Source organism: Streptomyces sp. HP-A2021, from assembly GCF_022807935.1.
GTDB lineage: Bacteria > Actinomycetota > Actinomycetes > Streptomycetales > Streptomycetaceae > Streptomyces > Streptomyces afghaniensis.
Map to the genome: position 1 here is coordinate 1,192,985 of NZ_CP094344.1, position 56,131 is coordinate 1,249,115.

Annotated in this window: 56 protein-coding genes (1 of these 56 only partly in view); 25 read left to right on the forward strand and 31 right to left on the reverse strand. The window is 69.3% G+C overall.

The window, feature by feature from the left end:
* The first annotated feature begins 256 nt into the window (after positions 1–256).
* Positions 257–1,243: a tyrosinase family protein gene (locus MQE23_RS05555; RefSeq protein ID WP_020275591.1), complete on the forward strand. Its 987-nt coding sequence runs from the start codon at positions 257–259 to the stop codon at positions 1,241–1,243.
* Between the two features lie 211 nt (positions 1,244–1,454).
* On the opposite strand, the gene MQE23_RS05560 is transcribed toward MQE23_RS05555, so the two are convergent.
* Complete coding sequence (locus MQE23_RS05560; protein ID WP_020275592.1) at positions 1,455–2,444, reverse strand: hypothetical protein; 990 nt, start codon at positions 2,442–2,444, stop codon at positions 1,455–1,457.
* 177 nt (positions 2,445–2,621) lie between these two features.
* On the opposite strand from MQE23_RS05560, the gene MQE23_RS05565 reads away from it, so the two are divergent.
* The 3 genes from MQE23_RS05565 (at position 2,622) to MQE23_RS05575 (ending at position 5,572) form a co-directional block, all read left to right on the forward strand.
* On the forward strand, positions 2,622–2,894 hold the full coding sequence (locus MQE23_RS05565; RefSeq protein WP_020275593.1) for a heavy-metal-associated domain-containing protein: 273 nt from the start codon (positions 2,622–2,624) through the stop codon (positions 2,892–2,894).
* A 91-nt stretch (positions 2,895–2,985) separates the two neighbouring features.
* Positions 2,986–5,259: a heavy metal translocating P-type ATPase gene (locus MQE23_RS05570; RefSeq protein ID WP_243378430.1), complete on the forward strand. Its 2,274-nt coding sequence runs from the start codon at positions 2,986–2,988 to the stop codon at positions 5,257–5,259.
* Positions 5,260–5,290: 31 nt separating this feature from the next.
* Positions 5,291–5,572, forward strand: a complete 282-nt coding sequence (locus tag MQE23_RS05575; RefSeq protein ID WP_020275595.1) for a metal-sensitive transcriptional regulator — start codon at positions 5,291–5,293, stop codon at positions 5,570–5,572.
* Positions 5,573–5,622: 50 nt separating this feature from the next.
* On the opposite strand, the gene MQE23_RS05580 is transcribed toward MQE23_RS05575, so the two are convergent.
* Complete coding sequence (locus MQE23_RS05580; protein ID WP_020275596.1) at positions 5,623–5,796, reverse strand: hypothetical protein; 174 nt, start codon at positions 5,794–5,796, stop codon at positions 5,623–5,625.
* 114 nt (positions 5,797–5,910) lie between these two features.
* Here MQE23_RS05580 and MQE23_RS05585 point away from each other — a divergent pair, with 114 nt between their 5' ends.
* The 6 genes from MQE23_RS05585 (at position 5,911) to MQE23_RS05610 (ending at position 10,604) form a co-directional block, all read left to right on the forward strand.
* Positions 5,911–6,303 (forward strand): BlaI/MecI/CopY family transcriptional regulator, encoded by a 393-nt coding sequence (locus MQE23_RS05585; protein ID WP_020275597.1) that lies wholly within the window; start codon positions 5,911–5,913, stop codon positions 6,301–6,303.
* Complete coding sequence (locus MQE23_RS05590) at positions 6,300–7,286, forward strand: M56 family metallopeptidase (protein ID WP_020275598.1); 987 nt, start codon at positions 6,300–6,302, stop codon at positions 7,284–7,286. Before MQE23_RS05585 ends, MQE23_RS05590 begins: the two co-directional genes overlap by 4 nt.
* Positions 7,287–7,384: 98 nt before the next feature.
* The gene (locus MQE23_RS05595) at positions 7,385–7,861 is read left to right on the forward strand and encodes a GNAT family N-acetyltransferase (protein ID WP_082320025.1); all 477 of its coding nucleotides are present in this window, start codon (positions 7,385–7,387) and stop codon (positions 7,859–7,861) included.
* 190 nt (positions 7,862–8,051) lie between these two features.
* On the forward strand, positions 8,052–8,912 hold the full coding sequence (locus MQE23_RS05600; protein WP_020275600.1) for a class I SAM-dependent methyltransferase: 861 nt from the start codon (positions 8,052–8,054) through the stop codon (positions 8,910–8,912).
* Between the two features lie 209 nt (positions 8,913–9,121).
* Positions 9,122–10,069: a helix-turn-helix transcriptional regulator gene (locus tag MQE23_RS05605; protein WP_020275601.1), complete on the forward strand. Its 948-nt coding sequence runs from the start codon at positions 9,122–9,124 to the stop codon at positions 10,067–10,069.
* A 106-nt stretch (positions 10,070–10,175) separates the two neighbouring features.
* Positions 10,176–10,604 (forward strand): Fur family transcriptional regulator, encoded by a 429-nt coding sequence (locus tag MQE23_RS05610; protein WP_082320027.1) that lies wholly within the window; start codon positions 10,176–10,178, stop codon positions 10,602–10,604.
* A 90-nt stretch (positions 10,605–10,694) separates the two neighbouring features.
* Here the strand turns inward: MQE23_RS05610 and MQE23_RS05615 are convergent, their stop codons facing one another.
* The 6 genes from MQE23_RS05615 to asnB all read right to left on the reverse strand — a co-directional run bounded on the left by MQE23_RS05615 (position 10,695) and on the right by asnB (position 17,828).
* Positions 10,695–10,850, reverse strand: a complete 156-nt coding sequence (locus MQE23_RS05615) for a hypothetical protein (protein ID WP_243378431.1) — start codon at positions 10,848–10,850, stop codon at positions 10,695–10,697.
* A 328-nt stretch (positions 10,851–11,178) separates the two neighbouring features.
* Positions 11,179–12,480, reverse strand: a complete 1,302-nt coding sequence (mshA, locus tag MQE23_RS05620) for a D-inositol-3-phosphate glycosyltransferase (protein WP_020275604.1) — start codon at positions 12,478–12,480, stop codon at positions 11,179–11,181.
* A 108-nt stretch (positions 12,481–12,588) separates the two neighbouring features.
* Positions 12,589–14,169 (reverse strand): class I tRNA ligase family protein, encoded by a 1,581-nt coding sequence (locus MQE23_RS05625; RefSeq protein WP_020275605.1) that lies wholly within the window; start codon positions 14,167–14,169, stop codon positions 12,589–12,591.
* A gap of 49 nt (positions 14,170–14,218) precedes the next feature.
* Positions 14,219–14,956 (reverse strand): SDR family oxidoreductase, encoded by a 738-nt coding sequence (locus MQE23_RS05630; protein WP_020275606.1) that lies wholly within the window; start codon positions 14,954–14,956, stop codon positions 14,219–14,221.
* Positions 14,957–15,096: 140 nt separating this feature from the next.
* Entirely contained in the window at positions 15,097–16,056 is a 960-nt protein-coding gene (locus MQE23_RS05635; RefSeq protein ID WP_243378432.1) for a PrpF domain-containing protein, read from the reverse strand.
* Positions 16,053–17,828, reverse strand: coding sequence for an asparagine synthase (glutamine-hydrolyzing) (gene asnB, locus MQE23_RS05640; protein WP_243378433.1), 1,776 nt, complete (start codon positions 17,826–17,828; stop codon positions 16,053–16,055). The genes MQE23_RS05635 and asnB overlap by 4 nt, the downstream gene beginning before the upstream one ends.
* A 136-nt stretch (positions 17,829–17,964) precedes the next feature.
* Here asnB and MQE23_RS05645 point away from each other — a divergent pair, with 136 nt between their 5' ends.
* Positions 17,965–18,705: a PIG-L deacetylase family protein gene (locus MQE23_RS05645; RefSeq protein WP_020275609.1), complete on the forward strand. Its 741-nt coding sequence runs from the start codon at positions 17,965–17,967 to the stop codon at positions 18,703–18,705.
* A 12-nt stretch (positions 18,706–18,717) separates the two neighbouring features.
* Here the strand turns inward: MQE23_RS05645 and MQE23_RS05650 are convergent, their stop codons facing one another.
* The 15 genes from MQE23_RS05650 to MQE23_RS05720 form a co-directional block, all read right to left on the reverse strand.
* The gene (locus tag MQE23_RS05650) at positions 18,718–19,398 is read right to left on the reverse strand and encodes a maleylpyruvate isomerase family mycothiol-dependent enzyme (protein ID WP_020275610.1); all 681 of its coding nucleotides are present in this window, start codon (positions 19,396–19,398) and stop codon (positions 18,718–18,720) included.
* An 18-nt stretch (positions 19,399–19,416) separates the two neighbouring features.
* Positions 19,417–20,832 (reverse strand): adenosylhomocysteinase, encoded by a 1,416-nt coding sequence (gene ahcY / locus MQE23_RS05655; RefSeq protein ID WP_020275611.1) that lies wholly within the window; start codon positions 20,830–20,832, stop codon positions 19,417–19,419.
* The gene (gene metF / locus MQE23_RS05660; RefSeq protein WP_020275612.1) at positions 20,822–21,691 is read right to left on the reverse strand and encodes a methylenetetrahydrofolate reductase [NAD(P)H]; all 870 of its coding nucleotides are present in this window, start codon (positions 21,689–21,691) and stop codon (positions 20,822–20,824) included. Before metF ends, ahcY begins: the two co-directional genes overlap by 11 nt.
* Positions 21,688–25,194, reverse strand: coding sequence for a methionine synthase (gene metH / locus MQE23_RS05665; protein ID WP_279345129.1), 3,507 nt, complete (start codon positions 25,192–25,194; stop codon positions 21,688–21,690). Before metH ends, metF begins: the two co-directional genes overlap by 4 nt.
* Positions 25,152–26,135 (reverse strand): carbohydrate kinase family protein, encoded by a 984-nt coding sequence (locus MQE23_RS05670; RefSeq protein ID WP_243378434.1) that lies wholly within the window; start codon positions 26,133–26,135, stop codon positions 25,152–25,154. The genes metH and MQE23_RS05670 overlap by 43 nt, the downstream gene beginning before the upstream one ends.
* Before the next feature lies 1 nt (position 26,136).
* The gene (gene metK / locus MQE23_RS05675; RefSeq protein WP_020275649.1) at positions 26,137–27,345 is read right to left on the reverse strand and encodes a methionine adenosyltransferase; all 1,209 of its coding nucleotides are present in this window, start codon (positions 27,343–27,345) and stop codon (positions 26,137–26,139) included.
* A 1-nt stretch (position 27,346) separates the two neighbouring features.
* Positions 27,347–27,589, reverse strand: coding sequence for an acyl carrier protein (locus tag MQE23_RS05680; RefSeq protein WP_020275650.1), 243 nt, complete (start codon positions 27,587–27,589; stop codon positions 27,347–27,349).
* 46 nt (positions 27,590–27,635) lie between these two features.
* Complete coding sequence (gene acpS / locus MQE23_RS05685) at positions 27,636–28,073, reverse strand: holo-ACP synthase (RefSeq protein WP_051185679.1); 438 nt, start codon at positions 28,071–28,073, stop codon at positions 27,636–27,638.
* Position 28,074: 1 nt separating this feature from the next.
* Positions 28,075–28,809 (reverse strand): putative Amino acid--[acyl-carrier-protein] ligase 1, encoded by a 735-nt coding sequence (locus tag MQE23_RS05690; protein WP_020275652.1) that lies wholly within the window; start codon positions 28,807–28,809, stop codon positions 28,075–28,077.
* Positions 28,810–28,983: 174 nt separating this feature from the next.
* Positions 28,984–29,874 (reverse strand): diiron oxygenase, encoded by an 891-nt coding sequence (locus tag MQE23_RS05695; RefSeq protein ID WP_243378435.1) that lies wholly within the window; start codon positions 29,872–29,874, stop codon positions 28,984–28,986.
* 46 nt (positions 29,875–29,920) lie between these two features.
* Positions 29,921–30,994 (reverse strand): class I SAM-dependent methyltransferase, encoded by a 1,074-nt coding sequence (locus tag MQE23_RS05700; RefSeq protein WP_020275654.1) that lies wholly within the window; start codon positions 30,992–30,994, stop codon positions 29,921–29,923.
* Positions 30,991–31,821 (reverse strand): SAM-dependent methyltransferase, encoded by an 831-nt coding sequence (locus tag MQE23_RS05705; RefSeq protein WP_243378436.1) that lies wholly within the window; start codon positions 31,819–31,821, stop codon positions 30,991–30,993. The genes MQE23_RS05700 and MQE23_RS05705 overlap by 4 nt, the downstream gene beginning before the upstream one ends.
* A gap of 67 nt (positions 31,822–31,888) precedes the next feature.
* Positions 31,889–32,401, reverse strand: a complete 513-nt coding sequence (locus tag MQE23_RS05710; RefSeq protein ID WP_243378437.1) for a MaoC family dehydratase — start codon at positions 32,399–32,401, stop codon at positions 31,889–31,891.
* A gap of 62 nt (positions 32,402–32,463) precedes the next feature.
* On the reverse strand, positions 32,464–33,648 hold the full coding sequence (locus tag MQE23_RS05715) for an aminotransferase class I/II-fold pyridoxal phosphate-dependent enzyme (protein WP_243382511.1): 1,185 nt from the start codon (positions 33,646–33,648) through the stop codon (positions 32,464–32,466).
* 149 nt (positions 33,649–33,797) lie between these two features.
* A complete protein-coding gene (locus MQE23_RS05720; RefSeq protein ID WP_243378438.1) occupies positions 33,798–35,240 on the reverse strand; it encodes an MFS transporter in 1,443 nt (480 codons plus the stop codon).
* 318 nt (positions 35,241–35,558) lie between these two features.
* On the opposite strand from MQE23_RS05720, the gene MQE23_RS05725 reads away from it, so the two are divergent.
* From MQE23_RS05725 to MQE23_RS05740, 4 genes are all read left to right on the forward strand, one after another.
* On the forward strand, positions 35,559–35,810 hold the full coding sequence (locus MQE23_RS05725; protein WP_037672034.1) for a hypothetical protein: 252 nt from the start codon (positions 35,559–35,561) through the stop codon (positions 35,808–35,810).
* Complete coding sequence (locus MQE23_RS05730; RefSeq protein WP_243378439.1) at positions 35,807–36,376, forward strand: sigma-70 family RNA polymerase sigma factor; 570 nt, start codon at positions 35,807–35,809, stop codon at positions 36,374–36,376. The genes MQE23_RS05725 and MQE23_RS05730 overlap by 4 nt, the downstream gene beginning before the upstream one ends.
* 377 nt (positions 36,377–36,753) lie before the next feature.
* Positions 36,754–37,266: a TerD family protein gene (locus tag MQE23_RS05735; RefSeq protein ID WP_243382513.1), complete on the forward strand. Its 513-nt coding sequence runs from the start codon at positions 36,754–36,756 to the stop codon at positions 37,264–37,266.
* 667 nt (positions 37,267–37,933) lie between these two features.
* Positions 37,934–38,239 (forward strand): hypothetical protein, encoded by a 306-nt coding sequence (locus tag MQE23_RS05740; RefSeq protein WP_243378440.1) that lies wholly within the window; start codon positions 37,934–37,936, stop codon positions 38,237–38,239.
* A gap of 320 nt (positions 38,240–38,559) precedes the next feature.
* Here MQE23_RS05740 and MQE23_RS05745 read toward each other — a convergent pair whose 3' ends face one another.
* The 3 genes from MQE23_RS05745 to MQE23_RS05755 all read right to left on the reverse strand — a co-directional run bounded on the left by MQE23_RS05745 (position 38,560) and on the right by MQE23_RS05755 (position 41,208).
* The gene (locus MQE23_RS05745; RefSeq protein WP_037672038.1) at positions 38,560–39,090 is read right to left on the reverse strand and encodes a cupin domain-containing protein; all 531 of its coding nucleotides are present in this window, start codon (positions 39,088–39,090) and stop codon (positions 38,560–38,562) included.
* Between the two features lie 64 nt (positions 39,091–39,154).
* The gene (locus tag MQE23_RS05750) at positions 39,155–40,207 is read right to left on the reverse strand and encodes an aminoglycoside phosphotransferase family protein (RefSeq protein WP_243378441.1); all 1,053 of its coding nucleotides are present in this window, start codon (positions 40,205–40,207) and stop codon (positions 39,155–39,157) included.
* Positions 40,207–41,208, reverse strand: a complete 1,002-nt coding sequence (locus MQE23_RS05755) for a C-terminal binding protein (protein ID WP_243378442.1) — start codon at positions 41,206–41,208, stop codon at positions 40,207–40,209. The genes MQE23_RS05750 and MQE23_RS05755 overlap by 1 nt, the downstream gene beginning before the upstream one ends.
* Before the next feature lie 746 nt (positions 41,209–41,954).
* Between MQE23_RS05755 and MQE23_RS05760 the strand changes: the two genes are divergently transcribed.
* Positions 41,955–43,223 carry an MFS transporter gene (locus MQE23_RS05760; protein ID WP_243378443.1) on the forward strand — a complete coding sequence of 423 codons (1,269 nt, stop codon included), beginning with the start codon at positions 41,955–41,957 and terminating at the stop codon, positions 43,221–43,223.
* Positions 43,224–43,379: 156 nt separating this feature from the next.
* Here MQE23_RS05760 and MQE23_RS05765 read toward each other — a convergent pair whose 3' ends face one another.
* A complete protein-coding gene (locus MQE23_RS05765) occupies positions 43,380–44,159 on the reverse strand; it encodes a fumarylacetoacetate hydrolase family protein (RefSeq protein WP_037672044.1) in 780 nt (259 codons plus the stop codon).
* Positions 44,160–44,342: 183 nt separating this feature from the next.
* Here MQE23_RS05765 and MQE23_RS05770 point away from each other — a divergent pair, with 183 nt between their 5' ends.
* Positions 44,343–45,374 carry a LacI family DNA-binding transcriptional regulator gene (locus MQE23_RS05770; RefSeq protein ID WP_243378444.1) on the forward strand — a complete coding sequence of 344 codons (1,032 nt, stop codon included), beginning with the start codon at positions 44,343–44,345 and terminating at the stop codon, positions 45,372–45,374.
* Positions 45,375–45,489: 115 nt separating this feature from the next.
* Here the strand turns inward: MQE23_RS05770 and MQE23_RS05775 are convergent, their stop codons facing one another.
* Complete coding sequence (locus MQE23_RS05775; protein ID WP_037672046.1) at positions 45,490–46,056, reverse strand: NAD(P)H-dependent oxidoreductase; 567 nt, start codon at positions 46,054–46,056, stop codon at positions 45,490–45,492.
* 551 nt (positions 46,057–46,607) lie between these two features.
* On the opposite strand from MQE23_RS05775, the gene eno reads away from it, so the two are divergent.
* The 6 genes from eno to MQE23_RS05805 all read left to right on the forward strand — a co-directional run bounded on the left by eno (position 46,608) and on the right by MQE23_RS05805 (position 52,801).
* Positions 46,608–47,918 carry a phosphopyruvate hydratase gene (eno, locus tag MQE23_RS05780; protein ID WP_037672047.1) on the forward strand — a complete coding sequence of 437 codons (1,311 nt, stop codon included), beginning with the start codon at positions 46,608–46,610 and terminating at the stop codon, positions 47,916–47,918.
* A gap of 60 nt (positions 47,919–47,978) precedes the next feature.
* Complete coding sequence (locus MQE23_RS05785; RefSeq protein WP_020275672.1) at positions 47,979–48,983, forward strand: VOC family protein; 1,005 nt, start codon at positions 47,979–47,981, stop codon at positions 48,981–48,983.
* A 33-nt stretch (positions 48,984–49,016) separates the two neighbouring features.
* Positions 49,017–49,568 (forward strand): carboxymuconolactone decarboxylase family protein, encoded by a 552-nt coding sequence (locus MQE23_RS05790; RefSeq protein WP_020275673.1) that lies wholly within the window; start codon positions 49,017–49,019, stop codon positions 49,566–49,568.
* 48 nt (positions 49,569–49,616) lie between these two features.
* On the forward strand, positions 49,617–50,717 hold the full coding sequence (locus MQE23_RS05795; protein ID WP_243378445.1) for an alcohol dehydrogenase catalytic domain-containing protein: 1,101 nt from the start codon (positions 49,617–49,619) through the stop codon (positions 50,715–50,717).
* 85 nt (positions 50,718–50,802) lie between these two features.
* Complete coding sequence (locus MQE23_RS05800; RefSeq protein ID WP_243378446.1) at positions 50,803–51,711, forward strand: LysR substrate-binding domain-containing protein; 909 nt, start codon at positions 50,803–50,805, stop codon at positions 51,709–51,711.
* 223 nt (positions 51,712–51,934) lie between these two features.
* Positions 51,935–52,801, forward strand: a complete 867-nt coding sequence (locus tag MQE23_RS05805; RefSeq protein ID WP_037672049.1) for a 3-hydroxybutyryl-CoA dehydrogenase — start codon at positions 51,935–51,937, stop codon at positions 52,799–52,801.
* Here MQE23_RS05805 and MQE23_RS05810 read toward each other — a convergent pair.
* Entirely contained in the window at positions 52,782–53,357 is a 576-nt protein-coding gene (locus MQE23_RS05810; RefSeq protein ID WP_243378447.1) for a helix-turn-helix domain-containing protein, read from the reverse strand. The genes MQE23_RS05805 and MQE23_RS05810 overlap by 20 nt on opposite strands.
* Positions 53,344–53,649: a hypothetical protein gene (locus tag MQE23_RS05815; protein ID WP_020275678.1), complete on the reverse strand. Its 306-nt coding sequence runs from the start codon at positions 53,647–53,649 to the stop codon at positions 53,344–53,346. The genes MQE23_RS05810 and MQE23_RS05815 overlap by 14 nt, the downstream gene beginning before the upstream one ends.
* Positions 53,650–53,886: 237 nt before the next feature.
* On the opposite strand from MQE23_RS05815, the gene MQE23_RS05820 reads away from it, so the two are divergent.
* Positions 53,887–55,068: an acyl-CoA dehydrogenase family protein gene (locus MQE23_RS05820; protein ID WP_243378448.1), complete on the forward strand. Its 1,182-nt coding sequence runs from the start codon at positions 53,887–53,889 to the stop codon at positions 55,066–55,068.
* A complete protein-coding gene (locus MQE23_RS05825) occupies positions 55,065–55,559 on the forward strand; it encodes a flavin reductase family protein (RefSeq protein ID WP_020275681.1) in 495 nt (164 codons plus the stop codon). The genes MQE23_RS05820 and MQE23_RS05825 overlap by 4 nt, the downstream gene beginning before the upstream one ends.
* 18 nt (positions 55,560–55,577) lie before the next feature.
* Here MQE23_RS05825 and MQE23_RS05830 read toward each other — a convergent pair whose 3' ends face one another.
* Positions 55,578–56,131: the 3' portion of an electron transfer flavoprotein subunit alpha/FixB family protein gene (locus tag MQE23_RS05830; protein WP_243378449.1), read on the reverse strand. Its footprint extends 412 nt past the window's final position; 554 of the gene's 966 nt are visible here — the last part of the coding sequence; its start codon lies off the right edge, out of view; it ends in the stop codon at positions 55,578–55,580.

Consider the following 56,131-nt stretch of genomic DNA (forward strand, 5'->3'; position numbering starts at 1 on the left):
CGTCGCCGATGCGTGCGGATCGCGCGGGACGAGTAAGCCCGACAGGCACGTGGGTTGGAGCACGTCCAGCCGTCTGACCTATGGGTTTCCCAGGCCACGGCAGCCCGCACGCCGCGGCCTGATCCACATGCGCACAGTGCCCTTGTGTGGCCGACTGGAAAGGGGAGTTATCCGCGATCCGGTGAAGTCGATTCAACCATTGCGCTTTGAACGACGGCTTCGCTCGGCACACTCCACCCCGTGAAGGAGTGATCTTGTGATCCGAGGTGACGGCATCCGCCGCAACGTCGCCGAGATAGACGACGACGAACGGGACGCGTTCGTCAAGGCCATCAAGGAACTGAACAAGCGCCATTACCCGGGCTCTCGGGACGAGTTCCCGCCCGGCGGCGTCAGCCACTGGTTCAAACAGGACGAGATCCATCAAGCCACGCACGTCCATCAGGGTCCGGAGTTCCTGCCGTGGCACCGCGAGCTCTGCAACCGCTTCGAGCAGCTGATCCGGGCGGTCGAACCACGGCTGTCACTGCACTACTGGGACTGGAACACCGATCCCGCCCCACTCTTCACTCCCGAGTTCATGGGGGCGAAAACAGGTGAAGAGGTGGGAGAACCCTGGCTGAGCGCCGGCTTCTACAATCCGCAGGCCGATCCCTTCCGCGGCGAGAGCTCCTCGGACGTCGCACACGGCAATCCCTTCGACCCGCCCCGCACCCTCAAACGAGAGGTTCCCGACGGTCCGCCGGAGCTGTGCTTCTCGGACCGCGAGATCATCCGCTCGTCGAACTACCTGAGCATGCGCATCCGACTCGAGCGCTGTCATGACGGCGCCCACGGGTACATCGGCGGCACGATCGGCGACGCCCACACGGCCTTCCGCGACCCGTTCGTCTTCCTGCTCCACGCGAACGTGGACCGCCTGTTCGCGATGTGGCAGTACGAGGACCCGGCCACTCGGCTCAATCCGGCCACCGTGTACGGGGAGGATCCCGGGGAACCCCTCTGGTACGCGCGCAGACTGCAGCCCTGGGACGGCTCGGGGCGGACGCGGCCGTGGGTCCGGCCGGAGCGCGAGCGGCAGGTAAAGGACTACCGGCACCCCAGCATCGTCACCCCGCCGCAGTACGACACGCTCCAGCCAGTCGGCGACGGACCGCTCACCGCACAGCAGCTGAACGAACTGCGCCACGCGCTCGATGGCGCCATCGCCCTTCAGACGGCCCTGGCCCACGACCACCACTAGGCCCTGTCGTCAAATTCCCGTCGTCCGCCCGGAGGGCGGGCCCCGCGGCGTCAGGTGCGTGCTCTCGGCGTGCCGGCCGGAAGCCCTCGTACTGGGCGTACTCGGGCTTTCGGCCGGTGCGGCGAGAGTGCGTGCCGGGCGTCGCGGGGCAGGCGGGACTTTGCGGACACGCCCTAGGCACGAGAGGTCGCCGTCGACCAGGCCCTGATCATCAGTGTGCGTGTCCGGTCTCCCCCTCGGCAGGCCTGGCCTGCGAGGGCTTCTCGGCCACGTCCACCGCGCCGCCCGCATGCACGGTGAAGGCCGCGGTACGGACCTTGCCCTCGTGCTGGAAGTCCAGGAACAGGCGGTACGCGCCGGCGCTGGGTGCCGTCGCCGTGAAGGAGACCTCCGGACCGGGCTTGGTCTTGCCGTCGCCGGGCTCGCCGTTCGGGTGGACGTGCAGATAGGCGAGGTCGCCCGAGCGCAGGGCGACAAGGTGGCCGTAGGCGCCCAGGTAGGGCTGGAGGTTGCGGACCGGCTCACCGTCCTTTGCCACCGTCAGCCTGAGTTCACCGGCCTTGCCGGGGGTCAGCGCGCCTCGCAGCTTCACCTCGTAGCCGTCGACCTTCGCTGTGGTGTTGTGCTCGGGCAGCTCGCCGGGCTCGTACGGCCCGGACGCGGCGAGGTCGGCACCGAGGGTGAGCGCTTCGCCGCCCTTCGGCTTGAAGTCGGCGAAGACGCGGTAGGCACCGGCCCTCGGCAGGTCCACGGGCGTGGACCAGGTGCCGTCCGCGGCCCTGACGGGGTGCAGGTGGCGGTAGACGGTCAGGTCACGTGAGGCGACGATCAGGTGCAGATCCTTGCCGTGCTCGCGCTGGTACGCGGTGACCTTGCGCCCGGTCCTGTCCTGCACGACGGCGAAGCGCAGGCCGGTCTTCTCGCCGGCTTCGAGGCGCGGGGTCTTCAGGTCGAGCGTGTAGCCGTCGGCGGAGATCTCGAGGCCGCCCGGCGGTGCAGCTTCGTGACCGCCGTCCTTCGCCTCGTGGTGCCCGGCCGTCTGTTCCTTGTGCACGGCCGCCGCGTGGCCTTTGCCCTCACTGTGCCTGCCGCTCTTCGGCTCGGGTGAGATCGGGCTGACTGCGCCGCCCACGCCGTAGGCGGCGCCGAAGGTCGCGGCGAGTGCGGCGGCGAAGACGGTGATCCGCAGTCCGGTGTTCATGAGCCACTCCTCATCTCCTGGCCGTTCGTGCGTGCGGCCGACACCTCAAAATACCCCCAGGGGGTACCAAGTCAAGTCGGATCAAGGCTTGCCATTGAATACGGGAGGGGGGTATACATGAGGCCGTCGAGAAGATACCCCCTAGGGGTATGAATGAACACTAGTTGCGGAGGACCCGTGTCGAACTGCTGCACCACCGACGGAAGCTGCCACACCCCGGCGGAGTCCAAGACCACCTACAAGGTCGACGGCGTCGGCAGCGCACACTGCCAGGGCGTCGTCGCCAAGGCGGTGGGCGGTCTGGACGAGGTCACCGCGGTCGAGGTCGAGATCGGCACCGGCCTGGTCACGGTGACGACCTCGACCGAGCCCGACGAGGCGCTCGACGCGCTGATCGCCAAGACCGTCGACGAGGCCGGCTACAACTTCGCCGGTCGCGTGGCCGCCTGACCAACGAGCCGGGCGGGGGCCGCAAGCTCGGCGGCCCCCGTTCTCCCTGTCTTCTTTCGCACTTCGCGTTCGTGAGCTCCGAGGAGCAGACATGACCACCACCACGCCCGGCGCCGCCGAGGTCGAACTCGCCATCGGCGGCATGACCTGCGCCTCGTGCGCCGCCCGGATCGAGAAGAAGCTCAACCGCCTGGACGGGGTCGAGGCCACCGTCAACTACGCCACAGAGAAAGCGAAGGTCACCTTCCGCGAGGACGTGACCGTCTCGGACCTGATCGCGACCGTCGAGGCCACCGGCTACACCGCGCGGGAGCCCCAGCCCGAGACCGCCCGCTCCGACGACTCCGCGTCCGGTGCCGGCTCCACGCAGGAGGAGAGCGACGAGCTGCTGCCGCTGCGCCGGCGGCTGACCGCCGCCGTGGCACTCGCCGTCCCCGTGATCGCGATGGCCATGGTCCCGGCGCTGCAGTTCGAGTACTGGCAGTGGCTCTCGCTCACGCTGGCGGCGCCCGTGGTGACATACGCCGCCTGGCCCTTCCACAAGGCCGCCTGGACGAACGCCAAGCACGGTGCCGCCACGATGGACACGCTGATCTCCGTCGGCACCTCGGCGGCGTTCCTGTGGTCCCTGTGGGCGCTCTTCTTCGGCACGGCCGGCACGCCGGGCATGACCCACCCCTTCGAGCTCACCATCGCCCGCACCGACGGGGCCGGGAACATCTACCTGGAAGCCGCGGCGGGTGTCACCGCCTTCATCCTGGCCGGGCGGTACTTCGAGGCGCGGTCGAAGCGGAAGGCGGGAGCGGCGCTGAAGGCCCTGCTGGAGCTCGGCGCCAAGGACGTCACGGTGGTGCGTGCCGGCCGGGAAGAGCTCATTCCTGTCGGCGAGTTGAAGGTCGGCGACCGGTTCCTGGTGCGGCCCGGTGAGAAGATCGCCACCGACGGTGTGGTCGTCGAGGGGTCATCCGCCGTGGACGCCTCCATGCTCACCGGCGAGTCGGTGCCGGTCGAGGTCGGCACCGGGGACGCCGTCACCGGGGCCACCCTGAACGCCGGCGGCCGCCTGGTCGTCGAAGCCACCCGCGTCGGCGCCGACACCCAGCTCGCCCGCATGGCCAAGCTGGTGGAGGACGCGCAGAACGGCAAGGCCGCCGCGCAGCGGCTCGCCGACAAGATCTCCGCGGTCTTCGTCCCGGTCGTGATCGCCCTGGCGCTCGGCACTCTGGGCTTCTGGCTCGGCAACGGCGCCGGACTGACCGCCGCCTTCACCGCCGCGGTCGCCGTCCTGATCATCGCCTGCCCGTGCGCCCTGGGCCTGGCCACGCCGACCGCCCTCATGGTCGGCACCGGGCGCGGCGCCCAACTCGGCATCCTCATCAAGGGACCAGAAGTCCTGGAGACGACGCGCACGGTCGACACCATCGTCCTGGACAAGACCGGCACCGTCACCACCGGCAAGATGACCCTGCTCGCCGTGCACACCACCGACGGCACCGACGAGGACGACGTCCTGCGCCTCGCGGGCGCTCTCGAGCACTCCTCCGAGCACCCCATCGCCCAGGCCGTCGCCTCCGGCGCCGCCGCCCGCGTCGGCACACTCCCCGCTCCGGAGGACTTCGCCAACATCGCCGGGCTCGGCGTCCAGGGCATCGTCGAGGGCCACGCGGTCCTGGTCGGACGCGAGAAGCTCCTCGGCGAGTGGGCCATGTCCCTGCCGGAGGAGCTGCGGCGCGCCAAGGCCGAGGCCGAGGCGGCCGGGCGTACCGCCATCGCGGTCGCCTGGGACGGCGAGGCCCGCGCGGTGCTGGAGGTCGCCGACGCCATCAAGGAGACCAGCCCGGAGGCCATCGAGCGGCTGCGTGCCCTGGGCCTGACGCCCATCCTGCTGACCGGTGACAACAAGGCTGTCGCCGAGGCGGTCGCCGCGGAGGTGGGCATCGCCCCCGAGCACGTGATCGCCGAGGTCATGCCGCAGGACAAGGTCGACGCCGTCAAGCACCTGCAGAGCGAGGGCCGTTCGGTCGCGATGGTCGGCGACGGCGTCAACGACGCGGCCGCGCTGGCTCAGGCCGACCTGGGCCTGGCGATGGGAACGGGCACGGACGCCGCGATCGAGGCGGGAGACCTGACGCTCGTGCGGGGCGATCTGAGGGTCGCGGCGGACGCCATCCGCCTGTCCCGCAAGACGCTGGGCACCATCAGGTCCAACCTCTTCTGGGCCTTCGCCTACAACGTCGCCGCCCTGCCACTGGCCGCCGCCGGCCTGCTCAACCCGATGATCGCCGGAGCGGCCATGGCCTTCTCCTCGGTCTTCGTGGTCGGCAACAGCCTGCGACTGCGCGGCTTCCAGCCCGCCGACCGATGAAGCGGCCGACCAGGACGGGAAGGAGGCCGCCGTGGCCGGAGAGCAGACCCACCGGGACGTCATTCTCCGACGGCTCCGCCGGATCGAGGGCCAGGTGCGGGGCTTGCAGCGCATGGTCGAGGAGGAGACCTACTGCATCGACGTCCTGACCCAGGTGGCCGCCACCAACGCCGCGCTCCAGTCCTGCGCGCTGGCCCTGCTGGACGAGCACCTCAACTGCTGCGTCACGGAGGCCATCGTGGAGGGCGGCGAGCAGGCCAGAACCAAGGTCAACGAGGCGTCCAAGGCGATCGCCCGGCTCGTACGGGCGTGACCTCCAGGTTTTCGGGCCCGGGCGGTTCAACCGCCCGGGCCCGGCGCTGCTCAGACTCCTTTGCCCGCGGGGCAGTCGGCGCTCAGCCTGAGGCTGAGGCGCAGACACAGGCCGAGCACCTGGCGCAACAACACCAACTCGGCTCCGCCCAGGTCGGTTCCGCAGACCTTCGCGCACGGGCTCTTCGCGGCCTTGAGGGTGATTTCCCTGCTGACTGAGAACATGAAGGCAACATACCCCCTACCCGTATGCGTGACGCCTGTGTGACCATCCTCCGGAGATGAGGGGTGCCATACGATGTGAGGCACCTCGGTGACGGGGAGGAAAAGGGGGGAAGGGTGCGACGGCTGGGTGACCTGGAAGCCGAAATCATGGACCGGCTCTGGCGCTGGGGCCGGCCTGCCACGGTCCGGGAGATCGTCGACGACATCAACCACGTGCGTCCCGTCGCCTACACGACGGTGATGACGGTCGCGGACATCCTCCATCGCAAGGGCCTGCTCCGCCGCGAGAAGGCCGGGCGCGCCTGGCTGTACGAACCCGAGCGCAGCCGTGAGGAATACACCGCCGCCCTCATGCAGGACGCACTCGGCAACACCGAGGACCGCAAGGCCGCGCTGCAGCGGTTCGTGGAGCACATGTCGCCGGAGGACGTGTCCGCGCTGGATGCCGCACTGCGTGCGATGGGCCGCGTTCCTGGCAGTGCCGAGGAGCCCGGAGCACCCTCGTGACCGTACTCCTCGGTTACTCAGGCGGGCTACTCGTTCCCGGCCACCACGTACTGCCGCCGCTGGCCATCGCCCTGGTGGCCGGGGTGCTGCTGCCGAGGGCACTCTCCCGCAGCCACTGGGCGCATCGAACACCCCGGCTGGCTGTCACGGTGTGGATCCTGCTCGGGCTGGCCCTCATCGCCTCCGTGTCCCTGACGGCCCTGCAACTGCTGCTTCCGACAGCAGGCAGCCACCACCTGTCCCGCTTCACCGAGGCCTGCGTCGTCTCCGGCGGCGCGCAGTGCGGGTCTCTCCTTCCGAACGGCCTGGCGGGCGTGGGCACCCGCGGGTGGGCGGCCCTTGTCGCGGCGGCCTCCGTGCCGGCCGCCTTCGCCGTCACCTTCGTACGTGAACTCCTGAGCGCGAGACGCCAGCGAGTACGTCACGCCGACCTGCTGCGCCTCGTCGGCAGCAGGCGACCGGAGTTGGGTGCCACCGTGCTGGAGCATGACACCCCGGCCGTGTACTGCCTGCCGGGCCGCGGACCTCAAGTCGTGGTCAGTTCGGGCGCACTTGAGGTCCTGACCCGGCAGCAAGTGACAGCGGTGCTGGAACACGAGCGGGCGCACATCGCCGGCCGCCACCATCTGCTGGTGGCCGCAGCCGGGGCCTTCTGTGCCATCTTCCGTGGACTGCCACTGGCCCGGCTCGCTCGCACCGAGGTACCGCTGTTGCTCGAGATGGCAGCAGACGACCGGGCGTTGCGGCGGTGTTCGCGGGACGCGCTCGCCACCGCCCTGTACGCGGTGGCATCCGGTCAGGCACCCGACATGGCCTTCGCGGCGGGCGGACCGTCGGCGGTGTTGCGCATGCGCCGCATCCTCACACCGCACGCCGCATGCTCTCCGACACTGCGGACGGTGTTTGTGGCACTTACCGCAGCGGCAGCCCTGACTCCGCTTGTTCTCGCCTGCTGTTCCGTTCCGGGCATCTCTATTGACTAATCGAATACGTAGGTACGCTTTCCCCGGCTCGCCCCCCTAATTCACCGCTATCGTTGGGCGCGGGACGCGAGAGGCCACCCCGGGAAGGTGCAGACCTGATGCACGCGGTTGAAGTGCGACCCGCCGCCTCCGCCGAGGCGCCGGCCGTATCCCAGCTGCTCGCCGCCGTGATACGCGAGAGCTATGCCGGAACTCTCGAAAAGAACGCCGTCGAACGCCTGGTGAGCGTGAATTGCTCACTCCCCCGCATCAGCGCGGAAATAGGGGTTCCTGGGGGCGCGCCGAGCTGGTTGGGCTGGCTGGTGGCCACCGAGGCCGACGGGCAGATCGTCGGCGCAGCCGCAGGAGGCGTACCCGCGCCGGGTGAGGGCGAGTTGTACGCACTGTGCACCGCACCGAACCGTCGCCGTGACGGCATCGGCGGTGCGCTGCTGTTCGTTCTCACCGAGCGCATGCGAAGACACGGTGCCCGGCACCAGTCGGTCAGCCTGCCGTCGGAGGCCGACCCCTCACTTCCCTTCTACACGACTCAGGGTTTCAAGGGCGCAGGACGGCGATTGAGCCGGGCAATTTGAGAGTCGCATATTCGACTCATGCATCGCTCACGAGTCCGACGTCCTTGGCGTAGACGCGCGTTGGCGTGAATGCGCATCCGTCGAGGCTGGCGCAGCGTAAAGGCTCCCGGACACGATGGTGCCGCGGCGCGGTTCCGGCGGCACGGGGCCCGCCCGGACGGCAGGACCGGTCGAGCCACCTGGAGGAGCGATGTACACACAGACCGGCACACCGGTAACGCCTGCGCTCGGCCCGGTCCCGCCGTCCCGGATCACCACCGCCTCCCCCGCCCTGTGCGCCTGGCTTCCCGGTCTTGAGTCCCTCGCCCCCCACGCCGAGGACCAGCTGTGGCTGCACGACGCCCTGCTGGGGCCTTTCAGCGGCGACATCGTGGAGTATCTGACGTTGGCCAGGGCCACCGGCGGTCCCGTGCTCGACCTGGGCTCGGGCGCCGGACGGCTCACCGTCCCGTTCGCCCGCCACGGCTTCACCGTCGAGGCGGTGGACCGGGACGCCCCGAGCCTGGAGAGACTGCGCGCCTGGGCCGATCGCATCGGCCCGCAGATACGCGGCCGGATCACCACCACCCACGCCGATCTCGCCCGTCTGCGCCTGCGCCGGCGCTACCAACTCACCCTGCTGGCAGGTGCGATGGTTGCGGCGATCCCCCCGTACGCTCGCCCCGGGGTACTTCGCGAGATCGCCGCCCACCTGGGCGGGGACGGCGCGCTCGCCTTGGACTACACGGCCCATGACGCGGCGGGTATCGCCGAACACCCCCACCGCACCTGGGCGTTCCAGGTGCCGCGGTTCGACGGGGTCACCGAGTGGGTCGTGGCCCGTCAGGTCTTCGACCTCGCCACCATGAGCGAGCGGATCACCTACTTCATCGAGCGCTCGGAGAAGACGCGGGTCCGCCGGTCGATCACCACCACCGACAAGTGGATCGTGAATCAGGGAGACCTTCTAAGGGAACTGCGGGGCGCCGGCCTGCGCGTCGCCGATCAGCGGCAGCAGTGGCTCGACGAGCGGACTCACAGCGTCCTCCTGGTATGCCACCCCGCCGAGTGACGCCCGCCACATTACTAAGATGACTCGGAGATGCCGAGCGCCTTGTGTGACAAGGTGTGATCGGGGCATTTCGGAGAATCACGAGGGGGCGCTTCGCCATGGTCTACGGCAGCGGCAGAACAGGGGCTCAATCCACCGACCTGGCTCTCGCCTTCTACCGGAGACTGCGGGCACGAGGGGCGTCCAGCTTCCGAGAAGTCGCATCGGAGATGGACTTATCGGACGACGAACGTGATCGATGTCGCAACGAGCTGCTCGGCCTCGGCCTGGTCGTCCCGACGGGGCGACTCCACGACAACCGCCTGGAGCTGGACGCGGGCAAGGCGTCGGAGGCGGAAAGCGACTCGGTCACCGTCATAGCACCCGAGATCGCTCTGATCAGGCTGCTGGAGCGGGAGCGCACCCGGCTGCGCAACCACCTCGATCAGGCCGACCAGGCCCACCACACTCTGCAGACCCTGGCCGGCAACTTCCTGCGCACCGAGACCCTGGCCCAGGCAGCCGGCGTGGAGATCGAGATCATCAGCGACTACCGCCGCATCCAGCAGGTACTCGAGGACATCACGGACACCGTGCAGCACCGCCTCGCCTCGATGCATCCCATGGCGCGCGGCAGGGAGATCCCCGAGCGAGCACTGGACCGCGACCGGCGTCAGATCGAGAACGGCGTTCAGGTGCGTTCCATCTTCAATCAGCGCCTTACATCGGTCCCCGAAGACGCCGAGCACCTCAGGATGAAGGCCAAGTTGGGAGTCGAGGTACGCCTCTCTCCTGTCGTACCCATGAACATGATCATCGCCGATGAGCAGTTCGCCCTCCTCCCGGCCGATCCCGAGGACGGCTCAGCGGGGGCCATCCTGGCCCGCGGCCCTGCCCTCGTACGGTCCTACCTGACTCTGTTCGAGCACTGCTGGCACACCGCGACCCCGTACGGCGAGCAGATCCAGCCCGCGCGAGGGGGCGACGGACTCACAGAACAGCAACGCGCGGCCCTGCGCATGCTGGCCTCGGGCATGAAGGACGAGAAGGTCGCCCGCAGCCTCGGCGTCTCCCTGCGCACCGTCAGCAGGATGATCTCCGAGCTGATGCAGGAGCTGGGCGCGTCCAGCCGCTTCGAAGCAGGAGTGCGCGCCACCCGGCTGGGCTGGCTCGACTGACTGCCGCAAGCGGCTGCCCCGGGAGCAGGCTGTCGGCTCTCTGCAGTCCGGTGAGGACAAGAGGTACGATTCATTCAAACTTTTGGTCTCACCAGGCGGCGGAGAGATGACACGCGAAGCAGTGGCGAACGAGCGCGAAGCGGCGATCCAGCAGCTCCGCGATGTCGGTCTGCGCGTGACCAGTCCGCGCCTGGAGGTGCTCCAGGTACTGACGGCCAGCGGCCATCTCGACGTGGAGGAATTGACCGCCGCGGCCCGGGAGCGCCTGGGTACGCTTACCTCTCAGGCCGTCTACGAGATGCTGCGGCATTTTCTGGACACCGGCCTGGTGACGAAATTCGAGCGCCCCGGCTGGCCGGCTGTCTTCGAACTCTCCGGCCCACCGCACCAGCATGCGCTGTGCGTCAAATGTGGACGCGTGGAGAATGTAGTTCACGAGGCACCGACCCCTCCCAGAAAAGGCCTGAAGGGCTGGCAGGTGAATGACGCCGATGTCGTCTTCAAGGGTCTGTGCCCGGACTGCCGAGCCGCCTGAGAAGCCATCGGGCAGCATGGGTGGCCGAAGGGAAGGGCCCCGGTGAGCCGCTGGGCGCGGCTCCTCCGGGGCCCTTTGCTGTGAACTCCGCTACAGGGCAGAGGAATCGCTCGGCCAGTTGTTGTCCTGCGGGGTCGTCGGGACCGCCGGCCAGTTGTTGTCCTGCGGGGTCGTCGGGACCGCCGGCCAGTTGTTGTCCGTGCTGCCGGCCACCACCTGCCGTGAGACGGAATCGTCGACCGGCATGGCGGTCGCAACAGCGCCTCCTGCGACGGCCGCGCAGAGAGTCACAGCGAGGGCGAACTGGCGAGCAATACGGGATCCGGTGGCGCGCACAGCTGCAGACACTTTTTCCTCCAGGATATGAATGGAAACTACGTCTTCGGGGCCCGTGCCGCCGGGCTTCCGTCGAAGACATTTCCATCATCACCCGCCCATGAGCGGGAATCTACGATTCCACAAGTCGTGGATATGTCATGGCGCAGATATGACATCCCCGCGTGCGGGCAGTGAGGAATCCGGTCGCAGAACCTCATTTGGAGCGAACCATACTTTTGGTCGCACCAAAGGAATGTTAGACTGTCGCTGCGGCCCTTCTATTCCTCCAGGAGAGAGTGGCCGCCGGGGCAGGGGCGTGCCGCCGCCTCTGCCCCACCCTCGCGCCCCTGCTCTCCAGGGCACGCTCGTACACCTGAAGCGTCCGCTGAGCCGCAGCGCGCCAGCTCATCCCCTGGGCGTGCCGTTCGGCCGCCACCCCCATGGCCTCCGCCGCCACCGCATGCCGTGCGAACCACAGCAGCCTGCGCGCGTAGGCGCCCGGCTCGTGTCCGCCTACGAGCAGTCCCGATTCTCCCTCCCGCACCGCCGTCGGCAGTCCGCCGACGGCCGCGGCCAGCACCGGCGTGCCGCAGGCCTGCGCCTCCAGGGCAACCAGGCCGAAGGATTCGCTGCGCGAGGGCATCACCAGGACGTCGGCCGCCCGGTACCAGTCCGCCAGCTCCTCTTGCGGCACTGCCCGTTCGAAACGAACCACGTCCAGCAGGCCGAGCCGCCCGCACAGCTCACGCAGTTCGCCGGGCACCCGCGTGCCCGAGCCACTGAGTCCGCCGACCACGGGCACGAGCAGCCTTCGGCGCAGGTCCGGTGCTTCCCGGAGCAGTTCCCCTATGGCGCGGACCAGGACGTCAGGGCCTTTGAGCGGTTGGATACGGCCGGCGAAGAGCGGGACGAACGCCTCCTGCGGCAGGCCCAGCCGAGCGCGCGCCGCTCTCCTGCCGTCGGCGGGGTGGAACGTCCGGGTGTCGACTCCGGGCATCACGACATCGGTGCGGTGCGGCGCTGCTCCATAGAGGTTCCGCAGCGCCGTCGCTTCCTCGGGTGTGTTGGCGATGAGCCGGTCAGCGGTGGCGACGAGCTCGCTCTCTCCGTGGACGCGCAGTTCCGGCTCGGGTTTGTCGCCGGGCGCGAGGGAGGCGTTCTTGACGCGCGCCATCGTGTGCATCGTGTGAACCAGCGGGACCTGCCACTGGTCGGCGACAAGGCTGCCCGCCTGGCCCGACAGCCAGTAGTGCGAGTGCACCAGGTCGTACGGATCGCCGGCACCTGCCTTCAGCAGGGCGAGGGCGAATTCCAGCACCAGCCCGGGCATGGCTTCCTTGGGCAGGGCACGGCACGGACCCGCGTGCAGATGCCGTACCCGGACACCTGGGACGATCTCGACGCGGGGCGGGTGCCCCTCGCCCCGGCAGCGGGTGAACAGGTCGATGTGGGTGCCCTGCTCGGCCAGGGCCCGGGAGAGTTCGACCATGTAGACGTTCATGCCGCCCGCATCGCCCGTGCCGGGCTGGTGGAGCGGCGAGGTGTGGACGCTGAGCATGGCGACGCGCAGAGACACGAGGGAGCTCCTTCAGCTGGGATGCCCGGTAAGCCGTTGTGCCCACCCACTCCGTCAGGTGGAGTGGGTGGGCACAACGGCTTACCGGGTTCAGAAGCCGAAGACGGGTCCGGACGGCGGAGCCAGCCGCGTACCCGGAGCCGGTGGGGCAAGCGCTTCCGGCACCACCGGCCCTCCGGGTGCCAGCCGGAGGGCTTGCGCCAGCCGCCCCGCACCTTCGGGCATGACGGGCCACGCCCAGGACGTCAGCGCCGAGGCCACTGCCAACTGAGCCATGAGCGGAGCCAGATGACGTGCGGTTCCGCTCGGACGACGCCGTTCGAAAACGTTGACGTAGCCGAAGTCCGTGGCACAGCGCACCACTTCGTCCAGGATCGCGACCGCGCGCCGAGGATCGAAGGCCTCGGGTCCGTACGCTTCGCGCACATCCTCCGCGGCCCGGTGCAGCCGACGCCTCAGCGCCTCCCACCCGTCGCCCCCCGGCTCCGCGTCGGGCACCCGCCCCGCGCATTCCTCGCGTACCGCGGTGAACAACCGGGTGAGCCAGCTGTTCCAGGTGCCGTCCAGCATCTGCCGGGTGCGGTCGAGCTCGTCGCGGCGGAAGTCGGTGCGGCGGCCGAGCGGCCTGGCCTGAAGGACGTGCCGGCGCAGTGTGTCGGAACCGAACTCCGTGAGTAAGTCGAGAGCCCACACCATGGGCTTGCCGTCGGGCCCCCTCGCGTCCTCGACGTCGATGCGGTAGGTCTCGTTGACGTGGATCTCCTGCGGCAGTTTGACGCCGCGGGCCACGAGGATCGCGGGCAGCAGGACGACGTGGCAGAAGGAGTGCCCGAATCCGCTGAAGTGGATGGTGCGTTCGGGCAGGGGCTTCTTGTCGTAGCCGTAGCCGAACAGGTGCATCGCGGCGGCTTCGAAACAGGCGTCGATGCGGTGCCCGGAGAAGCCGTCCACGGGGATCGGAACACCCCAGTCCCCCGGATGCCCGACGGCCACGTCCGGCAGGCCGTCCTCGATGAGGCCCTCGCACAGCACGGCCAGGCGCGGCGGCAGCCCGGCCGAGCGCCAGTAGTCGGCGAGCAGTTCGCGCAGCGGCTCCAGGGGAAGGTAGAGGCGACGGCAGCGGCGCGGCCGCCCCGGCGAACCGCACAGGGAGCACACCGGGTCGATGAGGTCGCCGTCGTTCGGCCTGGCACAGGTGTGGCACAGGCCGCCGTCCCCGCGCGTGCCGCAGTGCGGGCAGACGCCGGTGACATGGGCACCGTACAACCAGCGGTCACAGGGTTCGCAGTACGGCAGCAATCGGGTGCGGGGTGCGATGACGTCCTTCGCGTACAGGTCCAGGAACAGGTCCTGGAGCCAGCGCTGGTAGCCACGGTCACGACGCGGTTGGACGACGTGGTCGAACTCGACGCCGGAGCGCAGCCAGTCGGCGGTGATCGCGGTACGGAAGCCCGCCGCGACCTCCTCGGGCTTGCGCCCACCGCGCAGCGCCCGCACCTCGACGGAGTCGGCGTGATCGGCGGTGCCGGTGGTGAACAGCACGGACTGCCCGTCGGCGCGCAGATGACGGCTGAGCACGTCGGCGGCGACGTACGGGCCGGCGAGGTGCCCGATGTGCAGCTCGCCGTCGCTGTCGGGCGGGGTCGCGGTGATCCAGAGTGGGGTGCTCATGGACGAAGGCTCCTTGGCGGTCAGGTGAACGCTGCTGGGCGACGGGTACTCAGCGGGGTTCGAAATGGAACGAGCGGATGAAGCAGTCACGTGGCTGCTCGACCGCGTAGACGATGCATTCGAAGAGGGCCTGGGTCGTGAGCTTCTCGTCGGGATACTGAGCATCCCTGCCGATGCCCTCCCATTCAGCGGAGCGCGGATCGGAGGTGGAGAAGTCGGGCGGATAGAGGGAGAAGACGCGTACGCCGGAAGGATGCAGTCGGCGCGCGAGAATGTCGGCGAATCCGGCCTGGGCGCCCTTGGCGGCGTAAAAAGCCTCGTGCGCTGGGGAATCGGCCGCTCCACCGAGGCTGCAGACAGCGACCATGTTGACGATGTCGGGGCGCTGGGAGGCGCGCAGCAGTGGCAGGAAGTGCTTGACCATGAGCACCGTGCCGCCTGCCGTGGACTCGATGGTCTCGACGATGGAGTCGTCCGAGGCACCCTCCAGTTCGAAGCCGTCCAGCCAGCGGGCGCCGTTGTTGACGAGCAGGTCCACGCGGTCCGTGTGCTCACCGACCTGCCGGGCGAATTCCCTGATCTCGGCGGGCCGGCTCAGATCGCAGCCGAACGCGTGAATACGGTTCCTCGCCTCGCCCAGCACTTCGGTACGGGTGTGTTCCGCGGCCTCGACCGTGCGGGCCGAGACGAATACCTCGGCACCCAGGTGCGCGAACCCGATGGCGATCGCCCGCCCGAAATACCGGGACGCCCCGGTCACCACGACACGCAGATTCTCGAATTTCATCCTGGAGATCGCTCCCCCCGGTCGGGACGCAGCAGAGAAGAATTCCCCTTGTCCTGGCGGGAATGCCTGGCGGGAATTGCTGACCGATCACCAGGGTGGCAGAGGGATGCCCCGCATCCAGCCCCTGAGCAGGTGCGCGTTCACGCCGTGACGCGGATACGCCAGGGAAGAGGCACGGCGCGTTCGAGCACCCGGGCACGCTTGTGGTGGACGGCGACATGCTGAAGCCGCTCGGCCGGTGCCTCGGTGGACACGTGGACCGGGCCGGAGGGGGTGTCGAGACGCAAGGAGCGAGCCGTGCGGGAGCACGCCTCGTACGCCGCGTTGCCGTCGTGGGCCAGACGCGAGGGCAGTGTCCCCGGAACGGTGGTCCCGGCCGCCAGACACACGCTCCCCGTCAGCGCCAGGGCCGGATGCCAGCCGGGGACCGTCACCGCACGGACCGACAAGCGCCCAGGGCGGTAAGAACCCACCGCCGCGACCTTGGGGAGCGCGCCCTGCGGCGGCAGTCCCAGCAGCCGGGCCGCCGCGGCCCGCACAGCGATCAGCCGCCCGAGCACGGCCGGCCCTGCTGTGAAGAGCGCTTGAGCCGAGTCCAGCCCGAGGTCGCGGGCGTCGACGAAGACGTACGGGTTGCCGTACCGGACGATCGACACCGTGAGCCCGCGGAGCCGGTCGGCGGGGCGGCCGGTGGGCAGCAGGTCCGCGGTCGCGGTGACCCGGTCCAGCCGTACCGTGTACGCCCCGTGCGGCTCCGGCACGCACACCACCGTGTCCCCGGTGGTCACCGCCCGCACCCGCACCGCCCCGGGCCGTCCGGTGCCGACGACGGCCGCGAGCAACGAGTGGCCGCACCCGGTCCGGAAGTCGAAGCCGTCCGGCAGGCACTGCACGAAGCGGTAGTCCAGGTCGTACGACGGATCGGCGGATGTCCCGATCAGAGCCAGCTTGCGGATGTGGCCGCGCCCCGTACGTTCCAGCCACCGCCGTACGACGGTGAGTTCCGCGCACGAGGCCAGGGCACCGGCGGGGAGCCGGTCCCTGTGCAGCACGAGTGTCGGCCCGGGCGCGCCTTCGGCCTGGACGACGTCGCCGATCACGCCGCCCAGCCGACGGAGACCCGCAGCCCCTGGACGACTTCGGTCCACAGCTCGTGCACCGCCAGCGCCCACAGGGTGAGGGCGTCCTGGTGCGAGGGGCGTTCCGCGTGCCGGGCCAGCAGCGCCCCCACCCGCTCCGGGCGCAGCTGTCCGCTCCGCATCAGCCGGGACGGCGCGAGCAGTTCACGCACTGGCTCGAACAGGGGGCCTCCGGGCACGAGCATGGCGGCGAGGGGCAAGGTGAAGGGCTGCTTGGGCCTGTTCAGCACGGCCTGCGGCAACAGGTCGCGCCCTGCTTCGTACAGCGCGCGTTTGCCGTGCCGCTGCTCGGCGGGCAGTCCGCGGGCCGCCGCCGCGACGGCCGGCTGGCAGAACGGCATCCTGGCTTCCACCGCCCAGGCCATGCTGAGGTGGTCGACGCGGCGCAGATGGTAGGCCGGCAGCCTCCAGCGCGTCTCGAAGCCGGTGAGGGTGCTGACACGGTCGGCGCGGGAGGCACGCAGCTCGGCCGTGATCCGGTCGGCGGCCGAGCCCTGCTCGGCGATGAAGGCCCGGTAGTCGGGGGTGTAGAGCCACTCGCGTATCAGGCGGGGAGCGGCGCCGAGTGCGTCGACGTACGCCGCGGTCCAGTCGGCGCCCTCGGGGGCTGCCAGGGCGGCGCGCACCCGGTCGTATCCGCCGAAGAGTTCGTCGGCGCCGTCGCCGGTGAGGGCCACGGTGAAGCCTGCTCCGCGCACGGCCCGGAAGAGCGCGTAGGTGCTCAGTGTGATGGGGTCGGCGTTGGGCTGGCCCAGGTGCCGGATGGTCCGGGTGAGCAGGGAGGCGAGCTCGGCGGGGTCGACGTTGACCTGGTGGTGGACGGTGCGGGCACGCCTGGCCACGGCCCTGGCGTGGGTGTCTTCGGCGTCGGGCCAGCGGCCGCGGTAGCCGAGATGGAAGGTGTGCAGCGGCGTCGTGTGCTCCGCGGCGAGGGCGGTCACGAGCCCGGAGTCGAGGCCGCCGCTCGTGATGGCGCAGATCGGGGCGTCGGCGTCGGCCAGCCGGTGCACCTCACGGCGCAGTGTGTCCAGCACTCCGGTGGCCGGTGCCGGTGCGGCCTCTCGTGGGGGGCGGCGCAGGACGCGCAGGCCTTCGGTGCCGCGGGCGACGGCGGTGGCGCCGGGTGGCAGGTTGCGGATACCTCGCAGGGCGGTTTCCGTGCCGAAGGGGGTCTTGGTGGCCAGTACGGTGTCGAGGGCCTCCTCGCGCGGATCGGCCGGCACCCCGTCGAAGGCGAGCAGCGCCGGGATCTCGGAGGCGAACCGCACCGCGCCATCGGGTCCCTGGTGGTAGTGGAGGGGCTTCATTCCCATCTCGTCGACCGCGAGGAAGAGTTGGGGCAGCTGCGCCCGCAGGTCAACGATGGCGATCGCGAACATGCCGTCCAGGTGGTCCGCGAAGGCCGCGCCGTATTCGGCGTACAGCGCGGGCAGGAGGCTGCCGTCGCAGGCGTCCGGGAAGTGGTGACCGCGCGCGGTCAGGTGCCGACGGAGCTCACGGTGGTTGTATATCTCGCCGTTGAGTACGGCCGTGACGCCTGGTGCGGTCGGCAGCCGGAAGGGCTGGGAGCCGCCCGTCGGATCGGTGACGGCAAGCCGGTCGCAGCCGAGCGACCAGCCACGTCCGGCGAGTACACCGCGCTCGTCGGGGCCGCCGTGGCGCTGCCGGGCCGACACCGTGGCCAGCTCGGGGCCTGTGGCCGCCACGGCGAAGGAGCCGAAGATCCTGCACATGCCGGTCGCCTCCGGGGTCTTGTATCCACCAATGTTTTGAATCTACCAATTCTTTTGCTGGCACGTAAGTGCCATGTCGCAGACACGCCACGGGCTACGCCTTGTCGTCCCGCCATCACGTCAACAGGCTTGTCTCATGGACGAGTTCAAGGCCGACTCCCCCGACCGAGGCGCACCCGAGAACCTGCTCGTGGTGGCCGCGCACCCGGACGACATCGAGTTCTGCGTGAGCGGCACGGTGATGCGGTGGATCGCGCGCGGAACCCGCGCGACGTACTGCATCGTCACGGACGGCGACGCGGGAGGCTACGACGAGCGGCTCCCGCGCCAGGCGATGGCGGATCTGCGCCGCGCGGAACAGGCCCACTCGGCCAAGCTCAGCGGAGTGCACGATGTCCGCTTTCTCGGTTACCCCGACAGCTTCGTCGAGCCGAGCGTCGAACTGCGCCGCGACCTGTGCCGGGTGATCCGCCAGGTGCGGCCCACGCGGGCGATCATCCCCAGCCCGGAGATCAACTGGGCGCGGGTCGCGGACCTGCACCCCGACCACCGTGCCGTCGGTGACGCCGCCCTGCGGGCGGTCTACCCCGAAGCGCGCAACCCGTTCGCGCACCCCGAGCTCCTCAAGGACGAGGGCCTGGAACCCTGGATCGTCCCCGAACTGTGGCTCATGACCGGTCCGAGGCCCAACCAGTACGTCGACGTCACGGCCGTCTTCGACCGGAAGGTCGACGCCCTGCGCATCCACACCTCACAGACCGCCCACTTCGACGACCTGGCCGGCCTGCTGCGCGACTGGCTGACCGAGCACGCCAGGGCGGGCGGCCTGCCACCAGGCCGCCTCGCCGAGGCCTTCCAGATCGTGAAGACGGACTGAGCCGACCGGGATTCACCGGTAGATGCACAGCTCCTGCTCCGTCGCTCCGTGCAGCTCGTAGCGCGTCCCGACGAGCGGGCGGCCCGTGCAGATGCGGATCAGTGTCGGCACGTCGCCCCAGAACTGCGCGACCGGGCGGCCCTCGGTCTCATTGCCGAGAACCAGCGGCGGCTTGCTGCAGCTGAGGAAGGCGTGCAGACGCGGGGTCTTCCGTCTGCGGCTGGTCACTTCGAGAAGCGGCAGCGCGTACCCGGTGCTCTTGCCGCCGTACGCTCCTGGCTCGCCGAACGCCTCACGTACGTCGCCGGCGTGCACCCACTCCCCCAGGGCGACCGCGTCCAGCAGACCGTCCTTGTGACCGGCGATGACGTCTCCCGCCTCGGTGAAGCCCCGCTCCAACTCGTCGAGGACACGACCCAGCGGCCAGTCCTCGCGCTCCGCGACGTCGGCGGCGTTCGACTCCGGCAGGAACACGCCTTCTTCGAGGCGGTCCTCGACGATACGGACCAGTGCGGCGCCGCAGTGCGCGAGGAGTTGACGCACCGTCCAGCCGGGGCAGGCCGTGCGCAGTTCGAACCGCTCCTTGTCAGAAGCGCGGAGCAGGGGCATGAGGGCGTCGCGCTCGGTGCGGAGCAGCCGACCGGGCAGCTCCGGGTCCCGCTCGGACTCCTCGTGATCGGAATACTCGGACATCGTGTCTTCACCGCCTGCTCAGTAGCGGTAGTGGTCCGGCTTGTACGGGCCCTCGACCTGCACACCGATGTACTCGGCCTGCTCGGGGCGGAGCGTGGTCAGCTTCACGCCGAGCGCGTCCAGGTGGAGCCGGGCGACCTTCTCGTCGAGGTGCTTGGGCAGCACGTAGACACCGGTCGGGTACGCGTCGGGCTTGGTGAACAGCTCGATCTGGGCCAGGGTCTGGTCCGCGAAGGAGTTGGACATCACGAACGACGGGTGACCGGTGGCGTTGCCCAGGTTCAGCAGACGGCCCTCGGACAGAACGATGATCACCTTACCGTCGGGGAAGGTCCAGGTGTGGACCTGCGGCTTGATCTCGTCCTTGACGATGCCGGGGATCTTCGCGAGACCGGCCATGTCGATCTCGTTGTCGAAGTGGCCGATGTTGCCCACGATGGCCTGGTGCTTCATCTTGGCCATGTCCGAGGCCATGATGATGTCCTTGTTGCCGGTCGTGGTGATGAAGATGTCGGCCTTGTCGACGACCTCGTCCAGGGTCGTCACCTGGTAGCCGTCCATCGCCGCCTGGAGGGCGCAGATCGGGTCGATCTCGGTGACGATCACGCGGGCGCCCTGTCCGCGCAGGGACTCCGCGCAGCCCTTGCCCACGTCGCCGTAGCCGCAGATGACCGCGGTCTTGCCGCCGATCAGGGTGTCGGTGGCGCGGTTGATGCCGTCGACGAGCGAGTGGCGGCAGCCGTACTTGTTGTCGAACTTCGACTTGGTGACGGCGTCGTTGACGTTGATCGCCGGGAACAGGAGGACGCCGTCGCGCTGCATCTCGTACAGGCGGTGGACACCGGTCGTGGTCTCCTCGGTGACACCGCGGATCTGCGCGGCGATCCCGGTCCAGTCGAGCGAGCTCGTCCCCAGAAGAGTTCGTACGGCCGCGAGTTCCTCGTTGTCCGCCGAAGGCAGCTCGCCGGTCTTCTGGTACTCGACGCCCTTGTGGACGAGGAGGGTGGCGTCGCCGCCGTCGTCGAGGATCATGTTCGGGCCGGCGGTGGGGCTGTCCGGCCAGGTCAGCGCCTGCTCCGTGCACCACCAGTACTCCTCCAGGGTCTCGCCCTTCCAGGCGAAGACCGGGACGCCGGCGGCGGCGATGGCGGCCGCAGCGTGGTCCTGGGTGGAGTAGATGTTGCAGGAGGCCCAGCGGACCTGGGCGCCCAGGGCGACCAGAGTCTCGATGAGCACGGCCGTCTGCACGGTCATGTGCAGGGAGCCGGTGATGCGGGCTCCCTTGAGTGGCTGGGCCTCGGCGTACTCCTTGCGGATCGCCATCAGGCCCGGCATCTCGTGCTCGGCGAGGGCGATCTCCTTACGGCCGAACTCGGCCAGGGACAGGTCGGCGACCTTGAAGTCCTGGGACTGGGTGTGGCGGTCAGCGGGCACTGAGGCTCCTTGAGGCTTGGACGGTGCGGTGGATGTCGAGGGCCGCGGTGGAACGGTTGAGGGTGATGTAGTGGAGGCCGGGGGCGCCTTCGGCGAGGAGCCGCTCGGCCATGGCGACGGCATGGTCGACGCCGATGCGGTACGCGGCCCCGGGGTCGTCCCGGGCGGCTTCGAGCCGGTGGGCCAGGTCTTCGGGGAAGGCGGCGTCGCTGAGCTCGGCGAAGCGGCGGATCTGCCGTACGTCGGTGGCGGGCATGATCTCCGGGATGATCGGGGTGTCGCAGCCGGCGGCCGCCACGCGGTCCCGGAGCCGCAGGTAGTCCTCGACGTGAAAGAACATCTGCGTGATGGCGTAGTCCGCGCCGGCCTTGCACTTGGCCACGAAGTGACGGAGGTCGGTCTCCGGATCCGGTGACCGGGGATGCCCTTCCGGGAAGGCGGCCACGCCGATGGTGAAGTCGCCGAGCGAGCGGACCAGTTCGACCAGTTGGCAGGCGTGGGTGAAGCCGTCCGGGTGCGGGATCCACTCGCCCCGGGGGTCGCCGGGCGGATCACCGCGCAGCACGAGGACGTCTCGGATACCGGCGTCCGCGTAGGCGCCGATGATGTGCCGGAGCTCGGCGACCGAGTGGCCGACGGCGGTGAGGTGCGCGACCGGACGCAGGGTGGTCTCCGCGGCGATGCGCCGGGTGACGGCGACGGTACGGTCGCGGGAGGAGCCTCCGGCGCCGTACGTCACGGACACGAAGTCAGGCCGCAGCGCCTCCACCCGGCGGATCGCTTCCCAGAGGGCGCGCTCTCCGTTCGCGGTCTTCGGAGGGAAGAACTCGAAGGAGAACGTGGTCCTGCTCGTCGTCATGGGCGGCCTCCCGCGTTGAAGTAGCTCGCCTCGGGGTGGTGGACGACGATCGCGTCCGTGGACTGCTCAGGGTGGAGCTGGAACTCCTCGGAGAGCTCCACGCCGATCCGCTCCGGCCGCAGCAGATCGGCGATCTTGCCGCGGTCTTCGAGGTCGGGGCAGGCCGGATAGCCGAGCGAGTAGCGGCAGCCCTGGTACTGGGTGCGGAGCATGCCGTCCAGGCCGGCCGGGTCGTGAACACCGATGCCGAGTTCCGCGCGGACACGGGCGTGCCAGTACTCGGCCAGAGCCTCGGCCAACTGCACGGACAGACCGTGCAGTTCGAGGTAGTCGCGGTAGGCGTCGGTTCCGAAGAGTCCGGCCGTGGCCTCTCCGATCCGCGAGCCGACGGTGACGACCTGGAGCCCCACGACGTCGACCTGGCCGCTCTCCTCCGAGCGGAAGAAGTCGGCCAGGCAGAGGCGCCTGTCGCGGTCCTGACGGGGGAAGGTGAAGCGGGTGCGCTCGTTGCCCTGCTCGTCCAGGACGATCAGGTCGTCGTCCTTCGACACACACGGGAAGTAGCCGTAGACCACCGCGGCTTCGAGAAGGTTCTCGGTCCGCAGCCGGTTCAGCCACAAGCGCAGCCTGGGCCGCCCCACGGAATCGATCATGTCCCGTTTGAGGCCCCACTGCCCCTTGAACAGGGCGCCCTCGTCCAGCCAGGACGCGTACTCCTTCAAGGGAATGCCCTTGACGACCCGAGTGCCGAGGAAGGGCGGTGTCGGCACGGGGTTGTCGGTGGCCACGTCCGAGCGCCGTGGGCCCTCCGCCGGCAGCTGCTCCGTGTTCCGCACTGCTGCGGCGGCCTTCACACGGCGCTGTTTGAGTTCTGGGAGAGCGGCTCCCGGGATTCCCCGCTTCACCGCCATCAGGGCGTCCATCAGGCGCAGGCCCTCGAAGGCGTCGCGGGCGTAGCGGACCTCGCCCTGGTAGATCTCGTGCAGGTCCTGCTCGACGTAGGCGCGGGTGAGGGCGGCGCCGCCGAGGATGACCGGGTACTTCGCCGCCAGGTCGCGCTGGTTCAGCTCCTCCAGGTTCTCCTTCATGATCACCGTGGACTTGACCAGGAGACCGGACATGCCGATGACGTCGGCCTTGTGCTCCTCGGCGGCGTCCAGGATCGCCGAGACCGGCTGCTTGATGCCCAGGTTGACGACGTTGTAGCCGTTGTTGGTCAGGATGATGTCGACAAGGTTCTTGCCGATGTCGTGCACGTCACCGCGCACGGTGGCCAGCACGATGGTGCCCTTGCCCGCCTCGTCGGTCTTCTCCATGTGCGGTTCGAGGTGAGCCACGGCCGTCTTCATCACCTCGGCCGACTGCAGCACGAACGGCAGCTGCATCTGCCCGGAACCGAACAGCTCACCGACGACCTTCATACCCTCCAGCAGCGTCTCGTTGACGATGTCCAGCGCCGGGCGGGACTGCAGGGCCTCGTCGAGGTCGGCCTCCAGGCCGTTCTTCTCGCCGTCGATGATGCGCCGCTTCAGACGCTCGTCCAGCGGCAGGGCGGCCAGCTCCTCGGCCTTGCCGGCCTTGAGGGACTTGGCGGTGGCGCCCTCGAACAGCTGCATCAGCTTCTGCAGCGGGTCATAGCCCTCGGCGCGGCGGTCGTAGATGAGGTCCAGAGCCGTCCGGACCTCCTCCTCACTGAAACGGGCGATCGGCAGGATCTTGCTCGCGTGCACGATCGCCGAGTCCAGACCCGCCTTGACGCACTCGTCCAGGAACACCGAGTTCAGCAGGATGCGGGCAGCCGGGTTGAGACCGAAGGAGATGTTCGACAGACCGAGCGTGGTCTGCACCTTCGGGTGGCGCCGCTTCAGCTCGCGGATCCCCTCGATGGTGGCGATGCCGTCCTTGCGGGACTCCTCCTGACCGGTGCAGATGGTGAAAGTCAGACAGTCGACGAGGATGTCCTCCTCGTGAATGCCCCAGTTGCCCGTCAGATCGTCGATCAGCCGCTCGGCGATCTCGACCTTCTTCTCGGCGGTACGGGCCTGGCCCTCCTCGTCGATGGTCAGCGCGATCAGCGCGGCACCGTGCTCCCTGGCCAGCTGGGTGACCCTGGCGAAGCGGGACTCCGGGCCGGCGCCGTCCTCGTAGTTCACCGAGTTGATCACCGCACGGCCGCCGAGCTTCTCCAGACCGGCCCGGATCACCTCGACCTCGGTGGAGTCCAGCACGATCGGCAGCGTCGAGGCGGTGGCGAAACGGCCGGCCAGCTCCTCCATGTCGGCCACACCGTCACGGCCGACGTAGTCCACGCACAGGTCGAGCATGTGCGCGCCCTCACGGATCTGCTCCCGGGCCATCTCCACACAGTCGTCCCAGCGACCGTCCAGCATGGCCTCACGGAACTTCTTCGAACCGTTGGCGTTCGTACGCTCACCGATCGCCAGGTAGGACGTGTCCTGCCGGAACGGCACCGACTGGTACAGCGACGCCGCGCCCGGCTCGGGCTGCGGATCACGGGGCGGCACCTCAAGGCCCCGCATCCGCTCCACGACCTGCCGCAGGTGCTCGGGCGTCGTGCCACAGCAGCCGCCGACCAGGGACAGGCCGTACTCGCGAACGAACGTCTCCTGCGCATCCGCCAGCTCCGGCGCGGTCAGCGGATAGTGTGCCCCGTCCTTGGTCAGCACGGGCAGGCCGGCGTTGGGCATGCAGGACAGCGGAACACGGGCATGGCGGGACAGGTGGCGCAGGTGCTCGCTCATCTCGGCCGGACCCGTCGCGCAGTTAAGGCCGATCATGTCGATGCCCAGCGGCTCCAGCGCGGTCAGCGCCGCGCCGATCTCAGAGCCCAGCAGCATCGTGCCGGTCGTTTCGACCGTGACCGACACGATCAGAGGTACGGCGTGGCCGGTGGCGTCCATGGCCCGGCGGGCGGCGATGACGGAGGCCTTCGTCTGGAGCAGGTCCTGCGTGGTCTCCACGAGCAGCGCGTCCGCGCCGCCCGCGAGCAGACCCTCGGCGTTCTGCTGGTAGGCGTCCCGGATCGCTCCGAAGGCGATGTGACCCAGCGTGGGCAACTTCGTGCCGGGCCCCATCGAGCCCAGCACCCAGCGCGGGCGCCCGTCACGGGCGGCGTACTCGTCGGCCGCCTCCCGGGCTACCCGGGCGCCGGCCTCCGACAGCTCGAAGACCCGCTCGGCGATCCCGTACTCCCCCAGGGCGGCGAGGTTCGCGCCGAACGTGTTGGTCTCCACGCAGTCGACGCCCACGGCGAAGTACGCGTCGTGGACCGACCGGACGATGTCCGGCCGGGTCACGTTCAGGATCTCGTTACAGCCCTCCAAGCCCTGGAAGTCGTCCAGCGTGGGGTCCTGGGCCTGGAGCATGGTGCCCATCGCGCCGTCCGCCACCACCACACGGGTGGCGAGCGCCGTCCTCAGGCTGTCGCCGCGCGTTCCCGTCACGACAGCCCCCGCAGATGGGCCACGAGGTGCGCGGCGCACCCCACTCCGTAGGTGGCCCGCAGCCGCGCCAGCAGCGCATCGCGGTACAGCCGGTACTCCTGTGTCCCGACGTAGTCCAGGACCGTGGCGGCCAGGACGCAGCCGAGTTGGGCGGCGCACTTCTCCGGTACGCCCCACGCCGCACCCGCGAGGAATCCCGCGCGGAAGGCGTCACCGACTCCTGTGGGGTCCACGACGCCCGCCACCTCGACGGCGGGAACGGCCAGGGCCTGGCGCCCGTCCTTGCGGATCCGGACGCCCGCTGCTCCGTGCGTGGTGACCCAGCAGCCGACGCGGCGCAGGATCTCCGCAACGGTCAGGCCGGTACGGTCCTGCAGCAGCGCGGCCTCGTACTCGTTGGTGAACAGCCAGCGTGCGCCGTCGATCAGTTCGAGGACGTCGTTCTTGCCCAGGCGCGCCAGTTGCTGGGACGGGTCGGAGGCGAAGGGGATGCCGAGGGAGCGGCATGCCCGGGTGTGCCGGAGCATGGCCTCGGGGTCGTCGGGCGAGACCATCACCAGCCCGAGCCGGCCGACCCGCTCCACGACCGTCCGCAGGTCGATCCGGCGGGCTTCCGCCATGGCGCCGGCGTAGAACGTCCCGATCTGGTTCTGCATCCGGTCGGTCGTGCACACGAAGCGTGCCGTGTGCTGTTCCTCGCTGACCAGCACGGAGTCGGTGTCGACCCCGTGCTGCTTCAGCCAGATCCGGTAGGGCTCGAAGTCGTCGCCGACCGCGCCGACGAGCACGGGCCGCATGCCGAGCAGCCCGAGGCCGAAGGAGATGTTCGCTGCCACGCCGCCGCGACGGATCTCCAGCCGGTCGGCGAGGAAGGACAGGGAGACACGGTCCAGGCGGTCGGCCAGAAGCTGGTCGGTGAAACTCCCCGGGAACGACATCAGATGGTCGGTGGCGATGGAGCCCGTGACAGCGATGCGCATCTCAGCCCCCCACAGCCCTGAGCAGGGCCTCGACCCGGTCCGTGGACTCCCAGGTCAGTTCCGGGAGTTCACGTCCGAAGTGGCCGTACGCCGCGGTCCGGGCGTAGATCGGCCGCAACAGGTCCAGGTCATGGATGATCGCGGCAGGCCGCAGGTCGAACACTTCGGTGATGGCGGCCTGGATGCGGTCCACGGGCACGGCTTCGGTGCCGAAGGTCTCGACGAACAGGCCGACGGGCTCGGCCTTGCCGATGGCGTAGGCGACCTGGACCTCGCAGCGGGAGGCGAGGCCCGCGGCGACGACGTTCTTGGCGACCCAGCGCATCGCGTACGCCGCCGAGCGGTCCACCTTGGAGGGGTCCTTGCCGGAGAAGGCGCCGCCGCCGTGGCGGGCCATGCCGCCGTAGGTGTCGATGATGATCTTGCGGCCGGTCAGGCCGGCGTCACCCATCGGGCCGCCGATCTCGAAGCGGCCGGTCGGGTTGACCAGCAGCCGGTAACCGTCGCTCTCCAGACTCAGGCCTTGTTCGGCCAGCGCCTTGAGCGTGGGCTCGACGACGAGGTCCCGGATGTCGGGGGCCAGGAGGCCGTCGAGGTTGATGTCGGGGGCGTGCTGCGAGGAGACGACGACGGTGTCCAGACGTACCGGCCAGTCGCCGTCGTACTCGATGGTGACCTGCGTCTTGCCGTCCGGTCGCAGGTAGGGGCAGGTTCCGTTCTTGCGGACCTCGGTCAGTCGCTCGGCCAGCCGGTGCGCGAGGTGGATCGGCAGCGGCATGAACTCAGGAGTGTCGTCGCAGGCGTACCCGAACATCAGGCCCTGGTCGCCGGCGCCCTGCCGGGACAGCTCGTCCCCGCCGCCTTCGATCCGGGCCTCGTACGCGGAGTTCACCCCCTGCGCGATGTCCGGGGACTGCGATCCGATCGAGAGCGACACACCGCAGGACGCCCCGTCGAAGCCTTTCGCGGAGGAGTCGTAGCCGATCTCGAGGATCGTGTCGCGCACCAGCTGGGCGATGGGAGCGTACGCAGTCGTGGTGACCTCGCCCGCGATGTGCACCTGCCCCGTGGTGATCAGGGTCTCCACGGCGACGCGCGAGGCCGGATCCTGTGCGAGCAGCGCGTCCAGGACCGTGTCGCTGATCCGGTCGGCGATCTTGTCGGGATGACCCTCGGTGACCGATTCGGAGGTGAAGAGCCTCCGGCCCATCTCACTTCACCCCCGCTCGGAAGAAGTTGGCGTCGATGGCGTCGAGGGTGCGGATGGCGTCGACCTCGAGGGTCTCCATCTCGATGGGGCGACCGCAGTGCTGTTCCAGCAGGAAGACGAACTCGACGAAGGACAGCGAGTCGATGAGGCGGTTCTCGATCAGGTCCAGGTCGCCCGGGATGTCCTCGCGGTCCGGGTGACGCTTGAGGATCCAGTCCTTGACCTGCTGCAGGGCCTCGCTCATGGGTGTGCTCCTCACATTGCTGTGTACAGGTGGGTGGGCAGGCGCCTCACGGCCGGAGGCCGGAGGGATCGCCGAGGATGGGGGCGGCCACGGCGACCGCGTAGTCCACGTCATGGCTGATGCTCACCGTGATGTCCGTGATGCCGGACTGCGCCGCCATGTCGGCGGCGCCTCGCCGCAGCTCGACGAGCGGCCAGCCACCGTCCGAGCGGCGCACCACGATGTCCCGCCACGGCAGGAAACGGCCCCGGACCCGCAGTGTCTTGAACGCCGCTTCCTTGGCCGCGATCCGACCGCAGAGACTGAGCAGGTCAAGCCCACTGGACGTGCGGCAGTCGGCGAGTTCTCCGGGGTCCAGCATCCGCTCGAAGAACCCCTCGCCGTGGTCCTCGAGGAGTCGGCGGACGCGCTTGACGGACACGATGTCCATGCCGAGGTTCGCCCAGCCCGGGCCGCCGCCTCCGGCGGTAGGGTGGGCCGGCACGTCACACCCCCGGTCCGACCGGGGAGAATCGGTCCCTGGCCGCGTGGACGGCCTCCGTGGCGGCGGCCCAGCTGCCGTGCCGCCGGGTGAGTGCGGACAGCCAGCGCTCCAGGCCGAAGGCGACGCAGCTGGTGAAGGCCGGACCGCCGGTGCCGGCGAGGGTGATGGAGCAGCGGTCGCCGAAGAAGTTGCGGTGGGTGTTGACGGAGGCGATGGCCAGGTCCTCGTAGAGGAATTCGTGCTTGACGGGCGACAGCCGCTGCAGCACCGCCTTGGAGCCGCCCTTGTCGTAGAAGGGGTCGCAGGCGGCTTCCTTGCGCAGCGGCAGGTCCAGCGCCCGGGCGAAGGCGGTGATGCGGTCGCTGAAGTCGCACAGGTGGCTCTCGGCGTGCTCGCGGCTGCCGAGTGCCACGATCTCCCGCATGCGGAAGCCGAGTTGGCGCCTGAGCCCCTCGTAGCGCTCCTCCTTGCGGAAGCACCAGCCGACGACGGTGACGAGGGTGTCGTCCGCCACCTCGCGGTCTTCGTGGTCGAGGTAGACCGCGTAACAGGACGCGGAGGGCAGACCGAGTTCGGCGGGTTGCAGAGTGCTGCAGGGAAAGCATCCCGTCTCGGCACAGAACTCACCGCGCCGGTCGACCTCGATCGCGGTGGCGACGACGGCCTGGTGCGGGAAGTTCTCGTAATAGTCCAGGCGCCGCAGATCCGCGGCCGGCAGCAGCGGGGGCATCGTCATGGAGCGTGCTCCGGCAGCCACTCCCCACCTTTCGAAGGTGTCGTCGAGGAGCCTCAGCAGGGCGGTGCCCTCCGGTCCGAGGGAGGGTAAGCCGCGGGCTTCCCGGGATGAGTCCGGTGAAGATCGCGGGGCTGTGAACGTGGTGTGGGACACGGTGGTTGACCACCTCTCGGGTCAGATGACCGGCAGCGTGTCGTCGGAGAAGATCCCGGTCTTGAGGAAGAAGGCGAGCGGCTTGCGGATGGCCTTGCGCTCGTGCGCGCGCCGGCGCTCGTCGGCGACGAGCGCGTTGCGCAGACCGAGCGGGTCGGCGATGCCGGCATCGCGGTAGACGTGCGGGTTGTAGAGGGAGTTGACGCTGAAGACGACATAGCGCTTGAGGTAGCTCTCCACCTCGCGCAGCCGCTCCTCGCCCACCGCGTCGCGCATCCGGGTGAACAGCAGCGAGACCAGCTCGCGCCCGAAGGCGATGTGGCGGGACTCGTCCTGGTGGTGGATGCGGTTGACCTGGCGGATGGTGTCGCAGAGTGTCTCGTCCTGCGCCATCCGCGTGTTGTAGTGGTCGACCAGCTCCTCGAAGAACAGGATGCGGGCGAAGACGAGGAAGTTCTCGACCTCGGGTTCCCAGGCCGAGTCGGCGCGCATGGCGGTCGAGGCGTAGATCTTGTCGCCGTAGCGGCGGCAGAACTCGGCGAAGAACCACATGTGTTCGTTCTCTTCGCCGATGAAGTGGTGGAAGAAGTCGGACGGCACCTCGAAGCCGGGCATGTGGATGCGGTGGACGACCTCGATGAGCAGTTCGCGGATGCCGTGCACATTGAGGCTGTAGAAGTTGATGGACTCCCACTTGGACAGCCGGTGCAGGGTCTCCTCGCCGAGCTCGTCGAAGTACGGGGTTCCGTAGGGGGTGAGCAGCTCGGGGCTCATCCACAGGCGGTCCTCGTCCAGCTTCTCGGGCCAGTCGAACTGCTGGTACGGGTTGTAGTAGTCCTCGATGGCCTTCTCGCTGAGCCGTTCGAGCACTTCGAGGAAGCGGTCGGTGACGGGCAGGGCCGTGGCGGCCATGGTCTCTCCTTACGCGGGCGGGTCGGGACCGGACGCGGTGCGCGGCTCAGGGCCGGACTTCGTACACGGCGTTGACCGGGGTCTCGGTCGCGCGCCGCCAGCGGGTGAAGCCGGCCTCCTCCGCGATGGCGCGGAACGCCTTCTCGCCGGAGTGGTTGCCGAGGGCGTGCGGGCCGCGCTGGGCGACGGCGACGGGCAGGCACATCACGGCGGACAGCGACATGAACATGCGGGCCGCCGGTGTGCGGGTGTCGATGTCGGCGGGCGAGACGTTGGACTCGACGAGCATCCAGGTGCCGTCCCCGTCCAGGGACTTGTGGACGTGCTGGGCGGCGGCGACCGGGTCGCCCATGTCGTGCAGGCAGTTGAAGAAGGTGACCAGGTCGTAGCCGCTGCCCGGGTAGTCGTCGGCCGACGCGGTCTCGAAGACGACGCGCCCGGACAGGCCCGCGTCGTCGGCGAGCTGCCGGGCGATGGTGACGGCCTCCTCCGAGTAGTCGAAGCCGTACACCCTGGCCTGCGGGAAGGCCTTGGCGATGAGCAGGGTGGTGTGCCCCACGCCGCAGCCGATGTCGGCGACGCTGCCGCCGTTCGCCAGCTTCTCGGTGACGCCTTCCAGCGCGGGCAGCCAGTCGGTCAGCAGCCGGTGCCGGTAGGTGGGCTGGAAGAAGCTGCCCATGCCGGTGTCGAGCGCCGGGTCGTGCTCGGCCCAGCCCACACCCTCGCCCGTGCGGTAGGCGTCGACGAGCAGGTCCTCGGTGGCGTACAGCGCCTTGAGCGCGGTGAAGAATCCGGCGGCGTACGTGGCGGACCCGGCGTCGGCGAGGACGGCGGCGTGCGCCTCGGGCAGGGTGTACTTGTCGGACGACGGGTGGCGTTCCACGTAGTCGGCGCTGAGCTGGGCGTGCAGCCACTCCTGCGCGTACCGCTCGGTGACGCCGGCGTGTTCCGCGAGTTCCGCGGGGGTGAGCGGGCCGTGCTCGGCGAGTGCGCGGTACAGGCCGAGCCGCTCGCCGAGGGAGATGGTCAGGCCGCGGACGGCGGCTGCGGCGTCGTCGATGACGCGCTGGTGGAAGGCAGTGGTCGGGTCGGCGCTCGGGGCGTGGGTCGGGGCGGTCATGACGTCGCCTCGTCTCGGGTCGCGGTGAACAGGAAGGACCGGGGCACGCGGGGTACCTCACGTGGCAGCACGGGGTAGGGCCAGCGGCCGAAGTCGGCGCCGTCCTCTCCCGGCTGCCTGACCTCGCGCACCGTCCAGCCGCAGGAGGTGAGCAGCTGCTCGGGCTCCTCGGTGCCGAACAGCCAGGGATTTCCGTCCTCTTCGAGCGCCTTCATGAACGGCCGCGAGAGCGGGTTCTCCAGGGCCGCCTTGCTGATGACGTCCCCGAGGAGGGCCGAGCCCGGCGCGCTGTGCTGCCACAGGGTCGTGATCAGGGTGCGCACGGCGTCCTCGGGCAGGAAGAACAGCAGGCCCTCGACCACCCACAGCGTGGGCTGCTCCGAGCGCCAGCCCGCTTCTTTCAGCGGGCCGGTCCAGTCCTGGGTGAGGTCGACGGCGACGGTGCGGCGTTCCCGGCCGGCCGGCTCCGGCTCATCGGCGAGCATGGCCGCCTTGGCCTCGAGTAGTGCGGGCCGGTCGAGTTCGTAGACGGTGACGCCCGTGGGCCAGTCGAGCCGGTAGTAGCGGGTGTCCATACCGGCCGCGAGGAACACGACCTGGCGGATCTCCTGCTCCCGCATCGCGCGGCCGATGGCGCGGTCCAGGTAGGTGGTGCGGATGGCGAGGAACGGCACGGTGCCTGCGCCCGCGTAGCGATCGAGCAGCTCGAAGCCGACGGTGCCGGCGACCGTGCGGGCGTAGGGATCGGCGAACAGCCGGTCCTCACGCTCGGTCTCCAGTGCCCGCGCGGCGGCGGTCCACTGGGCAGTGCGGGATACGGCCTCCACAGGAGGTCTCCCTTCGGGAAGCTTGGGAAGCGAAGGTGGAGCGGGGGGGCTGTGCGGACGGCCGTGTTCAGCGCTCTCGTACACAGGGGACCGGGTCCTCCGCCGCGGACATCGACGCGGGGGATTCGGCGGAGGTGTCGGCAGGGCGCCGCCGGAAGATGCTGTGCAGGATCATGCTGAACACGACCGTCCCGTCGGGGGCCACCAGCTCGCAGCGCGGCTGGACGATGCCGGTGGCGGGATTGCCGAACGAGGGGCGCGATCCGAGGATCCGGATCCGCGCAGTGAGGATGTCACCCGGACGCACGGGCCGGTGGTAGCGGACCTCGCCGATGCCCGGGGATCCGACGCAGGCGCTGTAGGCGAGGAGCCCGTCGACGTAGCGCCGCATGAAGAGCGCCGAGGTGTGGAAGCCGCTGGCGATCAGCCCACCGAAGGGCGACTGCTTCGCGAGCTCCGGGTCGGTGTGGAAGGGCTGCGGGTCGTAGCGCCGTGCGAACTCCAGCACCTCCTCCTCGGTGACGGTGACGGTGCCCAGCTCGTGGATGTCACCGGTGCGGAAGTCCTCGAAGTAGCGCATGACGCCCCCCTGGAGCCGGAGAAAAGATTCTCTTGACGTGCTCCAATCTACGAACGAGCCGTTTATTTTGTCAATCCAAATCTACGGTGAACCAAAGCTTGTTCGATGTCTCGCCAGAGGTCGTCCGGGTGCTCGATGCCCACCGACATCCGCACCGTCCCGGCGCCGATACCGGCCGCCGCCAGGGCCTCCTCGCCGAGTTCCCGGTGCGATGTCGACGCCGGGTGAGCGACCAGCGTCTCCACTCCGCCCAGCGAGAGCGCGAGCCGGGCGAGTCGCACCCGCTCGATGAACGCGCGGCCGGCCGCCCGCCCGCCGGCGAGCTCGAACGAGACCATGCCGCCACCTCCGGACAGCACCTTGCGCGCCAGGTCGTACGACGGATGACCGGGCAACCAGGGCCAGTGCACGGCGGTGACCTGCTCGTGCTCGGCGAGACGACCGGCCAGCAGTCGTGCGCCCGCGCAGTGCTGCCGCATCCGCAGCGGCAGCGACGGCAGCCCGCGCAGGGTCAGCCAGGCGGCGAACGGGTCGGCGCAGGCTCCGAGTTCGACCGTGCGCGGCCACACCCGGTCGCGCAGCTCCACGTCGGCGAAGACGGCGACCCCGCCCAGTACGTCGGAGTGCCCCGCCAGATATTTGGTCGTCGAGTGCACGACCACGTCTGCGCCGTGCTCCATGGGGCGGCACAGCACCGGCGACGCGAGGGAGTTGTCCACCACGCTCACCACACCGTGCCGCCGGGCAGCGGCCGACAGGCCGGGAAGATCGGGTACTTGTCCGGTCGGATTGGCGATGGTCTCGAGATGCAGCACGCGAGTGGTGGGCCGCACCAGCCGCTCGAACTCGGCCGGGTCGTCGCCTCGTACGTACTCCACCTCGACGCCGTAGCGCGCCGCGAGGTCCGAGAGCACGGCGTACGTACCGCCGTACAGGCAGCGCTGGGCGACCACGTGGTCACCCGGCCGCAGCAGCGAGAGCAGCACCCCGCTGATCGCACCCATCCCGGACGCGAAGGCGATGGCGGCGGCTCCGCCTTCCAGCGCGGCGAGTGTGCGCTCGAGCGCCCGCACGGTCGGGTTGCCACGCCGCGAGTAGACGTACGGGCCGTCGGGTCCGGCCATGGCGTCGGCGAGCGCGTCGGCGGAGTCGAAGGCGAAGGCCGAGGACTGGACGATGGGAACGCTCAAAGGCTGACTGCCGCTCGGCATCGGCTCGTTCAGGATGTGCACGGCACGGGTCTGCATGTCCAAGGCGGGTGCTCCTCTCTGCACAGAACTCAGGGCCGCCCGGTGCCCCGGTTACCCGGTGCCGGACGGCCCTGCGGAGGTTCTCTTGTCCTGGTGGACGGCGGCGTTGCGCGACTCCCCCACCTGCCCACTGGGCGACCGGCCCGCTAGACGCCGGCCCGCTCGCCCCGCGCCGCGGAGGCGGCGTCGGCCTGGGGTGCGGCAGCCGCCTTGTCGCTGCGCATCACCAGCAGGGTGATCAGCCCGCCCGCAGCGGCGATGACGGCGGCCCAGATGAACGCGGCACTGAAGCCGTCCGTCAGCGCGGGCAGGTCGCCCAGCTGTCCGGCGCCCTGCGACGTGGCGACCGCGGTCAGCGCCGCGAGCCCCAGCGCGGAGCCCACCTGGTAGGTGGTGTTGACGATGCCGGACGCCAGACCCGCCTGCTCCTGCGGAGCCCCGGACATGGCGGCCATCATCGCCGGGATGTAGGCGAGCGACATGCCGAGCGCGGCGACCAGCGAGGCAGGCAGGACATCGACCACGAAGGTGCCGGTGGGCTCGACGGCGGACAGCCAGAGCAGTCCGGCGGCGAGGACCAGCAGACCACCGCCGATCATCGGCTTGGCGCCGAACTTGACCATCAGCTTCGCCGTGATCGCCGTCATGAAGATCATCAGCAGACCGGTCATCGGCAGCAGCGCGGCACCGGACGCGAACGCCCCGTAACCGAGGACCTGCTGCAGGTACAGGTTGAGGAAGTACCACATCGGGATCCATGCGGCACCGAGCAGCGTCATCGCGAGGTTGGCCGAGCCGAGCCGCGGGACGCGCCAGATACCGAGCGGCATCAGCGGCTCGCGCACCGTCTTCTGGATCACGAAGAAGAGCACGAGCAGCGCGACGGCACCGGCCAGCTGAAGCACGGTCCCGGTGGAGGTCCAGCCGACCTCCGGCGCGCGGACGATGGCGAAGACCGCGAGCGCCAGGCCGGCCGTGACCGCGGCGGCTCCGAGCACGTCGACGGAACCGCGACGGCTGCCGACGGCGGGCAGGAGCTTGGTGGCCGCGAGGGTGGCGACGCCGATCGGGACGTAGATGATGAAGATCCACGGCCAGCTGAGCCACTCGGTGAAGACTCCGCCGAGGAACACACCGGCCGTGCCGCCCGCGGGGGCTGCGGCGCCATAGAGCGCCATGGCCTTGCCGAGCTCCTTCGGGTCGTGCGCGAAGAGCATCATCAGCAGCGTCATGGCCGACGGTGCGATCAGCGCGCCGCCCACACCCTGAACGGCACGGCCGACGACCTCCACCCACGCCGTCTGCGCGGCGGCCGCGACGACCGAGCCGGCGATCAGCACGACCCAGCCGGTGTTGAAGATCTTGCGGGCACCGATCAGGTCGGAGAGGCGGCCGCCGAGCAGCAGCAGTCCGCCGAAGGCGATGACGTAGGCGTTGAAGACCCACTGCAACTCACCCTGCGAGAAGCCGAGGTCCTTCTGCATCTCGGGGAGCGCCACCCCGATGATTGACGTGTCCATGATGACCATGAACTGAGCGGCGGCGAGCACGACCAGTGCCCACCAGCGCCGGGGATTGACGGCAGACATGGGTTGATCCCTTCTCTGACATACCCATGGGGGGTACCTTCGGCTGCGAAGGTAGCATACCCATGGGGGGTATGTAAGAGAGCCAGTGGAGATCCGTCCTGTGCTGTCAAAGCGATGATTCACGCCCACGCTCCCGGACGTCAGTGACATCCGGGACTCTCTGCGCATGACGAGCCGTCATGTGACGCCGTCTCCTCAACGCACCTGCGACGAGACGCAGTTCGGCAAGTAGTTGCTCCCCCGAGTTCACGATCACGACCTGATGTGGCTCCTACTACTGACGGAGCCCCCCGGAGGGGCACGCGAGAGGGAGACGCCATGGACAGGGCCACGATCATCATCGTGCTCGTCTCGATCGTTACCACCAAGTCATGCGCCTTGTTGGGCCTGTGGCTGCGCCTACGATGGCGGGTCCACCGCGACCAGGCTCAGCACCAGTACCTCGTGGGGGTCGCTGAAGCAGTGGCGGGCCACGGTGAGGTGGAACTCGACGATCAGCACAGTGACGGCCGCCGCCTTCGCATGAAGATCGACCGCGCCCACGCGCAGGGGAAGGACAACGCAGCGTGAGTGACCAGGATCCGGCAGAGGCCCCGGAGCAAACCGCAGCGGTACCCGCCGCGCAGAACGGCCCACCAAGTGCGCGGCAGCGGATGGACGAGGAGTTCTCCGCTTTCTATCGAAGCAACATATCGAGGCTCGCAGGCTTTCTGATCAACCAAGGCGCCGCCCTGCCCCTCGCCACCGACATCGCCCAGGACACGATGGTCAAGGCCTACCAACGCTGGGCAGATCTGGAGGACCCACGAGCCTGGGCGCACACGGTCGCTTCCCGAGCGCTGGTGCGTGCCATCGCCTCCGTAGAGGAAGACCCGGTCGAGCGCGTTCCCGAACCGACTTCCCTGCTGTCACGCCCGGATGCCATAGCAGAATGGGAAACCCGATACGACGCGCTCCCGATGCTGCGCAGCCTGCCTCCGCGCCAGCGCCAGATCCTGGCATGGACCCTGGCCGGTTACAGACCCATCGACATAGCCCACCACCTGGACCTACCGGCCGAGACGGTGCGCGGCAGTCTGGCCAAGGCACGCCGCGCCGCGGCCGCCTACCTCAAGCAGAGGGAGGAGGAGCAGTGACCCAGCACCCCGAGCCGCACGACGAGGCCGTGAACCGGCTGTTCGACGAGCATCAGCGCGCCTTGACCGACGGACTCGACCGCGTCCTCGATGTCGAGGCCGGGCTGCGTGAGGTCCTCCTCCAGTCCCACCACGACACCGCTGTGGACGCCCTCGGAAACGTCCTCGATGTCGAGGCCGGCCTGGCCGCCATTCTGCCCACCACGTCCCCGCCGTCATCGACCGGCCAGCCGGACTCGACCGAGGAACCGGAAAGCGACCGAGCCGCCCGTGAACTGCCACAGACATTCGGCTCCGACCGCTCCGGGGAGGCAGCGGACCGGCACCGGAGTCAGGCGTATGGCTTCAGCGAGACCGGCAAGGGCCTCAACAAGGGGATCCGGAAGGTTGAGGTCGCACTCAAGTGGGACCCGAGCCGCACGGGGCAGCCGCACGCAGATGTGAACCTCGTCGCCGCCGCCTACTCGACGAGTGACCCGTACGGCGATCCCGCCTATCTGGTGCGTTTCGACAGCCGCTCCCCCGACGGCACCATTGTGCTGTACCGGAACAGCGAACTCGGCATGGGCTTCGGCTGGGACGAGGTCATGACCCTGGAACTTGACCGGATCGACGGCCGGTACGCGCGTGTAGTCGTCGGCGTGGTCATACAACAGCGCTCCACACGCCAAACCTTCGCAGGCGTGCTCAACCCGGCCCTGCGCATCCGGGAGGGATACACGATCCTGGCCGAAGACGACTTCGGCGATGTTCTGGGCGCTACAGCGGCAACGGTCGCGGAGTTTTCCCGGGACGAGTACGGCCAATGGGACTTCCGCCCCGGCATGCACGGCTTCAACGGCGACACGGCCACTTTCACAGCGACCATGGGCAGGACGCACGAGCGCTGATCGTCAGCCGTTGTGATCACCGAGCGGCCCCTGCCCTCTCTTCCCTGATCCGCCGAGAGGGCAGGGGCCGGCGATGCCGGCCGCGGCGCGGACACGGACCAGTGATGCCATGCACCATCGAGGTGGAACGCGCCGTTCATACCGAAGTCGGCGGCTACTGGTTAGCGTCCCTCCGGTGAATGTTCACCTCATCAACGACGTACCCGGTGGTCTGACCCGACGAGCTCGATCGTTTGTAGGCGTGCATGGCGTCAAGGTCGACGTTCGGCCCGTCGAAGATCACAGGCAGTGGTGGCTTGAACGAGACATCCCCGCAGCAGTGATCGACCGGATGGCGGCCTACCAGAGGCGATGCGGGTGGCCTGCTCCTGCCACTGCCACCCGCATCGCAGTACGACGGAGGTCCGAAGTACCTCGATCCGAACTCACCCGAATCAGACTCCGCAGGATGGTGGTTCGAAGCGGGGATGCAGCGGACCGCAGTCCCCTACTCATTCATGATCAGTCCGTCCGGTGAGTTTGGCATTTACGCAGACAGGTGGGCGCCTCTCCACGCGACCGTCGAAGGCTGGGTGGAATCGTCGGCACTGGCCGACCACGCATCCATGTGGGCAAAGCAGGTGACCAAGCTCGTCGGCGATGACGTCGATGGCATCAGTTGGTGTTGTTGACCGTCCTGGTCGCGTTCGGGGCCTGCCCGGCCGCCGCTGCGGAGACGCCGACATCTCCCGGCCCGAGCTCCGCAGCGGAGACGCGGCTCGACTGCGCGGTCATCACCAGCCAGCACTACAACCCGGTACTCGACAGCTGGCGGGCGACGGTCCCCAACGACTGCGGCCGCAATATCTACGCGAGCGTGCAGGTCGATTTCATCTGGGATCCGAAGTGTGCCTGGATCAGCAACGGCCGGTCGCACCAATTCAGCTGGGGCGGGCTGCCGAACTCGAAGCCCAACTACGTTTACGCATGCTGAGAGGCTGCTTCTGAATTCCCCAGAGGCAGCGCCGTGATCTGGCCTGTGGTCGCTGGGGCCGCCCCAGACGGGAGCCGAGGCCCGCTGTTGTCCTGGCCGTTCCGTGCTGGGAACAGGTCGCCCGGCTGGCACTTGAGCACCTCGCGGGTTGGTGGTGGTCGTCCACGATCGTCTACCGGTCACAGGCTTTCGAACCGGCCACGATTGTCAAGACAGCGCCCGAACCGCCCCGACGCAAGCGTGAGCGGGCACCATTTCTCGATGGTTTCTCGCAGCACTTGGCGATCGAGTGGTCGAAATCCGCAGCCGCTCCTGCGCTGTCATCGGCCGCATTCAGCGCCGACAAGGACGAAGGCCATCGTGACCGGTTGGTCACTGCAGTTGCGCCAGGCGTGACGGGTGCCGTTCTGGATGACGATGTCTCCTGCGGAGAGCCGGGTGCGGTGGCCGTCGTCGAGTTCGAGGACGATCTCGCCCTGCAGCACGATGCCGTAGTCGACAGTCGGCGTGGTGTGCATGCCGTCGGGTCCGATGAGTTCGGCGATGCCGGGCGAATCGGCCCGCTGTTCGCGGTCGAAGGCGACGGGGTCGAAGGCCGGGTCGCCCATCGCGGCGGCCGGCGGGAAGGTCAGGACGATGAATCGTGTTCCGCCGGGCGCCGGGAGCAGGCTGGTGACCTTCGGCGTGGGGTCCTCCCCGGTCCGGCTGACCTGCTCGCCGGGTTCGGTGGCCCATGGCAGGCGGGACACCCAGCCCGGCAGGCTGGTGAACTCCCGGCTGCGCGGCACGGGGCCGTCGCTGACGACGACAGCCTTCCCGTTCTCGTCATGGCCGGTGACGACTCTGCGCATGTGTGTCTCCTCGGTCGGTTCCGGCGGATCCGCCAGGCCCGCCGGATCCGTCGAGTCGGTTGGGTCAGTCGCGTGTGCAGCTGCCGGGGCCGGTCAGGGACTTGAGCGCGGTCGCCCAAGCGTCCAGGACGTCCGCCGTGGTGAGGACAGGTACCCGGAGCAAGGCCGACGCGATTGTCCGCACGAACTGCCGGTGCAGGTCATCCGTGAGGTACTCCACCGGGGACTTGCCGTCCACGCGCGCGAGCAGCAGCGCCGGCAGCAGTGACGCGGCCCGCGCCTCGAGGACGGGCACGGGCTCCCAGTCGACGCACCGGACGTACTCCTCGGCCAGCACCCTGGCGGAGCCGAGGAGATCGGCCCGGTGGCCGGGGACGACGAGGCTCTTGAGGAGCAGATGGTTGACGCAGAAGGCCAGATCGAAGGCAGGGTCTCCGTACCAGGCGCACTCGGCGTCCAGCAGCACGGGCCCCGAGGTGCCGACGAGGATGTTCTTGGGGCTGACGTCGCCGTGCACCAGGGCCAGGTGTGTGTCGGCCGTGCGGTCGGCGAGGCCCTGGAGGATGTCGCTCAGACCGGGGTGCGCGGCAGCGGTGGCCAGCAGGTACGGCTCGATGCGCAGCGCGTGGAAGTTGTCGTCGGTGGCGAACTCCTCGGCGAGGGTGGCATCGCCCGCGCTCGCCGCGTGCAGGTTGCCGAGCGTTCGTCCGACGGCCGCGGCGGTCGTCGTCTCCACCTGGCCGTCGAGCAGCTGTGCCTTCCACACCGGGTACGCCTCGGGGGGCAGGAACGCCATCGCGAAGAGGCCGGCTTCGGCGTCGTGGGCCAGCAGCTCGGGCACGCTGTCCGGCCGGTGCCGGGATGCGAACCGCATCCACGCCCATTCGTAGGCGTTGCGCGACACCGGCGCCTGCCAGTCGGCGGCGACCCGAAGCCGGGCCAGCGCCCGCTTGACGCACAGCGACCGTCCCGGCAGGTCCACCCGCCACAGGTCGGACGAGACGCCACCGGCCAGCGGCGTCCAGTGGGCCGTTTCGCCGGGCTCGGCCAGCTTGTGGGCGAGTAGGAAGCCGGCCAGTGCGGGATCCGGACTGACCTGCGCGGTTGTCGTGCTCATCACCGGTCACCCGCACCGGTGCTCGGGCCGCGGGGCGTGTTGCAGGCGTGGGCCGGCGCCTCGCCCGCGAGGATCCGTACGACCTCCTCGGCGGCGCGGCGGCGCAGTTCGGTGACCGAGGCGTCGGAGGAGAAGGCCACGTGCGGGGTGAGGAGCGCGCCCGGCTGGTCCAGCAGCTCGTCGGGGACGTGCGGCTCGGTCTCCAGGACGTCGAAGGCGGCCCCGTCCAGGTGCCCGCTGTCGAGCGCCTTGGTCACCGCGTCGGTGTCCACCAGGCCGCCCCGGCTGACGTTGACCAGCAGGCCGCCCGGCCTCATGAGCGCCAGCTGCTCGGCTCCGATGATGTGGTGGGTGCCGGGTGTGAGCGGCACGTGCAGGATGACCACGTCGCTGCGGCGCAGCAGTTCCTCCAGGCCCACCATCTCCACTCCGGGGGCGTCCTTCGGCGGGTGCGGGTCATGTGCCAGGATCCGGCATCCGAATCCGCCGAGCTTGCGCACCGTGGCGCGCCCGATCCGCCCGTACCCGACGACGCCACAGGTCAGCGCCGACAGCCGGCGCAGCCGGGCGCTCGCGGGGTCCCAGTGGCCCGCACGGACTTCCCGGTCGAACACCGCCAGACCGCGCGTCCAGGCCAGCACCATGCCGACGGCGTGGTCCGATACCTCCTCGACGCAGTAGTCCGGAACGTTGGTGACCCACGCGCCCCGCTCGGTGGCGGCGTCCACGGCGATGTTGTCGAGGCCGACGCCGAGCCTGGCCACGATCCGCAGATCGGGCGAGGTGCCGATCGCGGTGGCGGAGACGGGCGCCCAGCAGGTCAGGATCCCGGCCGGCCGGTGCTCGGCCACCAGTTCCTCGATGGCCTCGGCGGAGGCGGGTTCGGCGGGGCCGGTCACGAGGGTGTGGCCCGCGCCTTCGACGACCGATCGCTCGACGGAGTCGTCGGGCCAGGCGTAGTCGGTGAGCAGCACAGTTGCCGGGCGGCTCGATGGGTTCATAGCAGGTCGTCCTCGCAATGATCGTGCGGCCGCGGCGGACAGCCGGGCGTCGCGCTCGGTCGCGTCCGGTGAGCGGCTTCTGGTTGCCACCCCGAAGGCGGCGGACGGCGTGTCCGATGGGCCGCCGGCCGCCGCGGGTTGGCAGGGAGGGGGTCGCTGGGCTCGGGTCGGGTGTCGCCGACGCTCGCCGACTTGTGGTCGGGGCAGGCGCGGCGGTACGCCCCTGGAACGGGTCACGGAGTGCCGGGGCATGTCGAGTCACTTTGTCACAGCCACGTGGTGCTAACGATAGCATTGATGGCCTTCGCCACGTCAAGAGTGCGGCGCTCACCTGATCTCCGAACACGGCAACAGCACCCGTTTCAGAGCGGAGGAGCCCCTTCACCAGAGGAAGGCGAGGACCGCCGAATAAATTCCACTGCTCACATCTTGACGGGCCAAGGAATTCCCTTCATGGTTTCTGCCAGCGCCGACCGTGTGACCCATGAGTGTCCGCACGAGGTCCGGCTGTCGAAGACGCCATAGCCACGGACGTCCCGACGGGCGGTATACGGCTGAATTCGCATGCGGTGTCCCACCGCGCAGCAGCCCATCTCCCGCATTCCGCCGATCGGCGAAATCCTCGCCGTCGCCGGCTCAAGTCCGTGTTCAGCTCACCGCTTCCCGTCATCGCCCGTACATACAGCCCCGTACCGGCGATGGATCCGCCGTGGCCTGCCGCGGCCCATTCCTCCTCAGGAGCCGCCATGACTCACTCAGTGCAAGTCGACACCAGCGTGGTGCCCGCCGGTGAATCACAGGAACGCAACCGGCCTTCCATTTCCCGCCCCATGATCGCGGTGGGCTTCCTGCTGATCGTCCTCTCCTACATGGTCAACGCGATGGACCGCCAGGTCTTCCCTCCCCTGCTCCCCAGCATCCGTGAGGATTACGGGTTCTCGCTGGAGCAGGGCGGACTACTGGCAACCAATTTCACCCTCGGCATGGCCCTGGCCGGCCTTCCCGCGGGCTACCTGCTGGACCGTTTCCGCCGCAAGACGATCCTGCTGGTCAGCATCGTGATCTACTCCCTGGGCACGATGGCCACGCCGCTGGCGACCGGCTTCGCCGACATGAGCGCGTACCGGGTCGTCTCGGGCTTCGGAGAGGGCATGCAGTCAGCCGCCATCTTCGCGGCGATGGGCGCCTTCTTCGCCCACCGGCGCGGCCTCGCCTTCGGTGTCATCGGTGCGGGCTACTCCATCGGCGTCTTCATCGCCCCGCTGATCGGTGTCCGGCTCATGAGCACGCACGGCACCTGGCACGCGCCCTTCTACGCGTTCGGCGGGGCCGGGCTGCTGATCGCGGCCGCCTCCCTGTTCCTCGTGAAGGCCGGCCTGACCGAGGCTTCCGTGGAGAAGGTCGCCGCGACGAAGACCTACGAGCACATGCCGTCTTCCGCCTACAACCGCAACACCATCGCCCTGGCCGTCCACGCGGTCGTCAGCGGCGTGGCCATCTACGGGTTCCTCGGCCTCTACCCGACGTACCTCATCACCTCGCTGCACTACAGCACCGATCAGGCCGCGCTGGCCATGAGCCTCCTCGGATTCGGAGGCATGACGGCCATCTTCGGCGGCTGGCTCGGAGACCGCGTGAACCAGCGCACCCTGCTGATCGTGAGCCTGCTGGCCGTCTCCGCCATCAGCGTGTGCATCTACGAAACGCAGGCCGGCGTCGGCGTACAGTGCGTGTTCGCCTTCCTCATGGGTGCCTTCGGGCTGGGCTTCATCTACCCCAACACCAACAGCGCGATCCAGCGGGCCGTCCGCCCCGCACAGATCGGGCGCGCCTCCGGACTCTTCGTCACCAGCTACTACGGGCCGGCGGCGTTCTCGGGCCTGCTCTTCGCCGCCCTGGTGGACTCCTTCGGCTGGAGCCGGGCCGGGCTGCTGCAGGTCACAGTGCTGCCGCTGCTGGGTGTCGCCGCCCTCGCCTTCGTCCGCACCTCGAAGTCCGACAACGCGCTCCGCTAGCGAGTCCGTTCCCGGGACATCTGTCGCCGTGTCGCACCCCGGCAAACCTGGTGCGACACGGCGACACACCATCGCCAGGGCACGTCGGCGCACCGTCGGCATGACAAGGGGCCTGCCCACCGCCGAGCGGTGGGCAGGCCCCTCGGGCGTCCCGGGTCAGGGGCTCTCGGCCACGACCGGGTTGCGCAGGACTCCGATGCCCTCGATCTCCACCTCGACCTCGTCGCCCGGACGGATCGGCCCGACTCCGGAAGGCGTACCGGTCATGATCACGTCGCCGGGCAGCAGTGTCAGATAGCGGCTGAGGTAGCCGACGATGTCGGGGACGGCGAGCAGCAGGTCGGCCGTGCTCGCCGACTGCAGGACGGCGCCGTTCACACGGGTCGTCAGCGCCAGCCCGGAAGGGTCGAGTTCGGTCGCGATGACCGGTCCGAGGGGAGCGAAGGTGTCCTGCCCCTTCCCGATCAGAAGCGTGCCGAATTTGCTTTCCTTGCGTTGGACGATGCGATCGCTCACATCATTGCCGCACGTATAGCCGAGGATGTACTCATGGGCCTCGGCGGGCTTCACATGGCGGGCTTCCTTTCCGATGACGACGACCAACTCGCCCTCGAAATGAATCAATTCGCCATCCGCCGGATAGACGATGGCGTCACCCGGCCCCACAACCGCCGTGCTCGGCTTCATGAAACACACGGGAACTTCCGGAACCTCACGGTCGGTCTCGTCGACGTGTGAGGCGTAGTTGTAGGCGAATCCGAAGATCCGGGGTTGCTCCAGCGGCGGGAGTACGACCACGTCGCCGACTTCGTCGATTCGCCCCGTAGGGGACAGCCCGGTAAAAGGATCACCGTCGAATCTGGCGATCCGGGCGTCATCGGCCTCCAGTTCACCGTAATGACACACACCGTCGACGGCATACCTGACGATCCGCACGGAAACCTCCGCAACTAGGCAGCCGGGGGCGGCTGCACGGCCCATCCAGCAGTGCTAACGTTAGCACAACGGCAATGATCAACCCGAGCCCACTCTCTCCGGCCACAGAGCGCGACACGAACGCTATCGTTGGCACACGGAAAGTAAGCGGCATGGGACCAGTCACCCGAGGGGGCCCAGTACGTGATCACCACCAAAGACATCGCCGAACGCCTCGGACTCTCCGTCTCGACGGTCGGCCGGGCGCTCTCCGACGACTCCCGCATCAGCGAGGAGACCAAGTTCCGGGTCCGCCAGGCCGCTTCCGAGATGGGCTACGTCGGCAACCGTGCGGCACGGATGATGCGGGGCGCGTCCAGCAACGTGGTCGCGCTGGCGATCCCGGACATCCGTAACAGCTTCTACTCGACCATCGCGCACGAGCTGTCCAAGAACATGGAAGCCGAGGGCTACCAGCTGATGCTCTCGGAAACCGACGACGACCGGATGGTGGAGCTGCGCCATCTGCGGGAGCTGTCCGCGACCCGCGTGGCCGGCGTCATCATCGTGCCCACCGCGCGCCCGCACAGCGACTCCGTCAGGCTCCTGCGCACGATGCCGCACCTGCAGCTGCTGCGCCGCCACCCGTCGCTCGGCTCCCAGTGGTTCGGCGTGGACGACCGTGAGGCACTGCGCCGGGCCACAGCCCATCTCCTGGAGCTGGGGCACACCCGCATCGCCTACCTGGGCGGCCCGGTCGAACTGCCCACGGGCGCGGATCGCCTGGAGGGCTTCCGCAGCGCCTTGCGAGAAGGCGGCCTCCCGGACGATGCCGGACGAGCGGAGCTGGGCCCGCCGTCGTCCGTGGACCACGGCCGCCAGGCGGTGCGCCGGCTGCTCGAGGAGCCGGATGCGCCTACCGCGCTCGTACTGGGATCGATCCAGCTCACCCTCGGCGTCCTGGAGGAGCTGTCCGAGCAGGGTGTGAGGGTGCCCGGGGAACTGTCCGTGGTCGGGTTCGGGGACGAGCCGGGTTTCTCCTGGTGGGGTCCCGGACTGACCACGATCGGCCTGCCGATCCAGGAGATGGCCACCGGCTGCGCCCTGTGGATGATGCGCCGCCTCAAGACCGAGCCGAGCAACGACGGCCCGTACACCTCCGTCTCCCCCGGATCACTGGTCCTGCGCGGCAGCACGGCACCCCCCGGCGGCCCGGTTCCGTCCAGGCATCACTGAGCCGCGGGCGTCGCCCCGCGGGACATGCGAAGGCGCCCGGAGCCGCGTGCTCCGGGCGCCTTCGCATGTCCCACGGCTGGTCAGTACGTGCCGCTGCGCGGTGTTCCGCGACCAGTCAGTACGTTCCACTGCGCAGCCGTCGCATGACGCGGGCGGTGCGGACCAGCTCGTCGAGCACCTGCTCGGCAGCGGTCTCGTGAATCTTGCCGGGCCGGAAGGCTCCTTCCTCGACGCACTCGTTGACGAACGGGATGCTCACGGTCGGACCGATCGGCAGCATCCGCAGATTCGCCACGACCTGCTTGCCCATCTGAACCGCCCGGGTGCCCGCCGAGACGCCTCCGTAGCTCACGAAGCCGGCCGGCTTGTGATGCCACTCCATGAGCAGGTAGTCCCACGCGTTCTTCAACGGGGCGGGGAAGCCGCCGTTGTACTCCGGGGTGACGAACACGAACGCGTCCGACGCGTCGACGATCCGGCTCCACTCACGGGTGTGACTCTTCGTGTACTGCCGCAGGGCGGGCGGATGCGGCTCGTCGAAGAAGGGCAGAGCGAGTTCCTGCAGGTCGACGGTGTGCGACTCGAACTCGTCGTACTCAGCCGCCCGGGTCGCGAACCAGTCCGCCACGGACCTGCCCACCCGTCCGGGACGAGTACTGGCCACCACAGTGGTGAGGGTCATCGGCGCCACAGAGGGCTCTGGTGCCATATCGGGCTCACTTTCTCTTTCGGCCGCGGCCCGGCCCGGCGGACCCGCCCCTTCCTGTGCTGTCCGTCCGTCCAGGAAGTGGGAAGGCCCGCCGGAGTCATCACCGGGGCGGAAGTATGCGAACGATAGCACTGGATCGAAAGAGGTCCAGCAAAGGGAGGCAGAAAGCTTGCCCACAGGCATGGAGGCATCACCCGCCCCCTTGACATCGAGGCCGACACTTCGCACGATTGCGCTATCGTTAGCATTCAGTCGCGATGAGCGAGGACCCCTCGCCATCGCCTTTCTCACCCTCATGCCCTGGTCGTCCCGGCACGACGGCGAAGAGAGCCGCACGACACTTCGCCCGCCGCCGGTGCCATCGCACTCGGTCCGGAAGCGCACCGCTGGTGCGACCCACGGGTTCGTCAGCGAGGACCTTGCACACGCCTCCGATGCCCGGGGCGTCCGCCCGGCCCTGGCCGGCTCCGGTACGGGACCCCGCTGTTGCCCCGATCGTCCGAACTCCGAAAGGTTGCACCGTCATGACAGACGCGCGGATCGCCCGACTCCACGGCCGCAGGGTGTGGGATTCACGCGGTCGGCCGACCGTCGAGGTCGAAGCTCACCTGGCGGACGGTGCGGTCGGGCGGGCCATCGCGCCGGCAGGGGCCTCGACGGGCCAGGGCGAGGCGCTCGATCGGCGCGACGGCGGCGACCGCTTCGGCGGGTTCGACGTCCGCCGCGCCGTGGGCTCGGTGAACGACGAGATCGCGCCCGCTCTCCTGGACCTCGACGCGACCGACCAGGAGACCGTGGACCGGCTCCTGGTGGACCTCGACGGAACTCCGGACCGCAGCCGTCTCGGCGGCAACGCGATCGTGGCCACGTCCATGGCCGTCCTGCACGCCACCGCCGCGTCGGCCGGCGTACCGCTGTGGCAGCACCTGGCAGGCGGCCGACCGGTCCGCATCCCGCTTCCGGAGATCCAGATCTTCGGCGGCGGCGCCCACGCGGACCGCCGGGTCGACGTACAGGACTTCATGGTGATGTGCCCCGCGGCAGCCGGCTTCTCGGAAGCCCTGGACTGGACCGCGGAGATCTACCGGGCGGCCGGAAGCCTCATGCGTCGGGCGGGCAAGGCACAAGGAGTGGCCGACGAGGGCGGATTCTGGCCCGCGTTCGACTCCAACGAGGAAGCGTTGGAGACGCTCACGCGCGCCATCGAGGCCGCGGGCTTCGCTCCCTCGACCCAGGTGGGAATCTCACTGGACGTCGCCGCCTCGCAGTTCGGCAGTGGCGGGCGGTACCGGCTCGCCCTGGACGACCGCACGCTCGACACCGAAGCGCTGATCGACATGCTGGGCGGCTGGATCGAGCAGTATCCGATCCTGTCCGTCGAGGACCCGGTGGGCGAGGACGACCATGACGGCATGCTGGAGTTCACCCGGCGCCACGGCCACCGCTGCCAGGTGATCGGCGACGACTACCTGGTCACGAACGCCAAGCGGGTGGAGGCGGCGGCAACCGCCGGAGCGGTGAACGCCGTCCTCGTCAAGCCGAACCAGGCCGGAACGGTCACGGAGGCGTTCCAGGCGCTGCGGGCCGGAAAGGATGCCGGGTTCGGCACGATCGTCTCGGCGCGTTCCGGGGAGACCGAGGACATCACCATTGCCCATCTGAGCGTCGGATGGGACGCGGGCCAGCTGAAGGTGGGCTCGTTCACGCGCTCCGAGCGCATGGCGAAATGGAACGAGGTTCTGCGCATCGAAGAGTCTCTCGGTGAATCCGCGGAATTCAGCGGATGGTCCGCCCTCGCATTCGCCGGAGCAGGGTCCAATGCGGCCAAGCCGTAAAACGGCATCGAAGTATTACAGTCATCGCATTACAGAGCCGATCGGAGCACGGAGGCCCGCATGCTGCCACCCGTCAATCTGCGCCCGAGTTTCAACATCACACGCTCCAGCCACGTACGTCTCACGGTCGCCGATCTGGCCGAGAGCAGGAATTTCTACGTGAACGCGCTGGGGCTCGTCGTCAGCGATGAGGATGAGCGCACCTGCTATCTGCGCGGCCTGGCCGAAGCCTGTCACCACAGCCTCGTGCTGGAACTGGACGAGGAGGGCGCGGGCTCGTGCCGGAGGATCGGTTTCCGGGTCTTCTTCGACGAGGACCTGGATCTCGCGTACGCCTGGTTCCGTGACCGAGGGCTGCCCGCCGAGTGGGTCGACGTCCCGTACCAGGGCCGCACCCTGCACGTCAGCGACCCCATCGGTACCCCACTCGAACTGTGCGCGCATATGGAGACCCGCCCGCGGCTGCACATCGACTTCGAACGGTACAAGGGCGCCCACGCGCAGCGGCTGGACCACTACCAGATCTTCGCGCCCGACACCTTTGAGCTGTGCGCGTTCTACAGCGAGCTCGGCTTCCGCAACTCGGAGTACCTGGAGCACGGCGACAAGTTGCTGGGCGCGTTCATGTACCGCAAGGGCACCTGTCTCGACCTGGCGATCGTGGAGAACACCGGTCCTGCCCTGCACCACTTCGCCTACACCGTCTCCGAGAGCCATGACATCTTCACCGCCTGCGACTGGGCGGGCATCCTCGGCTACGGCGACGGCGTGGAGCGGGGCCCGGGGCGGCACGGTCCGGGCGGGATGCTCTTCGCCTACCTCCGCGACCCCGACGGCCACCGGGTGGAGGTCTTCAACAGCCACTACCAGACGATCGACACCGAGATCGAGCCCGTCCGCTGGGACGCTGCATCGCTGAGCACCAACGCCCGCTGGGGCCTCCCGGCCCTGGAGAAGTGGTACTTCGAGGCATCGCCCTTCGTCGGCGCGCCCCGGACCCCGCCGGCCGAACTGCCGAAGCCCATGTCGCTGGAGCGGTTCCTGCTCGAACAGCCCCTCCCCTGACCTTCCGTCCACCCCGTCCCCCAAGGAGACGTCATGGCACGAGTTCCCTACCTGCGCCGCGAGGACGCGGACGAGTCGCTGAAGCCGCTCTACGACCGGCTGGAGACCGAACGCAAGGTACCGACGGCGAACATCTTCCTCGCCCTGGCGGGCGCCCCGGCCCAGCTGGACGCCTTCCTGACCTACGCCAACTCACTGCGGGCCGCCGACCTCAGCCCCAAGCTGCGCGAACTGGCCATTCTGACCGTGGGTCATGCCACCCGGTCCGTGTACGAGGTCGCACACCACCAGTCGCACGGACTCAAGGCCGGGCTCACCGAGGAACAACTCGCGGCGGTCGCCGACTTCGAGTCGTCCGCCCTGTTCGACGCGACGGAGAAGGCGGTCATGCGCCTCGCCAAGGAGTCCACGCTCCAGGTCGACGTGTCGCTGGAGACGTGGCGCGCCGCCGCCGAGCACCTCACGGACCGGCAGATGGTCGAACTGTCGTTGTCCATCGCCTGGTACAACTCCGGCGTCCGCATCATGGGCCTGCTGGACATCGACCTCGAGGACAATTACCCGCATCCGTTCCCGAATTCTTAGCTCTCGCCACCGTACGGCCCATAATTCAGGAGTATTTCAATGGCGAAAATGCTCGCTGCCCGACTGCACACACTCGGTGAGCCGATGTCGGTGGACACCATCGACGTGCCCGCCCCGCGGCCGACCGACGTGCTGGTGCGGGTGAAGGCATGCGGAATCGTGCCGAACATGGCCAACGTGATCAACAACTGGCCCACCTGGTACCCGCACCAGCCGCTGCCCAAGCTGCCCGCGATCTTCGGCCTGGACCCCGCGGGTGTGGTCGAGGCGGTCGGCGAGGCGGTGCTCAACACCAAGCCAGGGGACCGCGTGTACGTGAGCCCGCTGCGGTCGTGCGGCAGTTGTCAGGTGTGCCGCGGCGGCGAGCTCAGCCGGTGCCGCTACTTCACACTGAACGGCTACTTCAGCACCTCCCGCGACGGCCAGCGGATCTTCGACCTCTACCCTTACGGCGGCTTCGCGGAGTACATGACCGCCCCGCAGTACTCGATCGTCAACATCCCGGACGGCATGACATTCGAGCAGGCCGGCAAGCTCGGCTACATCGGCACCTCCTACGGCGCCCTCAAGCACGCAGCGGCCGGCCCCGGCCAGGTCGCGCTGATCGACGGGATCACCGGCACGCTCGGCGTCGCCTCCACCCTCCTCGCGCTGGCCTCGGGTGTCTCCAAGGTCCTCGGAACCGGCCGCAACGAGGAACTCCTGAAGCGGGTCAAGGAGCTGGCCCCGGACAGGATCGAGGTCATGCGGCTGGGCGAGGGCTCCACAGGCGAGTGGGCCAAGTCCCGCACCGGCGGCGAGGGGGCCGACTTCGTCATCAGCGCCCTGGGGGCCAAGGCGCCGGTCGAGACGATGCTCGACTCGATGCAGGGCGTCCGCCGGGGCGGCAAGGTGGTGAATGTGGGCGGCGTGGCCGACCGGTTGCCCGTGGACGTGAAATGGCTCATGGACGAGCAGGTCCAGCTGATCGGTTCCAACTGGTTCACCACCGCGCAGGGCCAGGAAGTCGCCGACATGGTGGCGACCGGCGCTCTGGACCTGTCCTACCTGATCACCAAGCCCTTCCCTCTGTCGAATGTCAACGAGGCGATCTCGGGACGCGCCACGGACAGCGACGGCGGGTTCAGCAACTACGTAGTGATCCCCTGAACCGCGGATCCCGCATACTCATCCCGCGGCGGCCCTGTTCTGCCCTGACGCCGCCGCGGGGTGTCCCAGCAGGACGGAGGAGCCGGTGGAACTGCGCTGGCTGGAATCGTTCGTCACCGTCGCGGAGGAACTGCACTTCGCGCGGGCGGCGGACCGTCTGCATCTCGCCCCATCAGCACTCAGTGCCCAGGTCAGGGCGCTGGAGTCACATCTGGGCGTCCGCTTGATCGACCGCGGACGACGCACCCGCCCGGCGCTGACCAGCGCCGGGCAGTTGTTCCTTGAGGAGGCGCGGCTGACGCTCGCCCAGGTCGCCCGGGCCGAGGCAGTGGGCCGCCGTGCCGGTCGAGGGGAGCTGGGGCACGCCCAGATCGCGTACGTCGCCTCGGCCGCGTTCTCCGGGGTACTGACCGACGTCCTCACCCGCTGCACGGCGTCTGGCACTCAGCTCACCGTGCAGGTACGCGAGTTGGAGACACCGGCACAGCTGGAGGCGCTGGCCTGCGGGGACATCGATGTCGGTTTCCTGCGCTGGCGGCCCGAGTACCCACCCGACGTCACGGCCACCTGTCTGCTCACCGAGAAGGTCGTCCTGGCGCTTCCGGCCGACGCGCCGCTCGCGGCGTACGACGCGATACCGGCGGCGAAGCTGCGCGACGAGCAGTTCGTGGCCCCGCACTTCGACGAGGAGTACGGCTGCCGCGACCAGATCCTGGAGGTGGCAAAGCGTGGGGAGTTCAGCCCGCGGTGCGTTCCCCCTGTGCGGGACTTCATCGCAGCCCTGACGCTGGTGGGTGGTGGTCTCGCGGTAGCCCTGGTCCCCGATTCACTGCGCCGCGTGCGGATCCCGGGCGTGGCCTACCGTTCGCTGGCGGACGTACCGCTGACCACCCGGCTGGTGGGCGCCTACCGCAGGGGCGAGACCTCGCCCGCGGTCCGCGCTGTGATCCGCCGTCTGCGCGAGGCGGCTGCCGCCACGGTCACTGCCGGCTGAAGCGACGGCGCCCCGCCGACGGGCCGTCCCCCACGCCCACCACGGCCTCCTCGTGCTCGCCTCTCCGTCCGGTCGATGACGAACCGACGCACGTTTGTACGCGGAAAACGCACCATCTGAGCAGGTCAGAAGGGGTGTACCAAGCCTACGCTCAACACGGCACCAGACACCGTGGCGGCAGCCGTCGACCGCCGGCGGACGCAGAGTGCAGGCGGAGGAACACATGACATCGATCAAGCACGTGGGCGTCGTGGGCGCCGGACAAATGGGCCGGGGCATCACCGAGGTCTGCGCCCGGGCCGGGCTGCAGGTCACGTTGTGCGACGTGACCGAGGACAGGGCCCGTGCCGGACTGGCGGGTGTGGCGGACTCCCTGCTCAAGGCGGAGAAGCGCGGCGCCATCACCCCGGATGACCGCGCTCATGCCCTGGCCGGGATCTCGGTCACCGCCGACCTCACCGGCCTGTCCGGGTCGGACCTGGTCATCGAGGCCGCAGTGGAGGACGAGCGGGCCAAGACGGCACTGTTCCGGCAGTTGGACGAGGTGGTCACCGACCCGGCCGCCGTGCTGGCCAGCAACACCTCCTCGATCCCCATCGCCCGGCTCGCCGCGGCTACCGGGCGGCCGGAGGCGGTGGTCGGCCTGCACTTCTTCAACCCGGTCCCGGTCCTGCCGCTGGTCGAGGTGATCCCGTCATTGCACACCTCGAAGGCCACGGAACTGCGCGTGCGTGCCTTCGCCGGCGAGATCCTGGGCAAGAAGACCATCGTCGCCGAGGACCGCGCGGGCTTCGTCGTGAACTCCCTGCTCGTTCCCTACCTGTTGGCGGCGGTCCGGATGGTCAGCTCGGGCACCGCGACGGCGGAGGACATCGACACGGGGATGACCGCCGGTTGCGCCCACCCCATGGGCCCGCTGCGCCTTGCCGACCTCATCGGCCTGGACACCGTGGCGGCGATAGGCGAGGCGCTGTACGAGGAGTACCGGGAACCGCTGTACGCCCCTCCCCCGTTGCTGCGCCGGATGGTCGAATCGGGGCTGCTGGGCCGGAAGTCGGGACAGGGGTTCTTCAGCTACCAGGCAGCCTGAGGGGCGACGCTCCAGCACGGGCCGCGCGCGCCTCCCGGGGGCTCATGCCGTACACCGCTTTGAAGGCGTGGCTGAAGTGGGCCGGGTCCGGAAAACCCCAACGCCCGCCGACGGCACCGACCGGAAGGTGGTCCATGGCGGGATCGGCGAGGTCCTGCCGGCAGCGGGCGAGACGCTGTTCCCGGATCCAGCCCGCGACGGTGTACCCCTGCTCGGCCAGCAACTTGTACAGGTAGCGACGGGATATGCGGTGGGCTGCCGCTATGCCCTCGGGGCTCAGACGGGGGTCGGGGAGCCGCTGCTCCATGTACGCGAGGATGCGCCGGGTGAGCACGTCCGGGCCGTCGTCCTCGGCTGCCCGGTCCGCGTCGGCGCGCTCCGCGAGCAGGGTTCCGATCAGGTCGACCACGTTGTCGGCGAGCCGGGGCGTGCCGCGGAACTCCAGGTGCTCCACCTGCTGAGCCAGCCCGTACAGGAAGGGCAGTACGGCTTGGCCGAGCCCGTCGTGGCGCGACACCGGAGTCGCCGCCACCCGCGCCCGATCACGCTCCGCCATCTTCAACATGGCCTGCGGAAACATCAGCACCAGGGACGAAGTCGGGTGCGTCGGAGCCGATGTGCCTGCGGGTGCGGGCGATGCTGTGCGGTTCGGCGGTGATGAGGGACATCAGTACCTGGCCGAACCGCGCGGCGTGCAGTGAGGCGTGGAAGTCGGAGCACTCGCGCGGCAGCACATCCAGGGGTGCCAGATTCCGGCTGACGGCGTCCCGCCAGCATTCCAGTCGCTCGGTGGCCGTGCCATCGCTCGGCGTCGTTATCCGGGCCATGCGGCTCACCTCCTGGCGCATCCGGACCCCGAGGAGATCTTTCGGCCGTCGCCGGCGTCCGGGAAGTGGTGCTCAGCCAAGCAAATGGTCAGTGCTCCCGTACACAAGCGGGACATGTGCCTCTCCCCACATCATTCGGGCAGTGACGAGGAGGCACCGGCCGCGGCCCGTGCGGGACGAGCACGACACGGCCCCGTCGACCGCCCCGCCGGAACCTTGTCCCTCCCCCTGGACCAAAAAGCATCCCAAGGACCGATCATGACGACATTGCTTCAGCCCACTCCGTCCCACGACCGGACAACCGACGACAGCGTGCTCGGCCGCGTGCGCGCACACCTGCCCGAGATCGCGGCGCGCTCCGCCCAGGCCGAGGCGGCCCGGGCGGTCCCCACGGAGATCATCACCGCGCTGCGCGAGGCCGGTGTGTTCCGCATGAGCCTGCCCAGGGTGTGGGGCGGTGAACAGCTCCAGCTGGCGGAGAGCGCCCAGGTGATCCGCGAGATCTCACGGGCCGACGGCTCGACCGGCTGGACCGTCCAGGCAGCCTCGATGGCCTGGTTCTTCGTACGGTCGCTGCCTCGGGAGACCCTCGAGAAAGAGGTCTTCGGCCACGGCTGCGACCTGATGCTCCGCGGAGCGATCGCTCCGAAGGGCAAGGCGACACCGGTGGAAGGCGGGTACCGGATCACCGGCCGCTGGCCGCTGGCCAGCGGCTCCTTCACCCCCGACTGGATCCTCGCGGGCTTCGTGGTCGAGAGCGCGCCGCCCCTGCCGGACGGCCGTCCGCAGATACGCGTCGCGCTGGTCCGCCCCGAGCAGGTCACGTTCCTCGACACCTGGGACGCGGTGGGCCTGCGGGCCACACAGAGCACCGAGTTCACGATGGACGACGTCTTCGTGCCCGAACACTTCACGGGCCCGCTGGTGGGCGGCAACAACATCCCCGCGCCCTTCTACCACCTGCCGTACACCGCCACCGGTGCCTCGCACGACGCCGTCATCATCGGAAGTCTGGAGGGCGCGCTCGGTGATCTCGCCGAACTGGCCGCCACCAAGCGGCCGGCGTTCAACCCAGGAGTGGTCATCGGTGAGGACCCGGTGTTCCAGGAGAAGTTCGCCGATCTGCACCTGCGCACGGCGGCACTGGCGGCCTTGATGGAGCAGACCGGCCGCACCGTCATGGAGCGGGCGCTGGCGGGCGAGCAGCCCACCCCGACCGAGTGGTTCAGCTACACCGGCGGCCACCAGCACATCCACCACGAGGGTGTCCGGATCCTCAACGAGATCATGACGCTGTCCGGCAGCGCGGGGCTCTACAACTCCAGCCCGCTGCAGCGTCGCTGGCGCGACGTCCGCTGCGTCTCCCAGCACGTGGCGGGCAACAACGGCTCGCTGCGGCGCCTGGGCGCGGTCCTGTCGGGTCAGGAGGACGTCCGATGAGCCCGCTCGTCACGACACCGTCGGATCCCGCCGAACTGCGCCAGGCGTTCGGCTGCTTCCCGTCCGGAGTGACGGCCCTGTGCGCACTCGACTCCGGTGCGCCGGTGGGGATGGCCGCGAGTACGTTCACTCCGGTCTCCCTCGAGCCCCCTTTGGTGTCGGTCTGCGTCCAGGACACCTCGTCGACCTGGCCGAGGCTGCGGAAGCAGTGCCGCCTGGGCCTGAGTGTGCTGGCCGAGGGGCAGGACCTTATCTGCCGTTCGCTGGCCGGAAGGGACGGCAACCGGTTCTCGGACGTCGACTGGGAGGCGATCGAGGACGGCAGCGTGTACGTCCACGGTGCCGGCCTCTGGCTGGACTGCTCCGTCCGCTCCGAGTTCCCCGGCGGCGACCACACGATCGTCGTGCTGGAGATACACGGCCTGAAGGCCGAACCCGACCGCGAGCCACTGGTGTTCCACGGCAGCCGGTTCCGGCGCCTGGCCGTGTGATGGGCCGCAGCGACTGTCTCAGCGGACCGCTCGGCGAGCTGCCACACCCTCCGTGAGCTGGGGAGCCACCGCGAACAGGTCGCCCACCACGCCGCAGTCGGCGAGGCCGAAGATGGGCGCCTCCGGATCCTTGTTGACCGCGACGATCGTCTTCGAGGTCTGCATTCCGGCGAGGTGCTGGATGGCCCCGGAGATGCCCAGCGCGATGTACAGCTGCGGGGAGACGGACTTACCGGTCTGCCCGACCTGGAACTGGTGCGGGTAGTAGCCGGCGTCGACCGCTGCGCGGGAGGCACCCACCGCACCTCCCAGGGCGTCCGCCAGCTCCTCCACCACCTCGAAGCCCTGCGCTCCTCCGACACCGCGGCCTCCCGAGACGACGACGGTCGCCTCGGTGAGCGCGGGGCGGTCGCCCGCGAGCCCGGTGCGACGGGCGGTGATGCGGGCGGATGCCGCGGGGTCGACCGACGGCAGTGCGAGTGTCCGCTCCACCGCCGTAACCGGGTGCTCCTCCGGCTCGACGGCACCCGGACGCAGCGCGAGCACCGGTGTGCCGTGGGTGACCTCGGAGC

Bases quoted from the DNA above. Each gene is read 5' to 3' on its own strand.
- MQE23_RS05560 (WP_020275592.1), bottom strand. From the start codon at position 2,444: ATGAACACCGGACTGCGGATCACCGTCTTCGCCGCCGCACTCGCCGCG.
- MQE23_RS05570 (WP_243378430.1), top strand. From the start codon at position 2,986: ATGACCACCACCACGCCCGGCGCCGCCGAGGTCGAACTCGCCATCGGC.
- MQE23_RS05580 (WP_020275596.1), bottom strand. From the start codon at position 5,796: ATGTTCTCAGTCAGCAGGGAAATCACCCTCAAGGCCGCGAAGAGCCCG.
- MQE23_RS05595 (WP_082320025.1), top strand. From the start codon at position 7,385: ATGCACGCGGTTGAAGTGCGACCCGCCGCCTCCGCCGAGGCGCCGGCC.
- MQE23_RS05600 (WP_020275600.1), top strand. From the start codon at position 8,052: ATGTACACACAGACCGGCACACCGGTAACGCCTGCGCTCGGCCCGGTC.
- MQE23_RS05605 (WP_020275601.1), top strand. From the start codon at position 9,122: ATGGACTTATCGGACGACGAACGTGATCGATGTCGCAACGAGCTGCTC.
- MQE23_RS05610 (WP_082320027.1), top strand. From the start codon at position 10,176: ATGACACGCGAAGCAGTGGCGAACGAGCGCGAAGCGGCGATCCAGCAG.
- MQE23_RS05615 (WP_243378431.1), bottom strand. From the start codon at position 10,850: ATGCCGGTCGACGATTCCGTCTCACGGCAGGTGGTGGCCGGCAGCACG.
- mshA (WP_020275604.1), bottom strand. From the start codon at position 12,480: ATGCTCAGCGTCCACACCTCGCCGCTCCACCAGCCCGGCACGGGCGAT.
- MQE23_RS05625 (WP_020275605.1), bottom strand. From the start codon at position 14,169: ATGAGCACCCCACTCTGGATCACCGCGACCCCGCCCGACAGCGACGGC.
- MQE23_RS05630 (WP_020275606.1), bottom strand. From the start codon at position 14,956: ATGAAATTCGAGAATCTGCGTGTCGTGGTGACCGGGGCGTCCCGGTAT.
- asnB (WP_243378433.1), bottom strand. From the start codon at position 17,828: ATGTGCAGGATCTTCGGCTCCTTCGCCGTGGCGGCCACAGGCCCCGAG.
- MQE23_RS05645 (WP_020275609.1), top strand. From the start codon at position 17,965: ATGGACGAGTTCAAGGCCGACTCCCCCGACCGAGGCGCACCCGAGAAC.
- MQE23_RS05650 (WP_020275610.1), bottom strand. From the start codon at position 19,398: ATGTCCGAGTATTCCGATCACGAGGAGTCCGAGCGGGACCCGGAGCTG.
- metF (WP_020275612.1), bottom strand. From the start codon at position 21,691: ATGACGACGAGCAGGACCACGTTCTCCTTCGAGTTCTTCCCTCCGAAG.
- MQE23_RS05670 (WP_243378434.1), bottom strand. From the start codon at position 26,135: ATGCGCATCGCTGTCACGGGCTCCATCGCCACCGACCATCTGATGTCG.
- metK (WP_020275649.1), bottom strand. From the start codon at position 27,345: ATGGGCCGGAGGCTCTTCACCTCCGAATCGGTCACCGAGGGTCATCCC.
- MQE23_RS05680 (WP_020275650.1), bottom strand. From the start codon at position 27,589: ATGAGCGAGGCCCTGCAGCAGGTCAAGGACTGGATCCTCAAGCGTCAC.
- MQE23_RS05690 (WP_020275652.1), bottom strand. From the start codon at position 28,809: ATGACGATGCCCCCGCTGCTGCCGGCCGCGGATCTGCGGCGCCTGGAC.
- MQE23_RS05695 (WP_243378435.1), bottom strand. From the start codon at position 29,874: ATGGCCGCCACGGCCCTGCCCGTCACCGACCGCTTCCTCGAAGTGCTC.
- MQE23_RS05700 (WP_020275654.1), bottom strand. From the start codon at position 30,994: ATGACCGCCCCGACCCACGCCCCGAGCGCCGACCCGACCACTGCCTTC.
- MQE23_RS05710 (WP_243378437.1), bottom strand. From the start codon at position 32,401: ATGCGCTACTTCGAGGACTTCCGCACCGGTGACATCCACGAGCTGGGC.
- MQE23_RS05715 (WP_243382511.1), bottom strand. From the start codon at position 33,648: ATGCAGACCCGTGCCGTGCACATCCTGAACGAGCCGATGCCGAGCGGC.
- MQE23_RS05720 (WP_243378438.1), bottom strand. From the start codon at position 35,240: ATGTCTGCCGTCAATCCCCGGCGCTGGTGGGCACTGGTCGTGCTCGCC.
- MQE23_RS05725 (WP_037672034.1), top strand. From the start codon at position 35,559: ATGGACAGGGCCACGATCATCATCGTGCTCGTCTCGATCGTTACCACC.
- MQE23_RS05745 (WP_037672038.1), bottom strand. From the start codon at position 39,090: ATGCGCAGAGTCGTCACCGGCCATGACGAGAACGGGAAGGCTGTCGTC.
- MQE23_RS05750 (WP_243378441.1), bottom strand. From the start codon at position 40,207: ATGAGCACGACAACCGCGCAGGTCAGTCCGGATCCCGCACTGGCCGGC.
- MQE23_RS05755 (WP_243378442.1), bottom strand. From the start codon at position 41,208: ATGAACCCATCGAGCCGCCCGGCAACTGTGCTGCTCACCGACTACGCC.
- MQE23_RS05760 (WP_243378443.1), top strand. From the start codon at position 41,955: ATGACTCACTCAGTGCAAGTCGACACCAGCGTGGTGCCCGCCGGTGAA.
- MQE23_RS05775 (WP_037672046.1), bottom strand. From the start codon at position 46,056: ATGACCCTCACCACTGTGGTGGCCAGTACTCGTCCCGGACGGGTGGGC.
- eno (WP_037672047.1), top strand. From the start codon at position 46,608: ATGACAGACGCGCGGATCGCCCGACTCCACGGCCGCAGGGTGTGGGAT.
- MQE23_RS05785 (WP_020275672.1), top strand. From the start codon at position 47,979: ATGCTGCCACCCGTCAATCTGCGCCCGAGTTTCAACATCACACGCTCC.
- MQE23_RS05790 (WP_020275673.1), top strand. From the start codon at position 49,017: ATGGCACGAGTTCCCTACCTGCGCCGCGAGGACGCGGACGAGTCGCTG.
- MQE23_RS05795 (WP_243378445.1), top strand. From the start codon at position 49,617: ATGCTCGCTGCCCGACTGCACACACTCGGTGAGCCGATGTCGGTGGAC.
- MQE23_RS05805 (WP_037672049.1), top strand. From the start codon at position 51,935: ATGACATCGATCAAGCACGTGGGCGTCGTGGGCGCCGGACAAATGGGC.
- MQE23_RS05810 (WP_243378447.1), bottom strand. From the start codon at position 53,357: ATGGCGGAGCGTGATCGGGCGCGGGTGGCGGCGACTCCGGTGTCGCGC.
- MQE23_RS05815 (WP_020275678.1), bottom strand. From the start codon at position 53,649: ATGCGCCAGGAGGTGAGCCGCATGGCCCGGATAACGACGCCGAGCGAT.
- MQE23_RS05820 (WP_243378448.1), top strand. From the start codon at position 53,887: ATGACGACATTGCTTCAGCCCACTCCGTCCCACGACCGGACAACCGAC.
- MQE23_RS05825 (WP_020275681.1), top strand. From the start codon at position 55,065: ATGAGCCCGCTCGTCACGACACCGTCGGATCCCGCCGAACTGCGCCAG.